Source organism: Cloacibacillus evryensis DSM 19522 (assembly GCF_000585335.1).
GTDB classification, from domain to species: Bacteria; Synergistota; Synergistia; order Synergistales; family Synergistaceae; genus Cloacibacillus; species Cloacibacillus evryensis.
On record NZ_KK073872.1, the window covers coordinates 2,616,139 to 2,673,809 of the forward strand.

Here is a 57,671-nt window from a genome sequence, read left to right on the forward strand (position 1 = left end):
GCGAGGGCAGCCTCGCGAACTGGATGATCCCGCAGGTACGCGTACCCGGCATGGGCGGCGCGATGGACATCGTTGCGGGAGCGAAGAAGGTCTACGTCGCGACGCGCCACTTCGACAGGGATGGACGCAGCAAACTCGTGCAGAAATGCTCGCTGCCGCTGACCGGCCATGGCGTGGTGGACGTGATCGTCACCGAATACTGCGTCGTGCGTAATATTTACGGACGCATGGTGATGACCGAAATAGCCGAGGACGCGAGCCTCCAGCTCCTGCTCGACCGGACGGAGATGCGGCTCGACGTCAGCTCCGGACTGAAGCGGAGCCGGTTTTAAGGGACGCGTGGAGTCCGGCGGCAGGCGGCGCAGACCTTTCAGCGCCGCGCCGCCTTTCCGGGCGGCCCATTCATACCGGCGTCCGTTTAAAAAGATTCTTCCATCGCCCGGATCTGCCGCAGGTAGGTACGGTTGACGGGGACGGCGAGCCCGTGCCTGTCAGCGATATCGACCACGGTCCCCGCGAAGGCCTCGACCTCTGTCAAACGCCTTGCTTCGATATCCTGCAGCATCGAGGTCTTTCCCTCGGCGCCAAGCATATCCATTATCCTGAAACAGTCATCTATCTCCCTCGTCCCCAGGGAGATCCCCTCGGCGCCGGCCGCGGCCGCGGCCTCCTCCATCGCCGAACGCATGAGGGCGCGCGCGCTCGGGGAGCGCTGCATCATTCCGTACGTGAAGCCCAGTATCGCGGAGGTCTGGTTAAGCCCCGTATTCATCATGAACTTTTTCCACAGGCTCGTTATCATGTCTTCGGGAATCTCATATTCGATGCCGGTGCGCAGAAAAAAATCCTCCACCGCCGCGACATTCTCCGAATAACGGCCCGGCTCGTTGCGCGCCTCCCCGAAGGGGATGAAGCCGGTATTCCCGCAGAACGTGCTGTCGCCGACACGCGTCGCGTCTATCTTCATCGCGTAGGAGTAGAGGACCCTCTCCGCGCCATAACGCGACATCAGCAGCCGTTCGCTCGTGACTCCGTTCAGCGGCGCGATGATCACCGTCCTGGGGCCGACAAAATCCCGAATGTCATCTATCGCCCCGGCAAGCTGGGTGTTCTTCACGGATACGAATACCAGATCGGCCGGCGGTTCGCCGGTGCCGGGTTCCGCGACGTTGAAGCGGCAGCGCCTTCCATTATAGTTCATCCCATTTTGGCGGCAGCGCTCGGCGCGCTCCCCCGCGGCAATGACACGTATCTTCTCCATGGGCAGGCGCTCCGCCATCGTCGTCAGATAGGCGCATCCGACCGCGCCAAGCCCGATAAGGGCCACGTCCTCTATCTTTTTCATTTTCATCATCCGTTTCGTTAAAGGTTTGTCTTCTCCGTTCCTTAAACGCCGGCGCCGCGCGATCCTCAAAACGCCCTATCGGCCCTTCGGCATATGCGGGTATATTATATACGTTCGCACGCTGCGAAAGGCGTTTGCCGGCCGCCGCGCGGTGTATAATTTGAAATATCCCGATCCATATTATGGCCGGCGTATATAAAGAAACGTATATTTCATACAAGATTGGAGGAACAGGCATGGGAATTGAAGCTGGAATAATGGTCCCGCACCCTCCGCTCATAATACCGGAGGTCGGCAAAGGCGGGGAAAAAACCATCTCAAAGACCGCCGCGGCGTACGAAAGGGCCGCTTCGTTCATCGCCGGCGCCGCGCCGGAGACGCTGATCGTCATCTCGCCGCACGCCGCCGTCTACCGCGATTATTTCCACATCTCTCCCGGCGCACGCGCGTCTGGAAGTTTCGCGAACTTCGGCGCTCCGCGGGCCGCCGTCTCCGTAGATTACGACGCGGAATTTGTAAGCGGGCTCGAGACATTGGCGGAGGCCGGCGGCCTGCCCGCGGGAACGCTTGGGGAGCGTCTCGGAGAGCTTGACCACGCGACGCTCGTGCCGCTCTATTTCCTTGAAAAGACTTGCGGCGCGATAAAAGCAAAGGTCGTGCGCGTCGCGATCTCCGGACTTCCGCTCACAGAGCACTACCGCCTCGGAATGCTCATCAGGGAGACAGCCGAGCGGCTCCGCCGGAGGACGGCGATAATCGCCAGCGGCGATCTCTCGCACCGCCTCAAGGAGGACGGCCCTTACGGTTTCAATCCGGAGGGTCCTCGCTACGACGCGCTCGTCATGGATGTGATGGGACGCGGAGCCTTCGGCGAGCTTTTTGACTTTTCAGAGGGATTCTGCGAAAGCGCCGGAGAGTGTGGGCACCGCTCATTCGTCGTCATGGCCGGGGCCTTCGACGGCACGGCGGTCAAGGCCGAACCTCTGTCATACGAGGGCCCCTTCGGCGTCGGCTACGGGACATGCCTCTTCCGCGCGGCGGGGCCGGATGAAAACCGGCGCTTCCTCACGGAATTCGCGGATAGAGAGCGCGCGCGGCTTGCCGCGCTGAAGGAAAAGGAGGACGCCTATGTCCGCCTCGCGCGCGCCGCCGTCGAGACATACGTCACCAGCGGCAAAAAGATCGCCGTACCGGCCGGACTGCCGGCGGAGATGCTTTCGCGCCGCGCCGGCACCTTCGTCTCGCTCAAAAAAGATGGAAGACTGCGGGGCTGCATCGGAACCATCGCTGCCGCCTCGCCCTCGGTGGCGGCGGAGATAATCAACAACGCCATAAGCGCGGCGTCGAGCGACCCGCGCTTCGACCCGGTCGAAAGAAAAGAGCTGCCCCAGCTCGTCTACAGCGTGGACGTCCTCGGCGAAACTGAAAAGATCGGCTCCGCCGCCGAACTCGACGTAAAAAGATACGGCGTGATCGTAACCAGGGGCGGGCGGCGCGGCCTGCTGCTGCCAAACCTTGAGGGCGTCGACAGCGTCGAAGAGCAGATCTCCATCGCGAAGGAAAAGGCCGGCATCGGCAAGGGCGAGAAAGCGGAGCTTGAAAGATTCGAGGTGGTGCGCCATCACTAGCATCAACTGCCCCGTATGCTTCCGGCACTGCCGGCTCGCGGAGGGCGAGACAGGCTTCTGCCGCGCGCGGCTGAACGCCGGCGGCAGAAGCGTCAGCGCGAGCTATGGGAAGATAACCTCCGCGGCGCTCGACCCGGTGGAGAAAAAACCCTTCGTGAATTTTTACCCCGGCAGCTTCATCCTCTCCGTCGGCACCTTCGGATGCAATATGGACTGTCCCTTCTGCCAGAATTACGAGATCGCCGGCGCCGGAGCGGGGGAGGTCCCGACGCGCGGCATATCCCCCGCCGAGCTCGCCGCGCTCGCCGTCGAGCTGCGGGAACGCGGCAGCATCGGCGTCGCCTATACCTACAACGAGCCGCTGATCGGCTGGGAATTCGTGCGCGACAGCGCCGCCGAGGTGAAAAAACGCGGGATGAAAAATGCCGCCGTCACCAACGGCTCCGTCACGCAGGAGATACTCCGAGAGCTGCTGCCCTACATTGACGCATACAATATCGACCTTAAAGGCTTCACGCGCGAATACTACCGGAAACTTGGAGGCGACCTCGACACGGTAAAGGGTTTTATAAAGACCGCCGCCGCTCACGCCCACGTAGAACTGACGACACTCATCGTACCGGGAGAGAACGACGGCGCGGATGAGATGGCGGCGCTCGCCGCCTGGGTCGCTTCCGTCGACAGAAAGATCCCCCTCCACATCACGCGATTTTTCCCGCGCAGGCTCATGAAAGATAGAGAGGCCACTGATACGGGGCTGCTTCGCCGGCTGGCGGAGGCAGCGAAAAAAGAACTCGAAACCGTCGTACTGGGCAATATATAGCCGCCGGAAACGGAGAAAAAAGGAACTCCAGACTTAGCCGGGAGTTTTCTTCAGAGAACAAAAAGTGCGGCAGATAAACCTGCCGCACCGGTCTGAAGGAAGTGACATAGTCTGTGAGTGGGGGACAGACTTTGTCTCTGAACAAGTCGTTTGGGCTTTTACATCGCCCTAGCGGCAGTTTTCGCGTGCCCTTTATCATCCTTAGCGCAGTCGCGCCATACCTCGCCGATCACCATCACGAGCGCGAAAACCAGGCTGCCGGCCGCTGTAAAGGCTGTGGCTCCAACCATGATCATTTCTCCGTACGTCATTGTGACAACCTCCTCAAGCAGTGCTGAATTTTTAATTCCCTGGAACGGCCGCTCCTGATGGCATTAATAATAACAGCCGCGTATCAATTAGTAAAACGACGACTTTGAATGAGAGCCATGCGATAATTTCATGTAAAAAGACAAAAAAAAGAGCGGCCATAAAGGCCGCACCTCTTCCTAGGGAGGAATATATTAGCAACCGGCTCTTTTTACCTCTGTCTGAGGTATCTTTGATTCGAGCGGCTCACTCCAAATTGTTATCTTCAGCATGTACAGCGTGAATACGGTCGAAACCAACGCCGTAATTCCCATTACGCTCATCAGGACCATTTCTCCTATCGCCATCCTTATTACCCCCTTCGCGTCTCTTCGTTATGCGTTGAGTATAGCCAAGCGGCAATAAATAAGTAAATCAAAACATTTCTCTATTTTGTCTCCGGTGCGTAGATTTGCTTAGACGAAAAAAGCCTGTCCCCACGCGGCTTTATCGGCATTTTTAAAAACACCCGCCGGCAATATATGGTACAAGCCAATATCAAAGCCGATTACCGGCGCAAAAACCGATAATAGGGTTCTTATAGTTATCTTCCTTATGATTTTATATATATTATTGATTCAAAAAAAGAGGCTGACGCGCCCTGACACAGGGGTTTCACGCGCCTAAAGCCTCCTTAAACGGAGAAACTGCGTAGTATTGCCGATCCGTCTTCAGTGAAGGAGAAAACCAGGAAGCAGCGGATCGTTCTCGTGGCTGATGAGCCAGTTAAAGCCGACGATGTTCGCGCTGCCTTTGATAAAGGGAATGATCGAATGATAATCTCCGATCATCGGCCCCTCTTCATAACGGCCCTCAAAGAGAGTGCCGAGTATGCTCTCGTGAAGAAAAGGTTCATTTGGCGCAAGGTCGCCGCGGTCGGCCAGCAGCGCCATCTTCGCGCATGTTCCCGTGCCGCAGGGCGAGCGGTCCACATTACAGGCCCCGAAGATCACGCAGTTGCGGGCATGTTCGCCGTCGCGGTGCAGACCGAATTCCGCGAGCAATATTTTATTGTTCATCGGGATCTGCGGATGGTGTACCGTATACTGCCTGTTGGCCTCCTCTATAACCTCGACGCCAAGCCTGATGAGGCGGGGCGCCTCCTGCGGCACGAGGTCAAGGCCGAAATCCGCGGCGTCCATGATCGCGAAAAAACTGCCGCCGAAGCAGATATCGAACTTCACAGTCCGCCCCAGCGATGGAAGATGGAGGTCGAGGCCGCGCGCATATACGAAAGAGGGGACATTCTGCAGCGTCGCACTGACGGCCTCGCCATGTACGACCTCGACCTTAAGCGTAACGAGGCCCGCGGGAGTATCGAGCTTCACATAGGTGTAGGGCTCATAGACCTGGACCATATGCAGGTTCACCATCGCCGACGCGAGGCCGATGGAGCCGTGGCCGCACATCGAGACGCTGCCGCCGGAGTCGCAGAAGATGACGCCGGTGTCGGCCTCCTCGTTGACGGGAGGCACCATGATCGCGCCGAACATGTCGGCGTGGCCGCGCGGCTCCGTCATGATAAAGCGGCGGAAGTCGTTGTGGTTATGGCGGAAGTCCACCCACTTCTCCGCCATCGAGGCGCCGCGAAATATCGGCGCTCCTCCAATAACGATACGTGTCGGTTCTCCGCATGTGTGCGAATCAACGACGGCGACCATCTTGCCGATCTTCATGCTGCCATCTCCTTCCGTCTACGGTGGGCGAAACCTTTTTTATAATATCAGAAAAGGGAATATATGGCAACTATAGGTTAGTTTTATAACAAATAAAAATTTATTTATACAACATGGTTTGAAATATTCAGACAACACATTCAAAAGGCCCGGCTTTTCTTATTATTTCCCGTCCTTATTCCGGGCGTCGCTCCTGTCGTCGTCTTTGATTTTGACCTCCGTCTGCGGGAAGGGTATTTCGATATTATGCTCGCGGAAGACGTCAAGGATGCTCATGCGCACCGCACTCTGCACGTTGGACTCAAAGACCTTGCTCAGGTCGACAAAGAAAAAAGCGGTGAACTTTATCGCGCTGTCCTCAAATTCCGAGAGGATGATGCGAAAGGGCGGCGTTTTGAGAACGTTGGGGTTTTCGCTGAGAACGGTGCGTATCAGCCCCATCGCGAGGCTGACGTCGCTGTCATAGGCGATGGAAATATTTATCTCCGTGCGGGAGAGAGAATTATTGAGCGTAAGGTTCAGCACCGGGCTGTCCAGCACCTTGCTGTTGGGGATTATCAGATGACGCGACTGCTGGCACACCAGCACCGTATTCTGCAGCGTTATCTCGCTGACGATGCCGTGGGTGTTTCCGATGATCACCTCGTCGCCGATACGCAGCTTTTTCTGGAAGAGCAGCAGGATGCCGGAGAGGGTGTCCCCCATTATCTTCTGCGTGCCGAGGCCTATCGCGATGGCCGCGGCGCCTCCCATAAAGGCGAAGGCCGTCAGCGGTATGTGCAGCATCCACAGCGTGATCAGGAATGAAACGATCAGGCCGAGATAAAAGACGAAATTCTGGATGAGCAGAGAGCTGTGGCGGCTCACATGCTCGGCCCTCTTTTCAAAGTGGCGTCTTGTGAGCACCACGGCGTAATGAGTGACCATCAGGCCGAAGAGGAAGATCACCATCGCCAGGCTGAGTTTCTTCGCCGTTATCGGGTAGTCGTCGATGCTCCAGACTTCCGTGTCCAGGAGGCCGCCGATATTGTCGCGCCAGATACTCTCGATCCTATCGTCGGCATTTGCCTCCCCTATCAGGCGGTCTGTCTCAGCGATCAGTATCTCGAACTGTCCCGACATCTCGCCGAGCATCACTATGTAGGAAAGGTAACGATTCTTCCGCGCGTCGATGTTCATGCGGAACTCGTCGCGCATCGCGATTTCGTCCTTCGTCTTGAGCCAGCTGTCATCGCCGAAGCGGCGCGACACCTCCTGATTTACTCTCCGCAGGCTCTGCAGGTCATCGTTGACGACTTTCAGGTCGACTCGGCACTGTTCAAAGATCGCCTTCGTCCTTGCCTGCAGCTCACGACGCTGTTTCAGCGTGAATTTGCCGGAGAGCAGGTCGTCCATAGAACGCCAGGTCAGGCGCGTGGCCGACCACAGCTCGACAAGGTCCAGTACGAGCAGCGTTTCGTCTTCCACCAGATTCTGTTCCGTCGGGATCCAATACTTTGTAAAATCAGTCTGATACTCGGTACTGCGGCGCGCCGCGCCGAGACTGTTGAACTTGTCGTTCAGCATGACGACGGTATTTTCCAGCAGCCGTACCTTCGCGTTGACGGTAGCGTCGAGAAAGGCGAAATCGTCCGCCGAGAAGTCGATATTCGCGCGCACGTTTCTGATTATGGGCTCCAGCGTGTCAAGCTTCTCCTTCAGCTCGGAGGATTCCTGCATCGCGATCTTAAGATTAGTCTCGTAGAAGGTGTAATCGGCGTAACAGTGTTCAAGTTTAGCCTTGATGATCAGCAGCTCGAAGTTGTATTTGAGGCGGTTTTCCGTCGAAAGCGAGCTTTTCTCACGGCAGAGGCGGTAATCCCTCTCTATGTCGTTCTTCCGCCCGCTGAGGTTCTGAAGCGCATCCCTGTAACGCGCGATGCTTTCCTGAAAGCCCAGAAAGGACTGGCGGCAGTTGTCGATATCCTCGATAACGTCCAGATAAAAGACGAACGGGTAGGGCGGCTTCGCGGCGGCCAGCTCCTTTATGCGGTTGTCGTCAAGAATGAAGGTGCTGTCGGCGTCAGTGCGTTTCTGAAGAAAGTAGATGCTGTAGTAGGTGTTTATTATCCCTTCAAGCTCATATTCGTAATTGAGCACCTCGGAGACGGGGATGTCATACTGCCGCGCGAGGCCTCCCTCGATATCCCTCACCTTGCGGAGGTCTTTCGCGATCTGAGCGGCGCGCGCGGCCGGCTCCGTCTGGTAACGGACAAGTTCCTCGCGCAGGTCGGCGAGGGTGGAGGCCTGCGCCATACCGCCGGACAGCGAAAAAAGAAGCGCGATCAGGAGAAGATAAAGACCTTTCTTATGGAAATCCATGCGCATTGCCCCCTGCCTTCCTTTTATAACTTGGTATATTATATAGGCAAAAGCTTAAAAAGATAAACGACAGAGGGAGGCGTCCCGTGGATATCAGAAAATATGAAGTGATCATCAAAGCCGCAGAATGCGGGAATTTGACCAAGGCGGGAGAGAGCTTCGGTTATACGCAGTCCGGCGTCAGCCACATGATAAAGAGCGTGGAGGAGGATTTCGGCTTCCGCATCTTTCTGCGCGGGCGCGACGGCGTAAGCCTCACCCCAGACGGAGAGCGCGTGATCCCTGCCCTGCGCGAGATCGTGAAGTGGAACGAAAGCCTCGGGCAGACCGTCAGCGCCATCAACGGCCTCATACGCGGACAACTGCGCATCGGCTCCTTCACCAGTATCGCCATCCACTGGCTGCCGAAGATAATCAGACGCTTCCAGGAGGATTACCCCAACATCAGCATAGACATAACCGAGGGCGGCATCAGCGCGCTCGAGAGCGCGCTCGAAGAGGGAGCCGTCGACCTTACCTTTATGAGCGTGCAGCCGGGGCGCAGCTTCGACCGCATCTTGCTGAGAAAGGACCCTTTTCTCGCGATCCTGCCTAAAGGACACCCGATGGCGGGCGAGAAAAAATTCCCGCTGGAAGCCTTCAACGGAGTTGATTTCATCCTCGTAACGCATGGTTTCGACTACGATACGAACAGGATCTTGAAAAAGCACTCCCTGACTCCCAATATAAAATTCACGTCGCACGACGACCATACCGTCTTTTCAATGGTGGAAAACGGCCTCGGCGTGAGCATCCTGCCCGAGCTCGTCATGCGCAGCTACAGCGGGCGCGGCGTCACGCTGCCGCTGGTCCCCGAGGTGAGCAGGGACCTCGCCCTCTGCGTCCCCTCCTTCGCCGACGCCTCCCCCGCCTGCCGGCGCTTCATTGAGTACGTCAAAAAGATGATCTCCGCCGACGGCAGCGTCCGCGAAACCTGATAAATAGCGTTTTATGCGATAGGAAGTGAACGATAAACTGCGATTTACCGCTCTGCCCTCCCGTCGCTCCGGCCTCCGAGCCGGAGCCTATGATTGTTGGCTTGGTTTATCTTTTTAAAAGGCTCCCTCGGATGAACAGAGTCCCGCAAACCGGACAACGCTATAAAAGCTCCCAAGGGTATCAAAAATTTATTCAATAAAGAGACTTCGATATTGCATCGGAGCCTTTTTCAATTTTATCTGTATCCTGTCGTTATTATAATACCTTATATATTCGTCTATAGCATCTTTGGCCTCCTCGTAGTTCTCCCATTTTACTCGGTTGACGAGTTCTGATTTAATGTGACTAAAGAAGTTTTCTGCACAGGCATTATCCAAACAATTTCCTTTCCTTGACATCGAGACCTTGAGTCCGTATCTTTGTGTCAGGTTGAAATATGCATGGCTTGTATATTGAAACCCCTGGTCGCTGTGGAGGATTGGTCCATCAGCGACCACCTTATTATTATTTTCAAATGCTTTCTTCAATGTATCGCTTACTAACTTAATATTATTATTACGACTGATTTGATATCCCTGTATGGAATTATCAAAGAGATCTTTTATCATGGAGAGGAATATATTACCCTTTTTTGTTCGTATATATGTGATATCAGTAACCAGTTTCTGGTTTGGTCTGTCGGAACGAAATTCTCTGTTCAGGATATTCTCATAGCTGTGGATATTTCCTGACATCACTTTAAACTTTTTCTTTTTTCTTATTTCCGCTTGAAGTCCCGCTTTTTTCATAACACGCCTTCCCTCTTATTGTTTACATGAATGCCAATGAAGTTGTTGAGCCACAGAGTCATTCGCCTGTACCCATAAGTGTTTTTGTTGATATTCTGTCCCGTTCTTATTGCTTCTATGAGAGGACCGTCTTTATCTTCCATTCCACGCCGCTTTAGCCAACTGTAGTATGTCGAACGAGATACGGACAAAAATCTACACATTACACAGACAGAATGTTTTGTTGAAAATTCAAAAATGATTCTGTATTTAATATTTCTTTCTATCACCACCTTTGCAGCTCTAAGGCTTTTTTTAATACATCGACCTGCATTTCCAGCTCTTTAATCTTTTCTATGCTATTTGTAACTTCCAATTTCTTATCTGGACAGTCTTGTTTTGAACTAGAAATATCCCCTTGTTCGATAAATTCCTTACACCATCGTCTTAAAAGAGAGGGACTTGAAATGTTAAAAGATGAGGTAACATCTACCATAGTACGTCCCTCTTCTAAATGAGCCGAAACAGCTTCAAGTTTTACAGCCTTGCTGTAGGTTCTTTTTTTCCTTGTATCATCCAGTAAGTCCTTCTGTCCGCTCTTATATAAAGATATCCATGTTTTAACAGAATCATGACTAACACCAAGTTCTTCAGCAATCCGCCTTCGTGGAATTCCCTGTTTGTGCATCTCAATTGCTTTTATTCTTTCTTCTGTTTTACGTTTACGCATAGAAGAGCCCCCTTTATATGTATTTAGTTTTATTATAATCCAGGGGCTTTATTTGGCTGTCCTATTTTCGGGACTCTGTTCAGCCGAGGGAGCTCCCCGCGAAGCGGGGTGAGGGAGAGTTGACCTTGGGTTTTGTTTTTGTTCTGGCCTTATCTTCTCCCACTGAAGAGGCGAAAGAAGATAAGATCAAGAGCAACACAAAACCCAAGGTCAAAACTCCTCCAGTCTCGGCGGAAAAACACCGCCGAGCCAGCCCCCTCGGAGAGGGAGCCTTTAAGAGCAAACACTAAAAATCGCTGAATATCGACAAATTGTTTTTGTGGATGCCCGCTAAATCGCAGTTTATCGTTCCCTCCCAATCGAGTAAATCGGCGTTTAGACGTGCGAATAACGAAATAACCGAGGGCCTGCCAAGCGGAGGCGCACTAGTGTGCGGTGAGCATTGGCAGGCCCTCGGTTATGAAGTTAGTCGTGCGTATAAACGCCGATTTACGCCGATTTACGCCGATTTACAGCAGGGAGAGGAAAAGATCGTAACCCTCCGCCGCCGTCGCCTTTTCGTGCACTACGGCCCGCACCGCCTGCAGCATCGCCGCCGGGTTCTCCGACTGGAAGATGTTGCGCCCCATATCGACGCCCGCTGCGCCATCACGGATGGCGTTGTAGGCCATCTCCAGCGCCTCCTTTTCGGGGGTCTTTTTGCCGCCCGCGATGACGATCGGCACAGGACAGGCCGCGGTAACCTCCTCGAAGCCATCGCAGTAGTAGGTCTTGATTATCTGCGCGCCGAGTTCGGCCAGGATGCGCGTCGCGAGCTGGAAGTAGCGCTTTGTGCGCTCCATCTCTTTGCCGACTGCCGTCACGCCCATCACGGGGATGCCGTAGCGGTTTCCGGCGTTGATCATATCGCTGAGGTTTTTGAAGCTCCCCACTTCGTTTTTTGAGCCGACGAAGGTCTGGACGACGATGCAGGAGGCGTTGAGGCGGATGGCGTCCTCAACGTCCACGCCTATGCGCCCGAAGCTCAGATCCTCGTGCAGCACGCTGGTGTCGGTGGTGCTGCGCAGCGCGATCGCCTTATTGAAGGTGGGGGGCACGCAGGTTTTTATCGCCCCGCGCGTCGCCATCAGCACGTCGGCGTAGGGCGCGAGCGGAGGGATCGCAAGGTCAAGGCGTTCAAGCCCCGCCGTCGGCCCCATGATGTATCCGTGGTCGAAGGCGAGCATGACGGTGCGCCCGCTCTTGGGGTCGAAGATACGCGACAGGCGGTCCTTCATGCCCCAGTCGCAGTGTTCGGCGCCTTTGACGTAGAAGCTCTTCTGTTCCACCGGCCTGTCGAGGCCGTAGTCTTTCGCCAATATATTTCCTATCTTGTCTGCCATCTTAAATTCTCCTTAGTTCTCCGCCGCCGTTTTCGCGAAAGCCTTGAATATGATCGAGACGGAGACCGCGCCGGGGTCGGGGACGCCGAGAGCGCGTTCGCCGAGATTCTTGGCGCGGCCAAAGTGCGCCACGTAGTCTTTGGTCTTCATACAGCCCTCGTGTGCCGCGAGCCGTGCCGCCTCGAGCGACGCCGCGATATCGCCGCCGCACTCCGCGAAGGCCGCGACCGCTGGTGTCAGCGCGTCTACCATTGTCTTAGCTCCGAGGGGGGCTTTGGAGAATTTCAGCAGCCGCGCTTCGCCGCTCTTGAGGGCCTCCGCAAGCTGCTCTTTCGTCAGTTCGCTCACGCCTTCGGGTATCGCGCGCGCCATGCCCGAGAAGAGGGAACCGAAGAGCGGCACGGTGGCTCCGCCGCCCATATTGAGCACGGCCATGCCGACTGCCGAGAGCATTCCTTTGAAATCGCCGCCCCCATAGCTTTCGGCGGTCTCCCGCACCTTCTCCATCACTTTTACCATCGTCGTGCCGTGGTCGCCGTCGCCTATCTGCGAATCAAGCTCCGTAAGCTCGTCCTTCGCCGCCGCGATCGCCGACGCGGCGCTGCCGAGCATCTCTACGAAACGGCTGTATTCAAGTTTTTCCATTGTCACGCCTGCCGCTCTATTTCACCGTGTAGTAGGGCGTGTCGCAGGGAGCCTTCCAGTATTTCATCATTTCGTCGTCCATGCGCGCCATGAAGAGCTGGAAGCCGGCCGCCTCCTGCACCGTCAGCAGCTCGCCGACATGTGAGGCAGCGACTTTGACGCCCTTGTCTTTAAGATATTCGACGCAGTCTTTGAAGACGATGAGCTGTTCCATAAGCGTCGTCGCCCCCGAGCCGTTGACGATGAGCATGACTTCCTCGCCCTTTTCGATGGAGAGGTCGTCAAGCAGGGCCTGGGTCATGATCGCCGCGGTCTCCCGCGCGCTCTTCATCGTCATGCGCCCGCCGCCGCCCTCGCCGTGCTGTCCCATGCCGATCTCCATGTCCTTGTCGTCAAAGTGGGATATTTCGGCTCCGTTTGCCGGGTGAGTGGCGCCGCGGCAGGCGACGGCGATCGTCGCCATGTTGTCGGCGAATTTCTGCGCGACGGCGCGCACCGCTTCAAGGTCCCTGCCCATAGCGGCGGCTCCGCCGGCGATCTTCGCGAGGGGGATGCAGCCTACGAGCCCGCGGCGGTTGCCGCCGTCGGAGCGCGGCGCGTTCGAGATATCCTCCTGCGTCGTGACGCGCGCCACTTTGATCCCCGCGTCCTCCACCTGTTCCATCGTCATTTCGGCGGTCATCATGTCTCCCGCGTGGTTCAGCACGACGAAGAGCGCCCCTTTAGGCGCGGCGGCGAGGGAAAGCGCCTCAAAGCAGGCGGCCGGTCCGGGGGCGGCGAAGACGTCGCCGACGACCGATATATCGAACATGCCGTCGCCGACGAAGCCGGAGAGCGCCGGCTCATGGCCCGCGCCGCCAAGGGTGACGATATGGACGCGGTCGGCCTTTTCTATATTTTTGTTGATGACAAGATTGTTCCCGCGCACTTCGATCTTATCCGGGAAGGCAAGCGCCATGCCCTTGAGCAGTTCCTTCGTGAGTGTCTCCGAGTCGTTGATAAATTTTTTCATCGCCATTTTATTATCCTCCTCCGATTTATTCCTTGCATTCCATTAACTCAAAGAGCACCCCGTCGCGCCAGGCGAAGGCGATCTTTGTCTTTTCGTCGACCGGCGTTGCGGGGAGGACGATTTTTTCACATTTTGCGAGCTCTCCCTCAAGATCCTCCACCTTATAGGCCACGTGAGGGTAATTCTTTAGATCTTCGGGCATCTGCGAATCGGGCTCGAAGCGCAGGCATTCATACTGATACGGGTGGTCCTTCGGATCGGTAAGAAAGAGTTTCATCTCCGGAGAATAGACTTCGTTGGGCTGCGGCGTTTTCACCGGTACGCCTAGGTGCATGTACTGTGCCATTTGTATAGTCCTCCTTCATTATTTTTACTCTGCTGCCGCCGTCTTGCTGTACCTATATTTTAACATAGCGGTATTATTACGGGCTTTATTTTTTTGCCGGTCGCGGCCACTTTCCCTCTGTTTTGTATATAATGAGGGTGAAATCAATGAGAAGGAGAGCGATGGATATGACGTCCGCAATCATGAAACGCCGGAGTATAAGAAAGTTTACGGCGGAAAAGGTCCCCGCCGACAGTGCGATGAGGATAGTCGAGGCCGGAGCCGCCGCGCCCAGCGCCATGAATAAGCGCCCCGTGCGCTTCATTCTGCTTGATAAGGCGGCGATGGCTGCCCTCGCGGAAAGGATAGACCAAAAAGGCCCCTTCCTTGAAGGGCAATGGGCTATCGCCGTCTGCGGCGACCGCCGGGGCTACGGCCCGGGAAGCGGCTGGCTCGAAGACTGCGCCGCGGCGATGGAAAATATGCTGATCGCGGCGACGGAGCTGGGACTCGGCTCCCTCTGGTACGGCGTATACGCGCGCGCCGCTAAAGAACCTCCGGTGAGGGAATTCCTCAAGCTGCCGGATGAGGTGGAAGTCTGCGGCATCGCCGTCATCGGACACGCCGCCGAGGAGAAGGAGCCGCACCGGGGAGTAGATTCTTCCATTCTTCATATCGGCTGCTGGAAGGAATAGGACGGATGCCGGGCGAGGTGAAAAAGCGGTGAAAAAAATCATTATGCTCGCGGCCATAACGCTGCTCATTTTCTCGGCAGGCGATGCCTGGGCGGCGCGGCGTTATATCACGGAGAGGCCGCTGCCGACGACGGCGAGCACCGACGTCCGGGAGATCAACGTCGATGCGGCGCTCGACGGAGATTTTTCCGTCACGCTTGACGCCCCAGTTATGCCTGGATATTCGTGGAGCCTCTATAATTCCCTGCCGCCGGGAATATCGCCCGTATCGACATCGAGCGCGCAGCGGCCGGCCGTCTCGCCCAACGTGACGCCGACGGCAGCCGAGACCCGCAGGTATCACGCCTCCGCCACGGGGCGCAACCGCATCATCTTCCAATACGCGCGGCCCGGAGACGAAGCGCCGCTGATCTATGTAATATGCAGCCTGAATGTGAGGCTGCCCAATCAATAGCGGCGGCCTTTTTCCTTGAAGTAGGCGAGGGCCTCTTCGACAAAGCCCTCCACGGAGGCGTCTCCGTTGTCCTTGCCGCAGACGAGATAGCAGCGGTGGACAGGCGGCGTTACCGCCAGCGCGAAGGACACGAATCCGTCCAGCTCCATCTTCACCGCAACGGAATCCGGGACGATGATCCAGTCCTCGGGGTCTGAAAAATAACGCTCCGCGGTCGGCGTCGTGTTTACGCGGATCTTCGCGCCGGACGGACGCCACCAGTAATCATGCCAGTGCTGGAACTCGCTGTCGAATGCCTCAAATATCTCATGCTCCGCGGGCAGCTGCTCCGGATGGACCGCCCCTGCGTGCAGGCCGGTGCCGGAGGGACGCATAACGACGCGGTAGCCCTCCTGAAAGAGAAGGAGCGAACGCAGGTCGGGAAATGGCGCAGGGGCCTGCGTGATGCCGATGTCCACCATCTTCTTTTCCAGCAAAGGGAATATTTCCACCGAATGGTGATCCTCTATTGTCACGCACAAATTTCGATCCTTCCGCTGAATCTCGGTGATGAAGGGCGGCAGGATATAATCCTGGACGCTGTTGATACAGGCGATCGTCAGCGTCCGCCGTTCCGCGCCGCACTTCAGCGACAGAGCCTGCCGGTGGAGCAGCAGGATGCGCTCGGCGATCTCCGCAAATGACTCCCCCGCCGGCGTGATCACCGCGCGGGATCTGCCTTTGCCGCGCTGAAAGAGCTGGACGCCAAGTTCCGCCTCAAGCATCGAGAGCCTTTTGCTCACGGCGGACTGCGTTACATAAAAGGCATTGGCCGTGTTGGTGATATTGCCGGAATTTCGCACCTCTATAAAGAATTTCAAAGATTCAATATCCATGACACACCTCCTAAATATTCCTGCAAGGAATATTTTATAGCTTAAAATATCGTTTTACAATTATTTATCGGTTCAGTATGATATATGAAAATCAAACAGGGAGGGCTTCACATGCCGTTGACAATCACTGAGATCGAAGAAGCAAAAAAGCGTATCGCACCATATATCGTGGAAACGCCTTTGATCAGGCTGCAAAATCTGGACTCCTATCTTGGCTGCAAGGTCTACGCAAAGCTTGAATCGCTGCAAAAGACCGGCTCCTTCAAACTGCGCGGGGCGGTCAACAAGCTGCTGACGCTTTCGCGCGAGCAGCTTGACCGCGGGATCGTCGCCGCCTCATCCGGCAACCACGGCAAGGCGCTCTCCTACGCGGCGGGGCTGCTCGGCGTGAAGTGCACCATCGTCATGCCGCGCACGGCGCCGCAAAATAAAATCGACGCGATCGGAAAGCTGGGGGCGGAGGTCGTCCTCTGCGAAACTTCCGAACGTTTTAAAATCGCCGGCGAAATATGCCGCGAACGCGGCTGCACGATGGCGCCGCCCTTTGACGATTATGAGATAATGGCCGGACAGGGAACCGCCGGCCTTGAGATATTTGCACAATGTCCGGAGCTCGACTGCGTGATCTCACCCGTAAGCGGCGGCGGACTGCTCGGCGGCGTCTCCGCGGCTCTGAAGGCCCGTTCCGGCGGAAGGATACGCGTCGTGGGCGCGGAGCCGGAATTGCTGCCGCACTACAGGCAAAGCCTCGCCGCGGGTGAGCGCGTCACCGTCCCGCAGCGGCTCACCGTGGCCGACGCGCTCGTCTCGCAGACGCCGGGCGTTAAAAACTTCCCCGTCGTCGCGGCCAATACGGACGAAGTCGTCTGCGTTTCGGAAGAATATATCAAGAAAGGTATGAAGCTGATGCTGACGGAGGGCAAGCTGCTCGCGGAACCGGCCTCCTGCATCGGCGCGGGAGCTCTGCTCGAGGGGCGCGTCAAAGTGAGGGAGGACGAAAAGGTCTGCCTGCTCATCTCCGGCGGCAACGTGAGCTTTGAACGGCTCGAAATATTGAAGGATGTAAATATATAGCGGCCCGCAGGATAAGGCCCGGCGCGGCAACATCGCCGCGCATACATATACGCAGAAGAAGAGAGGCCCGAACGAAATATACGCGCGGGCCTCTTTTTATGGGAAGTTTTTTAGTAAGCTGTCGGTATTATTAGAGATAGTTCGCGGCAGTAAGAACTCCCTTGACCTTCTCCTCGTTCTTCTTCGCAAACTTGATGACGGGTCCGGTGCAGCCCATTGAGGATTCTGCGTAGATGCCCGCCTTCCAGAGCGCCTTGACGGCGTTCTCTATCTCAAGGACGTCGACGCCGTGGATCTCTTCGTCGGTCGGCTCGGCGGCAGGCGCTTTGACATCTTCCTCAGCCGCCGCCTGTTTGGGCTGCATAGCCTCGATCAGCTCGTCTAGTCCGGCGGCCTTGGCCGCGGCCAGCTCCTTCGCCACGATCGCGGGAAGACCGTTCTTCGCGGCGCTCGCGTTGAGCGAAAGCGCGGAGGCGATCACGGGAGCGCCCGAGGCGCGGGATATGATCGAGATGACTTTGTTCCAGCCCTCTCCCGCGGAGGGACCGTAACCCCAGCCCATCGCCTCATAGTTGCCGCCGGTCGTCCAGGCTCCGAAGAGCTTCATGAGGACGTTGCCGGTGAGGGTGTCCGTTACGCAGACGTCGGCCGCGCCGGCGAGCAGGTCGTTGCCGCGGAAGATCGCGCCGCCGTCTTTTCTGATGCTGTCGGCAAAGTTGATCCCGTAGCCGTTGTCCTTAAGCTTCTGGAGCGCGCGGAGCACCGTCTGCGCGCCGTCGAGGTTGAGGATGCCGACTGTCGGCTCGGCCACTCCGGCGGACTTTGCCACCGCGATGCCGTAGATGGCGTTGCGGAGCATCGCCTCGGTCCTGACCGGGGACGACGTGCCCGTAGAGGAGGCTACGAAACACGGCTTTCCTTTGCCGGGCGTGAAAACTTTTCCTATTGTGGTTACACCGACCGGGAACGGGTAGTGGAGGGCTACCGCGCCTTCGATGACCCCGTCGCCGAGCGCCTTTTCCATGGCCGCGGATATCTCGTGCTCGTCCGCCGCCGTCTCGATCCAGTTGAGGTCGTCAAAACCCGCGAGCTTCGGCCCGATGCAAAAAACTTTAACGCCGGGATCGTTCTGCATCGCGAGCCGCGCGCCGAGGCAAAGTTCTTCCTGCCCCAGCTCGCTGCCGTACGCCATAAGGCCGACTTTGGTCTTTTTGCCGCCGCCCTCTCTGGCCTCTTCTATTATCTCGCCCAGTATATCGCCTATCAAGGCCTTTACGGATGCGTTATCTGTCATTGTCTTTCCCCTTACTTCTTAAGGCTGGCGGCAAGTTCTCCGAGGCTCTCAAGAATGAGTTCGCGGATCTCTTCTTTGCTGACCGTGGCTTCCGCCTGCTTGGGCTGCGGCTTCTCGATGAGGAACGAGGCACCGTCCGCCAGGTTGGTAAGGCGGCCAAGGAAGAGGCTGCCCTTGCCGATGATCATCGCGCGGGTCATCTTGCCGGCGTTGATGGCGTCGGCGGCGTGTCCCATGAAGGGCACGCCCGAAGGGATATGCCCCTGCGTGTGGACGAAGCCGGTCATGCCGTGCTCCTTAGTAAACTTCACCATGTCGGCCTTCTCGATCGCCTTCTTCATCACCGCGAGGGCCGCGATCATCTTGAAGTTCGCCGTCGGCACGTCACCCGCGCCTGCGGGAAGCGTTATCTCGGGGTTATGGAGCTCGGGCGAGAACTTGTCTACGTCGGCAAATGTAAGTCCGACCTTCTGGAGAGGCTCGTAGGTGAGGACGGAGGTGACCGTCTGCGGCGAAGCGCCCGCGCCGACCGTATGTTTTCCGATCGCGTCAAGGCGGATCACGGGCAGCGTGCCGTCGTCGGGAACGATGAGTATCCCGAAGGAGCCGATGCAGTTTTCAAGAGCGGGAAGCTCCTTTTTGACGTGGTCGCGCGCGTTCATATAAAGCTTGGGGATCGCGCCGCCGGCGATGACCGCGACATTTTTGCGGGTACCGGCAGCAACCATCGACGCGCCGGCAAGCACCGCGTTGACGGGACCGGCGCAGAAGCCGCGCACGTCGCAGCCGGAGGCGTTCGCGCAGCCCGCGATCTCGGCGATGGCCTTCGCGAAGTTGCCGCCGCCGCGCTGGTTCATGTCGCCGGCAGCCTCTTCCGAGCACTCGACGACAAAGTCGATATCCTCGGGCTTCATGCCGCTGTTCTGTATCAGGTGGAGCAGGGAAAGGACGGCGCTCGCCTTGCAGGTGATGTTCACCAGCAGCTCGTAAGCGGTGAGGTTCGGGTCGACCTCATGGCCTCTCCTCGCGCAGCCGACGACCTTGCCCTCAAAATAGAGCGGCAGCGCGCCGGCAGTCTTGACTTCGTTCTCTATCTCCGCCGCGTCGTGGCCGGCCTCGAGGCGCGCTACGATATCCTCGCGCATCAGGGGATGCCTGGCTATCTTTTCTTTGGCGGCGGCGGCGAAGTCCTTCTCAAGCCAAATAAGGTCAAAGACGTCGCAGATGTCGATAAAAGCGAGGCTTTCATCCTCCGGCATGATCTCGCCATATTTCCCGAAGCGGATCTCTTTCGGTTCAAGGTTTTTGTACCAGGGCTGGGGGCGCGTCTCAAAATCCTCTATCTCCATGGCGCCGATGTATGTAAGGTTCGGGGCGTAGCTGGCCGCCTCGTGATAGTTCTGCTGATACTTGGGAAGCTCTTTGAGGAATTCTGAATCGGGGTGCGTCTCCCTTTCTACAAAGGGGGTGTTGCCATACCAGAGTCCGAGCTCGGGTGTATGGTTTAGTGAATAGGCTGCCGCTTTGATCGCCGCGTTTGGCATTTTAATTATTCCTCCTGTTGGTTTGATCATATGTTCTATCTTCGTCGATTACATAAAACTTTACAACAAGCTTTATGCTAGTATGCCTTCTGTATTAGTATATTTTATTTCCCGCGATATGTCTTTATGCTTATGCATAATAATTCACATACTGCGTCCTTTTTTGGATGTGTAAAAAGTCACCTTGAATAAAATAGCATCTCCATGAGCCATTCGCAAAGGGTCGATAAAAAATGAAGGGAACGGAAAAACGCCGGTCAATTCTCCTCGCAGGATTTCATGACCGGCGTCCGCTCTATTTGCTGTGATCGCCGCGCGGATCTCTTCATCAAAGAATGTGATATACAGATAAGGTTTTCGATCTCATGGCAACGAGACATAAGGCCCCTGCGAAGGATACGCCGGGAGCCCCACAAATTCGCCGCCGCGAAAACCGGTCTCTCTCCGCGTCCTCCCGCGCCTCAATTCTCTCTTGCAGGCACGGGTTTTGTCGCTCGCCCGGCATCTCACGAGATCGACGCTTCGTTCGCAGAACCAGTCATAAACGGTATCCTCCGGCATCTCCTGTTTACGGAGCCGTTCAACGCTCGTACCGGCGATGAATAACGGGCCGGCCGGCTCGACCAGGTTCTCGCCGTCCGACAGACAGCGTTTGCGAAGCGATGCCAGCTCTTCCTCGCTATCTGCCGTCAATACGAGCATCGTTCTATTCTCCTGCCCGCACGAACCGCTGTCCATATAACCGGGAAGATAGACATGACGTTGTCCCAGCAGGAACAGATGCAGCCGCCCGATGGCGTCGTATATCTCCTCATGGCTCTTGCCGGCGGTGCGCAGGAAGAAGAGGCGGTCCGCGTTATTCATGTAGAATATGTCCTCCGGCAAGTGCGGCGTCTCGTGACAGCGGCGGCTCCTCAGCACCATATTGAAACTTTGGATGCAGAATTTCGCTCCGGCCGCCTCCGCCCAGCGCCACATCGCCGCGTCGCCCGGCGCGGCGCTCCCTCGCGCGGATGCGCCGCACAGGGGAAATCTCGCCAAAAACGACTTTACCAGCGGATGCGACGGCCAGCGATAGCTGACGCGCCCGTCGTCGTCATACCGCCACAGGCCGCCTCTTGAAAGCCCCGGAAGTACGGGGATCTTCTCGTCTAAAGAATACCCGTTGAAACCAGGCCGTCCGAGGACGGCGCGCCCCATCAGGAGGCGAAGCCTGTTGTTCCAGAGCGCTTCCTTAGGATCGAACGGAGTTTCCGCGGCAAAGGCAGTAAGACGAAGGCGGTCGGCGCACCGAAGACGCTCCATATCTCCTTCGGGCGTAAGCACATATCCGCCGCCGGCTTTTCTAAGCAGCCCTTTTGCCGTAAGTTCATGCAGTAAATGAGGGGCTTTGCCGGCGAGAAGGAACGTTTCTTCGTCCCAGCAGGGAGAGCTCTCTCTAAACAGCAACAGCGAGCGCGTCATATCATCGGCGCGCGTATTTTCCATTTCAGATATGCTCTCTATGCCATTCATCTTTGCTCTCTCCGGCGCTCCCGTAAACTACGCCCTCTCGGCCGCCGCCAACTTCACAGCCGTGGTGAATACCTCCACAGCCTGCCGGAGCTCCTCCAGCGGCGGATAGGTGGGGGCGATCCTGATTATGCTGTCCTGCGGATCGCTGCCGTGCGGGTATGTCGCGCCGGCCGGCGTCAGCTTGACTCCAGCTTCTTCACAGAGGCGGATTATTTTTTTCGCGCTGCCCTTCTGCGCCTCAAAACAGATGAAATATCCGCCCTTGGGTTTGCCCCAACGCGCGATGCCGAGGCCGCCGAGCTCGCGCTCCAGCTCCCGCAGCACCAGCTCAAACTTCGGGCGCACGATATCAGCGTGCTTCCGCATATGCTTTTCCACGGCTTCCTTATCAGGCAGGAAGCGCGTGTGGCGAAGCTGGTTCACCTTGTCATAACAGACGAGCTGATAGCGGATGAGGTCGCCCGCGCACTGGATATTCGCGGGGCTTGCCGCCATCGCGCAGACGCCGCCGCCGGCAAAGGTTATCTTAGATGTGGATGTGAAGAGGAGCACCCTGTCAGCGTTCCCATGCCTGACGCAGGCGTCGTAGATGTTCGCGAGCGAATCCCGCTCGTCGTCGTACAGATGGTGCATACAATAGGCGTTGTCCCATATCAGGCGGAAATCCGGGACCGCCGCCATCGCGGCAAGCCGCTCGACGGTCTCGTCGGAATACGTAAAGCCTGTGGGATTTGAATACATCGGGACGCAGATCATCCCGCGCACTTCGGGGTCCTTAGCCAGCCTCTCGACCTCGTCCATATCGGGGCCGTCCTCGCGAGTCTCCACGGGGAGCATTTCTATCCCGTAAGTGTCGCAGATGTGGAAATGCCAGTCATAACCGGGAACCGGGCAGATAAATTTAACCTTGCCGAGCTTAGACCAGGGCGTGAACCCAGGCATCGGGCCGTTGATGAAACATCTTTTAAGCGCGTCTGAGATCATATTGATACTCGAACTTCCGCCTGCCAGGACCTGCTCCGCCGGCACGCCGAGTATTTCGCCAAAAAGGCGGCGCACCTCTGGTATCCCTTTATATTCGCCGTAATTGCGCACATCCATACCGTTTTCGCTGATAAAATTATTGTCATCCAGCGCGTGAAGCATCGGAATTGAGAGGTCGAGCTGTGCCGTCTCCGGTTTTCCTCTGGACATGTCGAGCTTCAGTCCAAGTTTTTTCAAACCTTCGTATTTTTTGCGAACTTCATCCAAATTAAGCTTGCTTACCGTCATTTCAGTTTCCCCCTTGAGCCGCAGGCCGCGATCTTCTTCACGGCCTGCACATATTTACGCTATTTTATACAATATACTTACCACAATGGGAGGGAGGGCGCAACTTTGGAGGATGCGATTATGGTAAAGTATGAGAACTTATTTATTGACGATGTTGATGCATTTGCCGGCGATATATGCCTTGGCATTGGCCACGGCGCAATCGATGATCCTTTGCCGGCATTCTTTGGAAGCCCAGGAAATATGCGGCGTGATAATGCAGTTCTTGGCGTGAAGAAGGGGGTTATCGCCTGTTATCGGCTCGGATGAGACTACGTCGACAGCCGCCGCGGCGACCTTGCCTGAGTTCAGCGCGTCCGCCAGATCCTGTTCAACCACTATCTGTCCGCGGCTGTTGTTGACGATGATCACGCCGTCCTTCATTTTCTCGATATTGCTCTTGTTGATAAGCCCTTTACTGAATGAGTTGAGCGGCATATGCATCGCGATAATATCGGCGGAGGCAAGCAACGTTTCAAAATCAACGTAGTCTGCCACCGCGCGCCCGGCATTCGTGGGATAAGGGTCATAGGCCAGCACCTTCATGCCGAGAGCGCCGGCTGTAGCGGCGGTATGGACGCCGATCTTGCCGAGGCCTAAAATCCCCAGGGTTTTTCCCTCCAGTTCGATCAGCGGATAATCCCAATAGCACCAGTCGACGTTATTTTCCCACTTTCCCTCATGTACCGTCGCGCTGTGATGGCCTACATGGAGGCAGGCTTCCAGCATCAGCGCGATCGCATACTGGCTCACAGCGGCGGTGCCATAAGTCGGGATGTTGGCGACGGGGATGCCTTTCTCTTTCGCGTAGGCGACATCGATTATGTTGTAGCCCGTCGCCAGCATATTAATGAATTTTACGCTCGGGCAGGCGTCGATAATATTTTTCGTGATCGGCACCTTTTTCGTATAAACCAATTCGGCGTCGCCAATGCGGTCTATCACCTCTTGCTCGTCCGTCTGCGACGTGCGGTCATACACGGTCAGGTCTCCCAAAGCGCCTAATTCTTTCCAGCTTAAATCATCCGAATGTACTGTGTAGCCATCCAAAACAACGATCTTCTTCTTGTCCTGCATAACTTAGCCACCTTTAAATTATTTTTTGTTGACATATTACTCAATCGCGCGCTCCTGCGCGGCCAATCCGGACAACTGCAGCCTTCCGCAATACGCCGCATGCCGCTTGTTATTACTTGTAAAAATCTTTTCTCCGCCAGCCAAGTCAATTTTACAAGTAAAGATAAAAACCATGTTTTAGTTTTTTGCTCTTAAAATACCTCTATTAGCTCAAAACAATCGTCAGATGGAGCCGCATATTCTGCGCTTTACAAAAACGACCGCCATGCCAAACAAAATTCATCCGTCGGCAGATACGGCTATAGGACGGTACAAAAACTGCACCGTCCTATAGCCGAGAGAACGAATCCTGATGAGATCGGGAGAAAAGCCCGGCGTTCTTATCTATACTTTATCTTTGCCCGACTAATACCCTCGTGAAGATACGGGCTCATAAAACTGACATCATACTCATTTATAGACTATCGGCATCCTCCTGCCAAGCTGACAGAGAACTTCGATAGAGACGCTGCCGCAGCTCTCGGCGAATTCCTCCGCGGAAATGTATTCGCCCTCCTGTCTGCCGATTATCACAACCTCGTCGTTTTCGCGCGGATCGTCCAAGTCAGTAATGTCTATCATGAATTGATCCATGCAGACCTTACCGACGATAGGGCAGCGCCTGCCGTGCAGCAGCACCGCCCCCTTGTTTCCGAGGCTGCGGCGCACGCCGTCCACGTAGCCCATGGGTACCACGCCTATCAATGACTCCCGCTTTGTCTCAAAAGTCCCGTCGTAACCGATCTTCGTCCCGCTCGGTACTCTCTTTACGGAGGCAAGTTTCGCCTTTATTTCCATCGCGGGATATACCTCAACTCCCGGCAATCCCATAAACTCGGGGCCGGCATAGAGGCCGTAGACCGCCATTCCCGGGCGCACCATGTCAAGCTGCATCTCCGGGTAGAGGATCGCAGCGGCGCTGTTGCTGATGTGTTTTAGCGGGATCTTTATCCCCGCTGCCTCAAGCTCGTCGGTAAAACTCGTGAACTTAGCAAACTGACCGCGGCAATAGCTGTCGTCGCGGACGCTGGAAGCAGTCGCAAAATGCGAGAATATCCCTTCGATCCTGATGTTGGGCATCGCCGCTATGCGCGCTATCTCTTCCATCGCCTCCGGTCCGGGGACAAAGCCAAGGCGAGCCATGCCGGTGTCTATTTTGATGTGAACCGACGCGATCTTGCCGGCTTTAGCCGCGCCCTCGTTCAGCACGCGTGCCTGCTCAGCCGAGAAGATCGCCGGCATCAGGTCGTATTCCAGCACCAAAGGATAGTCCTCGTCAAAGGAACGTCCAAGTATGAGTATCGGCTCCCTGAAGCCCGCATCGCGAAGTTCTATGCCCTCCTGCGGGATAGCCACCGCAAAATAACTTGCCCCCTCCGCCTCGAGGACCCGCGCCACGGGAATGACTCCATGACCGTAACCGTTGGCCTTTACGACCCCCATCAATTTAGTCGGAGGTGTCGTGCGCCCCATGAGGTATCTCACATTTTTCCGGATCTGGTCCAGGCTGACCTCCGCCCACGCTGCGCGCATATTACGACACCGGATCAACAAGCGTCAGTCTTTCATGAGAGGCCACATGATCGAGCAGCGCGTCGGAGACCTCTATTATTCCAAGTTCCAGCGTGTTTTTGATTTTCACGATTTTCAGCCTGTCCCTGTCGGCTCCCCTGGCCAATTGAATGGCGAAGCGCAGCGCCTCTTCTTCCGATTCGGCGGTGATCGGGATCTTCGAGCCTTCCGGCGATTTGACGGCCAGCGCGTTGGCGTACATCAGGGGAAGATCCAGCTTATTCCGAACCTTACGTGTTATCACGTCAAAAATGCCCACGCCGACGGCGTTGCCGTGAGATTCATCAGTGACGTCAAAGAGGACCATGCGCTTGATGTTCGGCACCGGCAGGACGAATTTTTTGAGCAGGAAGCTTTTGCCGAGAATGTTGGGGTCAAAACCGGAGCCGGAGATGTTTTTGCCGATCTCTTCGACTATCAGGACGTCTATGTCGGGAATCATCAGCGTAGGCATATTGCCTTTCGCGATTTTTACCAGCTCTTTTTCCCGTTCGACGATCCTTTCGGCTGGGATAGCCTCGATCATCGCGGTTTCGTCATAGGCGTTTTCAAGTATCGCCACGCCGAATCCGACGTGGGCGCGTCCCATGATCATCTGCGCGGCCTCGATCAGAATATCGGCGAAATTGTCAAAATCCGCCTCGTGCACCGAGGTGCAGCCGACTTGGTTGCCAAGTCCGATAACCAGCATCTTGCAGATGCCGCTCTGTATCTCCCCGACGAAATCAGTGTGCAATTTTACCCTGTTGATGGGAACGACCAGATCAGCGCCCAGCGCGACGGAGTCAAAGTATACGTTGATACCGCCGGACGTTTTTCCTATGTGGGTCACATCCACCGAGGTGACCACCTCGACCCCCATATTCTTTTCCGTGATCCCGTACGCGGCGAGAACTTCCCGCTGTCCCTCCGGCGTACCTCCGCCATGGCTGCCCATGGCGGAGACGATGAACGGTTCGCCGCCAAGTTTTTTGATTTGTACGATTACCTCTTTCACGATCTTTTCAAGGTTCTTGATGCCCCGGCTGCCTACCGCCACGGCGACCTTCGCGCCGGGCTTGATTTTCCCGGCAATTTCTTTTTTCGTAATCTCTTGTTCTATTTGCGCCTTGATATCGTCAAGCCTCGGCCTGGCAAAACTCTGCCGGACTTTGTGCATTGCCGGAAGAGGGTAATTCAGTTGTTCTTCAAGTAATATCGGCATTTTTTCATCCTCCTCATAAAATAAATATGCAGTAATTCCGTCTAAAGCGGCGCAAAGCATCACAGAAAAAGGGTTGGCCGAAAAAGTTCGCGCCAATCCCTTATCGTTTAATTTCGAGCCGCTCGGCCATCCGGCATAAACCTGATACAAACTTAGGGTGAATGAGGACCAGGATGTCGAATATATGCGTTATGATTTTGCCGTACGCCAGCTGAACTCCGTCGAGGAAGTCAGGAGTTTTGAATATCGTTTAGGTGATATTCCCTCTATTTTGGTAAAGGTGCTGATAAAGTAGCTTATGCTTTTGAAGCCCACCATCTCGCCCACAATGTTCACGCTGTAGCCTTCCCGCAGAAGTCCCTTGGCCTTGAACACCCTCACGTAGGTGATGTATGTTCTTAACGTGATGCCCGTCACGCTTTTAAAGGTGCGTCACAGATGCGACTTGCTGATAAAGAACATATCGGCGAGGCTGTCCAGAGAAAGATCCTCGGCATAGTGCTCCTGGATATACTGGATGACCGGAGTTATCCTGTCCGGAGATTTCTCGCTGCGCTGAAGCCGGCTCGTCTTCATGGTAGGCTCATACAGCGAGTTAATATAAATGAGTATTTCGGACAGGCAGATCTTGCTGTAAACTTCCCTGCCGTAAGCGGAGCACTCCGGGTCAAGGTAGTACGCGAGTCTTTTGATCTGTTTCAGCAAGCCTTCCAACTCGTCTTCGCCGAGCTGGCAGCGGTGGTTGAAATTCCGGTGGTCTCGAAAACAGGCGGCAAGGTCAAAATTTGCGGTGGAGACTCCCTTTACCTCCTCCGGATCGAAGTGGATCAGGCAGAACTGGTAGGGTACTTCGTTGTCTTTGCCCACGCTGCGGTGAAAATCCGTATTATTTATGACAAACAGAGAACCGCGCCGAATGGGGTATACCTCGTTGTTAATGTACATTTCACCATCTCCGGAGAGCGTCAGCAGGATTTCCTGCTCTTCATGAAAATGCAGGTTAAGCTTACTCCACTCCTGAGTGCGAAAAAGAACAAACATCGAGACACCCCCCTTTCTGTATTAACAATTCGCTCTGCGGCAATACGACTACGGCGGCGCGTATTTTTAAGCTGCAAATATTTTATACTTTAATCATAAAAATTGATAGCGTACAATATCAATTTCATTATATTTGCAGCTCCTCATTGCTCGCCGTCCCGGGTATGGGCGGAAGGAAAGGGGGCATCCCTGTATATTTTTGTTCCTCCGCCGCCTGCGCCGTGGGGAGACGAAGCTGACGGGAACGCCAGCAAGGCGGCAAAACAAAAAGTCCCGCTGGAAAGGGGCGCCCCCGTCGTTGTTTGAAATTTTTCCGGGTACTGTTCGGAGATCGCCGGAAGTGAAGGCTGAAGCGCTGACTGGTTTAACGCGATGATATTTCCATTGCTTGCCGGCTATTATTTTTTCAAGGTGCGGGAAACACATGCAGTCATCAACGATAAGCTCAGAACAGCGACGACCGTCCCCTATTCGAGGCCGACGTCGATCCTCGCCTCCTCGGCGCTGATAGAACCTGCCTTTGCCATATTCTTATCACGGAAATAGACCACGCCGAATACGGCGGAATATGAGGCCAGCAGCCAGAGGACGATAAACAGGCCGGGGCGCAAATTCAGTAAACGTGATTCCCTCATAATCACCGCGAAAATCGCAAAAGCAACCAAGAATGACCACCTAATATATTTTCTTTTCATAGCTTATCAATTACACCTCCTGTTTTTGGCCCTGTCCAAAACTAAGATCTTCTTTTTTGGCAGCGAGATAATTGAGCGTCAGGATGATCACGCCCCCCGCCAGCCCCGCAAAGGTCAGATCCCAGCGCGGGCTTAAGGAGATCAAGGAGCAGACCGCCAACATGGCGCGGAAAAGGATATTGATCTTCGTAAAAGCATATCCTTCGACAACAGCCGCGAAGCAAACTACCGCTATCAGGCATCCGACACTGTTAATGACAATATCGGAGACGGTGCCGATCATGATCAGCCCGGGGTTATATACGAAGGTCGCAAAGACCAGAAGCCCCGGAAGGCCGATGACGAATCCTCTGGCCGCGGTTTTCATCGGGCCGGCCTTGGCTATGCCAGCCGCGGTGAAAGAGGCGATCGCCACAGGCGGAATAATATTTGAGAGCACGCCCCAGAAGAGCGCGTACATGTGAGCCGCCAGGGCGGGAACGCCCATCTGCATAATGGGAGGGATGACTGTTACGACCATGATTATATACACCGCGGTAGTGGTCAGTCCCATGCCCAATATAACGGCCAGGACCGCAGCCAGAAGCATGGCCAGCCACAGATGCCCGCCGGAAATGCTCACGATCTGCGTTCCCAATTTCAGTCCTACGCCGGATAACGTCGAAGAGCTGACGATGATCCCCGCCGCGGCGCAGGCCATGGCGGTCACGACCGTCGCCTTGCCCGCCGCCTCGCAGACGGAGATGATATTTTCGGCGCCGGGACGGCTGGATTTTTTCAGGAAGCTGACTATGAACAGGCCGACTATCGACCAGAAACAGGCCGTAGTGGCCGTGTAGCCTGAAACAAGAAAATAGACGAGGAGGCCGATCGGGAGCAGCAGATGCGCGCCATTCTTCAAGACATCTTTCACCACCGGCATCTCCTCTTTGCTCAAAGGAGGAATCTTCGCCTTTCTGGCGTGGAAGTCCACGGCGGCGAAAAGGGCAAAATAGTAGCACAGCGCGGGAATGGCGGCAGCCAGCGCCACCGTCGCGTAGGAAAGGCCCAGGTAAGCGGCGACGACGAAGGCGGTCGCTCCCATAATGGGAGGCGTGAACATACCGCCGGTGGAAGCGCAGGCTTCAACGCCGCCGGCGTATGTGCTCTCATAACCGACCCTTTTCATCAGAGGAATCGTAAATGTGCCGGTGGTGGTGACGTTGGCGCAGGAACTGCCCGAGAGCATGCCGAAGAAGGCGCTGCCGACCACCGCCGCTTTGGCGGGACCGCCGACTTTTGAGCCAAAGGCTCCCAGGGCCAGATCGGTAAAGGTACGCCCGGTGCCGGTCTCTTCCATGAAAGCTCCGAATATCAGGAATAGGACGACGAAAGAGGCGATCGTGCCGAGGGGCATGCCAAAAATACCGCCCTCCTGCATGAACATATCGAGAACAAGCGACTTAAGTGTAGTGCTCGGCCCATAAAAGATCCAGAACATTTTTTCGCTGTAGAGCGCCTGGAAGGTAAAGAAAACGGCGATAAGCACCATCGGCACTCCCAGAGCGCGCCGCGTGCCCTCCAGGACCAGAAGCCAGAGGATGACCCCCATGCAGATGTCGGCCGTGTTGGGAGAGGTCACCTGCCGCAATTCAAAGGCTTCAATGTCCCAGAGATAGTAAACTTCCAGCGCGACGGACAGGATGATGCACGCGATGTCGATCACAGTCCAAATATTTGGCTTATCGCTCCACGACTTTCTGTTGAGCGGAAAGAGCGTAAAACATAGCAGCAGCACGCCGGTCAGATGCAGGGACCTGTAAAAATGCGCCTCCGGGTGGCCGAACATCCCAGTATAAAGGTGAAAGGTGACAAAAGCAAAAGACAGGCCGACGATGAGAAAAGCCAGCAGCTCTCTTGCCCCAAACCTACGGGCGTTGAACAGGCATCCCCATGCGGTCGTTGAGTTAGATTCTTCTGTGTGAGCCATTATTTCAATTTCTCCTTTTCCTTACATCCTTGTCGGCTTAACTTTCGTATATCATCGGGCCTCATGTCCTGAAAACCGTAAACGACGCATGGGAGCGGACGCAAAGGCGCCAGGCATAATCATGGCCGCGTAAAAGCCTTTTATTTACCGGTGATTTATCTCGCGTGATACGAAAAACATATCCGGCGAGCGGCAGTCAAGCCTTGATAAAAATTCAAACGCGGGAAACAGCCCCGGCAAAAGAGAGCTGTTTCCCACTTGGAAAAAGTGCCCTCGTATATTTTTATTTAACTTTTATGCCCTTCTCTTTAAGATACTTCAACGCGCCGGGGTGAAGAGGGATATTGGCTACCTTGGGAAGGTCCTGCGGATTACAGATCTTCGGCCAGCCTCTCGCCTCCGTGGCTTTAAAGGAATCTTTATGGTATCCGGATTCATAAATGGTCTTGGTGACGATATAGACGAAATCTTCCGGAAGGTCGGCGTTGCAGACTATGGTCGTGGGAATGGCGATGGTCTTCACGGGGTAATTCTGACGGTCATATGTGTTAGGCTGCATTGTGGCTTTTACATAACCGGTCATCGAGGGGTCGGCCAGCACTTTATCGGCGTGGGCGTCGTCTATGCTGAGGAATTTTACGCCGGGCTGCACGATAAGGTTGACGATGCTCGGCATAAGGCCGCCGTAGGTGCCGATGAAGTCCATATGTCCGTCCTGCATCATCGTGGAGGCGTCGTCCCATCCGAGGGCCATGACCTCTCCGCCCGCGGCTTTGATATCGTTAAACGACATGCCATAGGCCTTAAAGAGCGCCTCGATCATCATCCTGTCGGTTGACGCGAGCTTGCCGCCGTTGACCTTCTTGTTTTTCAGCTGGCTGATGTTTTTGATATCGGATTTTTCCGGGACGATCAGCTGCGCGAGCATCAGTTCCTGGGTTCCGACCACGCGCAGATTTGTCAGCGGCTTTTCATAGGGAGCCATTCCCTTATAGGCCAGGTACTGGTTCTGCGCGGTGGTCAGCGTAAGCACCATTTCTTTGCCTTCGTGCACGGCGGAGACGTTGAAAGCGCCGCCGGTCGACTGAACTGAGCAGGGGGCATTTATGCCGGCTTTTTTCAAAGCGGCTTCCAGCTTTGACGCCAGAACGGCAGAAGCGGGATACCAGATACCTCCGGGGAACCCTGTGCCGATTTTAACGAATTTAGGATAAACCGGTGCCGCCGCTGCACTGCTGCAGCAAGATAAAACAAGGCTAAGACAAAAAACGAATGCGGCTACTATACTAATTTTCGAACGGGACATAAATTTCTACCTCCTCTAGATTCTTCATAAACAATGCTCTCCAAATTTCATGTTGCCTGCCTATTTTGCTATGATATATCTTTCTAAAGCCCCCTTTCTCCAAGACCCCATTTTATCCATTGCAATAGAAAATTGTGTGATACTTTTCCCCCAAACCAGCAAAAGCGGGCCTCGCCGCAAGGCAAGGCCCATCTTACTTAGAAAAATGTCTGCTCGGTCACATCCGTGGAGATAGCTTTAAGGGCGCGCTCGACGAGGTTTTTCTGCATTGCCTTCTGCTCTTCAGGCGTAAGCAGAGGGTCGCTGAAGGGAGACACAAGTCCGTAACCGGGGACTATGCGGTTCGCTCCAGTAACTTTGGAGACGGAAACAAGGTTGGTAACATGCACGATCGGGAAGCCGGCTCTGTCTATTTCTTTTACCATCGTTGCACCGCAACGAGTGCAGCTTCCTCAGGTGCTGACGAGGACAACGGCGTCGACCGCTTCCTTTTTGAGCGCCTCGGCGACCTCTTTGCCCATCCTGCGGGCGTCTTTGAGGGTGGCCAGGTTGCCGGTGGTCGAGTAGAAGGTGTTGCAGAACTTGCCGATCACCCCGTCTTTCTCAAATTCCCTGAATGAAGACAGCGGGAACAGAACTTCGGGATTGGCGTTGACGAAATCTGTGTTGATGCCGCAATGTACGCTGTAGAAGTCGCCCTTCACAAGAACATCCTTGCCGGTGACATCGTATGTCGCCCAGATGGAGCAGGTGCCTCCGGGAATACGGTCTGGGTTGCCGAGGGGAACAAGTCCGCCTGTGCTGACAAAGGCGACCTTGGCTTTGCTGAGATCGCCGACGGCTTTGGAGGGAACGACATTGTCGCGCGGCTCGATCTTAAGCTCGGTGACGTAGGGCTGGCCGGCGAGCTTCGTGAGAAGCATGTCGACGGCGCGGTCGCCCGCGGTCTTCTCCGCGAATACCTCTTTTCTGATTCCGTGCGAGAAGTAACCTTCGGCGTCTGCCCAGAGGATCTCTTCGCCGGCGGCGAGTTTGTTGGCGAGAGCCGCGATCGCGGTCGAGTCGTGGCGCATCTTGGCGGCGCTGCGGCTGCCTTTCATAATGTAGAAGGGGTCTTCTCTGAAGAGCGCGACTCCGGGATTCTCTTCATTCATGCTTGTGACGGCGGTCACGCCGTATGTTTCATGGGCGAATTTGCACATCTCGCCGCAGCTCACGCCGTAACGGCCGGAGCTGAACGCGGGGCCGGCGAGAACGAGGTCGAATTCTTTGCCTTCCAGGAATCCGGCGATCCGCTTGAGAGATTCTTCTTTATGGCTGGACATGGCATTGTCGCCGCAGATCACGGTGTGCGTGATTTCCACACCTTTCAGCATCGCCTGCACGCCCTGCGCGGGGCCGACGGCTCCTTCTTTAATGATGGGCTCAAAGTCGGCGTCGCTTTCGCCGCCCACGCCGCCAAAGAACTGGTTGATGTAATATATCGCTTTTTTCATGTGGCTATCCTCCTTCTGAATATATTTGGATTAGTAATCCTTCACCGTCTTGGTCGTGAAACCGGCGCAGTTGGTGCTGTCCACGATCATGCAGCCGTTTACGATCAGGGAACCGTCAGGGCGCAGGCTGGGACCGTATTTCTCGTGAGCGGTCCATGCGGCGTGATAGAAGTCGCGCGTTACCGACGCGAGATCGCCGATCACGTTCTTCATCGGCGGGAATTCGAAGACGGTACCCGAGTCGCCGGTGGAGACGATGGCGTCGGCGATAGGATCGAGCATCGATTTGCCGCTGTGCTCAGGCGTGAGGCCGACGGTCTTGATGCCGCGTTTCTCCAGCTCGGCGCACATGAAGAAGAAGTCTACGTCGTAGTTGCTGCCGCCGGCGACGGAGGCGATGATCGCGCCGTCAAGCTTCAGCATGGAGGCCAGCTCGCCGCCGGCGACCTTTACGGCCTGCTTGAAGTGGTTGGGGACGTCGACCGCAAAGGGGATCGCGCCGACAAAGTTGATCGTCTTGCCGTGCTCCTCATAAAGGCGCTTGATTATCGGCCAGTTCTGATAGGTGTATGTGCAGTAGCCTTCGCCATAAAGACCGCCCTGGTTGGTGATCTGTCCGTCGAACACCGCGTTGGGGTGCATAAGGAAGGGCAGCATATTTTCGCAGTCGATGCCGAATATCCTCTCGTTGAAGAACTTATCCTTGCCGACCTGCGCCTTGATCTGGAAGAAGAGCGCGACTCTCGGAAGGCCCTTCTTTTCCGCCTCTTCAGCGCCGGGCTCCAGCTCGTAGCATTCCCAGTCTTCCGGTTCCAGCCCTTTCAGGGAAGTCGCCACATAGTCCGCCAGGTAATGCGCGGCCATTTTCAGCGGCGCTTCATTTCTGAAAGGCTGATCCAGCTTTGTCGGGTTGATCATTTCGGCATATACCACCAGGTTTACCATTTTGGCAAATATGGAGTGCTCCGCGCCGGGGCCGCTCATGTCGAGCATCCCTTCGGCGGCCTGTGAATATTTGCCGCAGGAGATGACGCTGATGCCCTTCATCGCGTAGAGGTCGCCGTCGCCGCAGCTCTCGATCGTCAGGCCGCCGGTGACGCCGGGGAAGGTGGCGCGTCCGTCGGGGCGGAAGCGCGGCTCCAAACCGACCTTGCACGGCAAAATGCGTGTGTCGTCGCCTGGGCGAACAATATATATCTCTATATTCTTCAGTTCATTATCCGGGTCCACAGAGGCGATCGCCTCTTTTTTGTTGATAGTCAGCACACCGCTTTTGAATGAGGTCTTTTCGCCAAACACTATGTCGTTGACATGAAAGTTCCCTATTCTCAGTTTTTTCGAATGTTCCAAATTCCTCACACTCCTCACAGTTTACAGAAAAAATACTTTTAATATGCTGATATTAAAATCTGACGCTCCGAGAAACGCTTCTCGCACTTTTAAAGAACAAATATCGGCCGGAATAGAAATACTCACGCGCGTCAAGTAATTCTTTTCAAGCTTAGTTTGCTGCGTTATTGATCTATAAAGGTGCGAAAGAACCCTTCTTCTACGAGCTGCGTTTATTTTACTTAAAAAAAGAAAACCCGTGTTTCAGCTTTTTGCCATAAAAATATCAAAATCGGCTCACAAGAGGCACACGGCGGATCAGAGTGAAGAGTGCGGGTTTTTTCAACAGGTACCGCGGAGAGTGGACGCCGCCGGCGCGGGCCCGGCGCGAAACTGCTGCGCAGGCGGTCTGTGACCGCTCAGAAAACCCCGCGGGGATGTTAGGGGATAAAAAATTGAGGAGCGGCTGGCCGCCGTTCCTCAATTTTTTATTGTTGACTTTAAAAACTCTTAAAATACTGTCTGCTCTGAAATCGGCGTCTGGAGGGCCTTCATGGCCTTGTCCAGGATCGCGCGGCGGATCTGTTTTTCTTCGGCAGCGTTCTTGTTTATGTCTCCGAGGGGATATGGGATGGCGACCGCCGGGACTATGCGGTTCGCCCCGACCGTCTGCGAGATCGGCACGATCGTGCAGATATGCACCACGGGGATTCCAAACGCTTCTATTGCTTTAACCATCGTTGCACCGCAACGAGTACAGGTTCCTCAGGTGGAGGTGAGGATCACGGCGTCAACTCCGTCTTTTTTCAGCTGTTCGCCGATGGCGGTTCCGAATTTCTTCGCGTTGGCGATCGACGTCCCGTTGCCGACCGTCGTCGAGAAGTACCGGTAGAGCTTCTTGAAGACGCCCTCTTTTTCCATCTCACGCAGCACGTCGACGGGAAGGACTCTGTTCGGGTCGCTGTTCGCGTAGGTCGGGTCGTATCCGCCGTGCGCCGTCGCGTAGTGCTCGCTGTCCGCTGTCTGTACGCCCTCGATGTCGTAGGTGCCGAACTTCATCGCGCTGGAGGATTCGATATGGTCAGGGTTGCCCTTCGGCACGATGCCGCCGGAGGTGACGAGCGCGATCGTCGCGTTCTTAAGGTCTTTGACCGCCTCTCCCGGAGCCACGCGGTCAAAGCTCGGCATCGGGTATTCCGTGGTGAATTCCTCGCCTTTGAGCTTCTTGACGAGCATCTCTACCGCGCGGTCCGCGCCGGGCCTGTCCTGGAAGAAGTTGACGCGAACGCCGCGGGGCATGTAACCAGCCTCTTCCGGTGAGCCGGGCTCGCCGTTTGTCTCAAGGACTTTGAGGACGAGTTTCGCCATCGCGGGGACGGCCGTCTTGATGCCGCGCGCGTTGTCGGCTGTCGGGACGATAAATACCGTCTTTCTGAACATGTCGGCTCCGGGGTTTTCCTCATACATGCCGGAGACGGCGGGAATGCCGAGTTTCTTCTGCACCGCGTCGGCGACGCCGCCGGCCGCCGTGCCGTAACGTCCGGCGTTGAAGGCCGGTCCGGTGACGACCGCGTCGGGCTGGAAGGCGGAGATCAGCTTGAGTATCTCCTCTGTCGCGGAATCGATATTCTCCGCGTAGTAGCCGTCGCCGCAGATCACCGTGCCGACGACCTCGGCCGCATCGCCGAGTTCTTTGGCAAGCGCCATGCCGGGGCCGACTACGCCGGGGCGTGACTCGGGCTTTGTGTCAGCCTTCTCTTCTCCGCCGATACCGGCGAAGAACTGGTTTATGTAGTGTACGATCCTCTTCTTTGTCATTGTCTTTCGTCCTCCTACCAGGTTTTGGCGCTGAGGGGGTTGAAGCCCAGCTCGCATGTCGCGCCTGTGATAGCCTGAAGCTCGACCTCGATCGACCCGTCGGGTCTGAGCGAGCCGTCGAAACCGCCTGCTATAACATCCGTGTAGTCTGTAAATCCGATGATTTTTTCCTGCGGGGGCAGCACGACGATCATGTTGGCGTTGCCCGCCGTTACCACCGCGTCGGCCTCTTTCGTAGCGTCGGCGAGTGACTGGCTCGCTCCGTCGCGGCCCGCGTATTCGTCGGTGATGAGGGCCGTTCTGATGCCGGCCTGCTCCGCCTTGCGGCAGTTCATGATGAGGTCGGCGTCGGGATTCCCGAAGCCCTCTTCGCTGATGACGACGCCGTCGACGCCGAGCATCGAGGCGAGCTTCACCGCGTATGACGAGCTTCTCTGCTTGTCCATCAGCGTGACGTTCTCATTGGTGATGATAACGCCGATGAAGTTGATGTCTTTGCCGTGGCGCTCGTAAAGGCTGCGGATGACGGGGTTGTTCTGGTGGACGTAGGTGCTGTTCTTGTCGCAGGCGGAGACGCAGTTGCCTGAAACGATCGCGCCGTCCATGGTCTCGTTGGGATGGATGAGCGAGGGGATGATCTTCTTCGCGTCCACGCCGTAGACGTAGGTATCATGGAGAAGTCCCTGCGTCTGGAGCATGTAGATGTAGGCGACCTTCGGAAGTTCCGGATAAGCCTTCATCGCCTCCGCGAACGAGGGAAGCTCGTAGGCTTTCGTCTCGTCAACGGCCGCTCCGGCCTTCCACGCGGCCTCCGCGACGTAGAGGGCGGCGCGGAATCCGGCAAGGCGGCAGGCCTTCTCGTATTCGTGGGGCTCGATGCCCTCGACAGGCTCAAAGACGAGCACGGCGTTCATCGTTTTTGAGAAGGGGGTGTACTTCGCTCCCTCGCCGCTCATGTCGACGATGCCCTCCTGGAATCCGACGATGCGCCCGCAGGTGACCACCGCCGCTCCTTCGAGGACGAAGGTCTTGCCGCTTCCGACGGTGTCTACACCGCCGAGCATGCCGGGGAATATCTGGCCGGCCCCTTCCGTCTTGTAGCGGGGCTGGATGGCGTCTTTGACGGGGCAGATGCGGACTGATTCGCCGGGACGCGCGAGGTCGGCGTTCAGTGTCTTGAAATGCTCTGTGTCTGCCGCCGCCGCGAGGAACTCTTCCTTGTTGATCTGAAGGGTGCCGTCGGCAAGGAGGGCGGTCTTATCGCCCCATGTGATGTTCTTGACTTTTGCCTTCTGCAGTTCGAGTTTCATAATGATCCTCCTTGAATGATTTTTGAGGGAAATAGCGCGCTGTAGATGTCTATCTGTTAACCGCTTCCGGATACCGTCGCTCCGGAGGCGTCAAGACCGAATACTGGTGGAACGTCTCTTCCAGCAGGATGAAATCAAGATAACGGAAGTCGTTATCTATCCTTTCCGTAAGCTCGCCGGGGCGCATAAGCTTCGGGGAACTTTCAAAGACCCTGATCGCGTTTTCGATGAGGTCAAGCGACTGGAGGTCGATAGCGCCGCCCCTGGAACAATCCTTTTTGAGGATAAGAGAGCGGTAAGGCTGCTGATTTGGCTTGAAATTCCCATAGAGGGGATTGGCAAGCAGCTCCCAGCCTAAGTGGATAAGATCGCGGCCGGCGTATAGAACGTCCAGCGCGCCTCCGTCCAGATAGTCGAGCGACTGTACATGACCTTTGAGATTAGGGTTGTTTGAGATGCACACATAAGAATACGAGAACAAACCCATAGGACACCGCCTTTCTGGCTAATATCCTCTGTTTTCGTCCTCGCCTGTTTTGACGTGTCCAGAGTGCTGTCCGGCGGCAATCCTTATGCCTGAGAGTTTCAACCTTCGCGGTTTTGCCCCTTCGGCGCCCATGATGTTATAACGTGGACGGGTCTCTCTTGCCGCTTTCATTCAGCTTGGCCTTAGTATATCAAGAGCGATTTTCTTGTCAACAGCTTTCGGAAGCATTTGTGATATTTTACACCAACTTTTTGTGTTTTTTTATACTAGGGCATAAAAAAAGCGCCTCTTTTCCGATAAAAGAGACGCTTTTTTATTTTTCAGAACAACGGGACCACAGTTTTTACCATTTAAGCCCTGTGATGAAGATCAGCCCGATGCATACAGGCGCGACCACGCGGCATACCCACAGCCATACAGTATAAAACGGGAAATCATGCTCGCCGAAGTTGGTAACTTCGTCTTTCGCGCCTTTCGTCCACAGCCAGCCGACGAAGAAAGAGGTGAGCATCCCGCCGATCGGCATGACGGCGTTGTTGGTGATGAAGTCCATCGCGTCGAGGAAATCTTTGCCGCATATCTTCGGGAAGTGCCCGCCGACGGAGAGCGCCGAGGGGATGCCGAGAACGGCGATGGCGATCCCCATGACGATCGCCGACTTCGCGCGGGACCAGCCGAGCTCGTCTATCGCGAAGGTCACGACGACCTCAAGAAGCGAGAAGGCGGAGGTGATGGCGGCGATGAAGAGCAGCGCGAAGAAGGCGAATGAGAAGAAGGCCCCCATCGGCATCTTCGCGAAGACGATCGGCAGCGTGACGAACGTAAGTCCGGGACCGGCTCCGGCGTCGACGCCGAAGGCGAAGACCGCCGGGAAGATGACAAGCCCCGCCATGATCGCGACGGCGGTATCCAGCATGACGATCGTGCCCGTCATCTTAGGCATATACTCATGTTTTCCAAGGTAGCTCCCGTAGGTGATGATGATGCCCATAGCCAGGGAGAGCGAATAGAAGCCCTGTCCGACCGCGGCGAGGAACGCCTCGCTGGAGAGCTTCGAGAAGTCGGGCAGCAGGTAGAAGCGCAGTCCCGCCTCCGCCCCCGGCAGGGTAAGCGAACGGATGATAAGCAGCACAAGTATCAGGAAGAGCGCCGGCATAAGGATCTTGCAGCTCTTTTCAATGCCGCCGCTGATGCCGCGGTAGACGACTCCGATGACGATCGCCATGGCGACGCCGTGGTAGGCGATCGCCTGTACGGGGTCGGATACAAAGGCGCCGAAGACGTCTCCGGCCTTGCCCGCGGCGGCGGCCTCCATCAGGCCGCCGAACGACTTGAACATGTAGGCCAGCGTCCAGCCGGCAATGACCGCGTAGTATGAAAGAATGACAAAGCCGCAGAAGAAGCCCATCCAGCCGACTATCGGCCAGGCGCCTCCGCCGAGTTTCCTGAAGGTCCCCACGGAGTCAAGTTTGGCCCGGCGTCCCATAGCGAACTCGGCGAGCATAAGCGACGAGCCGAGGACGATGACGACGGCAAGGTATACGAGAACGAACGCGCCCCCTCCGTATTTACCCGTGATGTATGGAAAACGCCAGATATTTCCAAGCCCCACGGCGGAACCGGCGGCGGCCATGATAAAGCCGAATCTGCTCCCCCACTGTTCTCTGTTTCCTGAATTCCCTTCCACTAAAACCAACTCCCCTTAAAAGTTAGCCGACTTTTGAATTAAATTTATGAGTCCCTTTTTCATTCGGCTTTACCTATATATCACAAATATCTTTTCAAAACAAATGTCAGATAAATTTATTTAATGTCTTTCTTTTGTTTATTTACACCATCTTGCAAAAGCCTTTATGTTTATGCGCTTTGATATTTACCAGGAAAATCCGTTTTGCCCGTAACGAAAGACAAAAAAATAAACCACGCGCATCCCATACTGTGCGCGTGGTTTATTTTTATTATCGGATTACCGCCCTGTTTATCCTTCGTATATCCAGGGAACGTCCCGTCTCCGAATCTATCTCGATGACGGCCCCCTGAAATTTTACGTTCTCGTCGGATATCTCAAATTTACAGGGCGTCCCCGTGAGGAATTTAGGAAGCACCGATTCCGCCGTCATCCCGATTATCCCCCCGTGGCCGCCGGTCATGCCGGCGTCGGAGAGAAAGGCGGTGCCGCCCGGGAGTATCTCCTCGTCAGCGGTCTGAACGTGTGTGTGCGTACCGACCACGGCGGATACTTTCCCGTCAAGATATATGCCGAGCGCCCTCTTTTCGGAGGTGGCCTCCGCGTGGATGTCGACGAATATCGCCGGCACCGGGCATTCGGCGATCACCCGGTCGGCGGTCTGGAAGGGGCAGTCGAGCGGCGGCATGAAGGTGCGTCCCTGAAGGCAGAGGACGGCGAGCCTTTCGCCATTCCTCTCGTAGACGGCATAGCCGCGCCCGCGTGTGCCCTGCGGATGGTTGGCGGGGCGCAGGACGGCCTTTTCGCTGTCCAGCAGCGGGATAAAATCCTTCTTGTCCCAGACGTGGTTGCCGTTTGTAAGTATGTCGACGCCGGCCGCAAAAAGCTCTTTCATGACCTTCTCGGTGAGGCCGAACCCGCCGGCGCTGTTTTCCCCGTTGGCGATAATGAAGTCAAAACCGCCGCATTCTTCACGAAGTTTGGGGATCTCCGCGGCCGCCGCCTCACGGCCGGGACGTCCCATGATGTCGCCGATAAAAAGTATGCGCATGGCTCAGTGTTTATTTCGCATATTCGACGGCGCGGGTCTCTTTGATCAAAGTGACCTTTATCTGCCCGGGGTATCTGAGTTCTTCCTCGATCTTGCGCGCGATGTCGTAGGCGAGTTTCTGCATCTCGCCGTCGTCGGTCACCGATGGGGCCACCGCCACGCGCACTTCGCGTCCCGCCTGGATCGCGAAAGCTTTGCTGACGCCGGAGAAGGTCTTGGCGACCTCTTCCAGCTTTTCAAGACGCTTGACGTAGGCGTCAAGGCTCTCCCTGCGCGCTCCGGGGCGCGAGGCGCTTACGGCGTCGGCCGCCGCCACGAGCACGGCGTAGATCGTCAATGGTTCTTCGTCTTCATGGTGAGAGGCTATCGCGTTGACGATGTCGGGGCTCTCTCCGTAGCGTTTCGCCAGGTCGGCGCCGATCTTCGCGTGCGTACCCTCTATCTGGTGGTCAACGGCTTTGCCTATATCATGTAAAAGCCCTGCTCTGCGGGCCTTCAATTCATCGAGTCCCAGCTCCGCCGCCATCACGCCCGCAAGATGCGCCACTTCAAGGCTGTGGCCGAGGGCGTTTTGTCCGTAGCTGGTGCGGTAACGCAGTTGTCCGATTATCTTTGCAAGCTCACCATTCATGTTTTTGATGCCCGTTTCGAGAAGCGCCTCTTCGGCGGTCTCGAGGATCTGGACCTGAACGTCCTTCTCCGCCCGTTCTATTATTTCCTCTATGCGGGCCGGATGGATCCTGCCGTCCACGACCAGCCTCTCCAGCGAGAGCCTGGCCACTTCGCGGCGCACGGGATCAAAGCTGCTCAGCGTGACGGCCTCCGGTGTGTCGTCGACGATGAGATCAACTCCGGTGAGTGTTTCAAAAGTCCTGATGTTGCGGCCCTCGCGCCCGATGATACGTCCCTTCATCTCATCGGAGGGAAGGTTTACGACGCTGACGACCACGTCGGAGGCAAATTCAACGCTGCAGCGCTGGATGGCTGTCGCGATGACCTCCTGAGCCTTGCGGTCCGCCTCGCGTTTCGCGCGTTCTTCAAGCTCTTTGAGGCGCAGCCCTATAATATGGTTCGCGTCGGACTCAACCTCGGCAAGAAGCTGTTCGCGGGCCTCCTCGCGCGTCAGCTGGGCGATCTGCTCCAGTTTCGCGATGAGTTCCTGCTCCTGTGCGGAGAGCCTGTTCAGCTTTTCCTGTACATGTTCATTGCGGTTCTTGAGTTCTTCTTCTTTGCGGCTGATGTTCTCGATCTTTTTGTCGAGATTTTCTTCTTTTTGTTCCAGCCTGCGCTCGGAACGCTGGAGCTCCCCGCGGCGCTCTTTCGTGTCGCGGTCGAGTTCCTGCCTCAGTCTGTGTATCTCTTCTTTGCCCTCGGCGAGAATATCGCGCTTCGCGATTTCGGCCTTTTTAGCAGCCTCCTGTATGATGCGCTCTGATTCTGAAAGGGCTCCTCTGAATTTTTTTTCTTCACTTTTTTTGTGATATGTAAAACCGACCAGGGCCCCGACTGCAAGCCCGGTGATTATACATAGTACAGCTGTGGTAAATTCCATTTTCCTTTCACCTCGTTATTCTTTTGTCATGGTCCGTATTAAGTGTTATTGTCAGACGTAAAATTGTATCAGATGAAATCAATAATGAATTTTATGCCAACGTCAGGTATTGTACATAAAAAACGCCGCTTTCACAAGAGGTAGGTTCAAAGACCGCGCCGCAAATACCGGTCATGGGGGCCGCGCCGAAGGATCAGGAGCGGCTCTCCTGATACCCGGACAAACGCCGGCCCCAGGGGCAAGCCCGGGACGACGGGGTGCCGGGCCCGGCATGACAGGATAAATCGCGGTTTACCGTTCGCTTTCAATCGCGTAAATTGGCGTTTGCCCTGATCAGGGCGGCGTTTTTACGACAGGTTTTCGGGAGAGGCCCCTTCGATCTTTGCCCGCAGGCCGGCGGTCAGGGCCGCGGTTCCCTCTTTTTCAAGGAATTCACGCGCGTCGTCTCTCGCCCTCTCCGCGAGAAGGCAGTCCCTTTGCAGGTCGGCGACCCGGAAACGCGCAAGGCCGTGCTGCACCGTACCCGCGATCTCCCCGGCGCCGCGCAGCTCGAGGTCGGCCCTGGCGATCTCAAAACCGTCGTTGGTGGAGGCGAATATCCGCAATCTCTCAGTATCCTCAGGCTTCATGGAAAGCAGCACGCAGAGGCCGCGCCGCGCTCCGCGCCCGACCCTGCCTCGCATCTGGTGCAGCTGCGAAAGCCCGTAACGTTCGGGGGATTCGATCACGATCACCGTCGCCTCGGGCACATCCACCCCCACCTCAAGAACGGTGGTGCCGACAAGCAGCTGCGACCGCCCTTCGCGAAAGGCGGAGAGGGCCTCATCTTTTTCCGCGCTCTCCATCTGTCCGTGTATCAGCGACATCTTCACGGGAGGAAGTTTCCTGCCGAGCCACTCGAAACGTTTCACGGCCGCCGGCAGCCCGGAGTTTCCGTCCTCCTCCACGCGCGGGCATATCCAGTATACGCGCCCGCCTGAGACGATCTCTTCGGCGATGAAGCGCATCAGCTTTATCAGCTGATCTCCGCCGATTATCCTGGTTTCGACGGGAGCGCGGCCGGCCGGCTTGTCTTCGATCACGGATATGTCAAGGTCTCCGTAAAGCGTCAAGGCCATCGTCCGCGGTATCGGGGTGGCGCTCATCATAAGCAGGTGGGGCCTCGCACCGTTTTTCAGCAGCCGCGCGCGCTGGCGCACGCCAAAACGCTGCTGTTCGTCAATGATCACAGCGCCGAGGTTTTTAAATTTGATCTCGTCGGAGAACAGCGCCTGGGTGCCGGCAACGACGCCGACGAATCCTTCCGCCAAGCCGTCCAGCGCCTCTTTCCGCTCCCGCGCGGGCAGGTTGGACTTTATCAGCGCGCATTTGACGCCCAGCGGCGCAAGGTATCCCTCCGCCTGCCTGTAAAGCTGCTCGGCGAGCACCTCGGTCGGTGCGAGCACCGCGCACTGCGCGCCGCCGTCGCAGACTCCCGCCGCAAACGCGACGGCGACGAGCGTCTTGCCGCAGCCGACGTCTCCCTGCAAAAGGCGTGATATCGGCCTGCCGGAGGCTCCGTCGGCGAATATTTCCTCTATCACGCGCCGCTGGGAACCGGTGAGTTTGAAGGGAAGGCCGGCGATCAGCGCTTCAAATAAGGGGCCTTTCACGATCCGCGGGGAGGAGCTCTCCGCACGCTCCTTTCGCGAAGCAGCTAAAGTCAGATGCAGGGCGAACAGCTCCCCGTAGGCAAGGCGCCGGCGCGCCTCTTTCCAGCTCTCCGGCGACCCTGGCATGTGCATTTCATATATCGCCCGCGAAATTGGCATCAGGCCGTTCTTTTCGATTACGGACGCCGGCAGCTCTTCCTCCGCCAGCGCGTGATATTCTTTTACGGCCCCGCAGGCGACGCCGCGGAACCATTTCCGCGGCAGCCCCTCGGTGGATGGGTATATGGGAAATATGCCCGAAAAGGGGGCCTCTACCCCCTTTTCAGATTTTATAAGTTCAAATTCGGGTTCCGTCATTTCAAAGACAGTGGCGCGCAAAGAGGGCGTGCCATAAAGCGCCGCCCGCGCGCCCTCCGCCAATATGCGGTCAAGTCCTCTGCGGTTGAACCAGACGGCGTCCAGAAATCCGCTGCCGTCAGAAAAACGGCAGGTCGTCAGGAGACGCCCGCGACCGGGAAGCGGCCTGACCTCTACGGCGCGGACGGCGGCATAGACCACCGAGGGAGCGCCGGGCACAAGCTCCGCGATCTTTTTGACGTTCCTGCGGTCCTCGTAACGGCGGGGAAAGAAGAAAAGCAGATCTTCCAGCGTGCGCAGTCCCAGCCGTTCAAGGAGGGCGCTGCGGCGCGGCCCCACTCCCTTGAGGGCAGAGAGCGGCAGCGACAGTTTCTTTTCGTTTTTTTTGCTGTGCAAACAGCTCACATCTTCGAGTTCCGGGCCATGCGGAATGATATAACTATCCGCTTCCTTAATCGGAATTCATCAGCTCCCGCGGGTCTACGCCCAGGATGCCGCAGGCCGCCTCAAAATCTTTGCGGTCTGTTTTCCGCTCCGGTTCAGCCTGGGGCTCCTCCGCCTCGTCTTCCGCCGGGACCTTCTCGATCCCCTCGAGAACGCTGTCCACGGCCCCTGAAAGCTGTGATGAGGCCAACGCCTGGCTCAGCTGCGTGTCGAACTTCGCGAGCATGCCGCGGAACTCCTGCGCGTACATATCGCGTATGCTGCGTATCTGTTCGACGCCGGTGCGCAGGCGGTCCGCCTCGGCGGCGGCCTCACGGCACATCTCGTCCGCCTGCGCGCGCGCGTCGGAGAGTATCTTGTTCGCCTGTTCGCGCGCGCTCTTGACGCGCTCGTCGGCGCTCTTCTGCGCCATCAGCAGCGCCTCGTGGAGCACGTCCTTCATACGCTCATATTCGGCGAGGCTATCCTGTTTCAGGGCAAGCTCGCGTTCGAGCTCTTTGTTTTTCTGATTATAGCTCTGCAGGGTCTCAGCCACGTGGTCAAGGAACTCGTCGACCTCCGCCGCGTCATAGCCGCGGAGGCTCTTTTTGAAGGACTGGTTCACAACATCAAGCGAGGTCAAAAGTTCGGACATTTTTTCTGCTCCTTTCCTTTACAAAAACATCTATAAGAAAAACCAACGGCATATATCGTCAAAGCTTTCTAACCATAATTGCGCGGACCGAATATCGCGCTTCCCACACGCACTATCGTGCTGCCCTCTTCGACGGCGATCATATAATCGCCGCTCATACCCATCGAAAGCTCGGGCAACGGCAGTCCCGCGGCGCGGCGCAGCTTTTCCCGCAGCTCGCGCAGTCCGCTGAATGTTTCGCGCAGGACCCTTTCATCCTCCGTATCTTCGGCGACGGTCATCAGCCCGTTCACCGCGATCAGCGGACAGCTTTTCATCATATCATCGAGCAGCCGCTCCGTCTCTTCAGGAGCGATGCCGCTTTTTGCCGCTTCGCGCGACATGTTCACCTCTATAAAAACGGGGAAAGAGCGCGGCTCTCCCTCGGATAGCACACGGTTCAGCCCGACGGCTGTCTCAAGCGAATCGACGCTCTCAATGAGGTCAAAGCTCTCAAGCGCGCGCCTTATTTTGTTGCGCTGCAGATGGCCGATCATGTGCCACGGACAGCTCTCCGCCTCCGCGGGCCAGGCGGATCGCTTGCCGGCCGCCTCCTGCACCTTGTTTTCTCCGATAAGGTCAAGGAGCGGCGCCGCCGCCGTCATCATCTCGACGGGGTGGTATTTTGTGACGCCCATAAGTTTTATCTCCGAGAGCGCGCGGCCGCTTCTCTTCGCGGCCGACGCCATATCTTCCCTTATCTTCGCGATATTTTCACCAATGTTTATCACCATAGCTGAATCCTTCCTTCGCGGGCGGCGGCGGCGTCTTCGACGACCGCGTCTCCCACCGATATGCCTTTGGTCACAAGAAATTTATCGTTGGGCAGTCTCTTGCCCTCCACGGGGACAAAGACGACGCGCGCACCGCGCACCATATATATCCCGGTGCGCCCTCCCTTTTCAAGTATCGCGCTCTGCGGCACGAGAGCTCCCTCCGTCTGCCCCGCGTCTATTATCAGCGTGTAGTTGCGGGAGAGGACAAGTTCGGGGGGGAACCACGGCATCGTCAGGTATATCTTCGTCATATCCCCGCTCTTCTGGGTAACGCGTATCTTCGCCGACGATACCGTATCTTCGCTGTCGATGCGCACCCTTAACTTTTTACGTTTTATCTGCTCTGCAACGTCGCCGCGCATCGGCATGTAACCGATAAAGCGCAGCTCCTGCGGCTGTTCTATTATTTTCCCGACGATCTGTCCCCTCATGGCGGCGGTATTTTCCGGGAGGTACTGCAGATCGAACTGCTTGGATAATTCCGCCCGCTTCGCGGGCCAGAGCGCCGAGTACCGCCACCGCGCCTCCTGCCCGTCCTTTCCCGCGACAAAGTAGCCCTGTTGGTAGGCCTTCACCTCACGGCCGCCGACACGCGCGACCACCGCGCCTCTGGCGACGCGCACGGGGCCTCTGCCGAGCGGGTAGGAGAGCGCGCCGGAGGCCGGGGAGAGCAGGACGTTCTCTTTCCAGAGAAGCAGCCCCTTGACCCTTATTATCTGGGTGTCTATCCCCGGGATCGCCCACGTTATCTCCGGGTGGAGGTATTCGTAGCGGTCAAAGTATGACTTAAAGGCCAATACCCAGAGCGCGGCGATGACTACGACGCCGAGCCAGTATGTGACGCGGAAAGTCCTCTTTTTTTCCTCCGGCCTATAGCGCCTGACCATTCTCCGCGTTCCTTATCTAAGGCCGAAGAGCCCCGGTACCTCTATCAAATCCGAGCATACGCGCCACGCGCCGGCGGCGGCGAGCCCATCCTCCCCGAAGTTGCCCGTCGTCACGCCGACGCCGCGTACCGCGGCGGCCACGGCCGTCTTCATGTCAATGTCAGTATCGCCCACATAGACGGCCTCATCCGCGCCGACGCCGAGCTTGCCGATGGCCTTGAAGAGCGCCTCGGGATCAGGCTTCGCGTTCGTCACATCCTCAAGCCCGATGATGACGTCCATGTAGGGAGTAAGCTTCGTCGCATCAACGACACGGCGGGCGAAGCGCCGGTTGGAGACGACACCCGTCTTTACCCCTTTTGCGCGGAGCTCTTCGAGCGCCGCGACGGTGTTCGGGAACAGGCGGATGCCGGTCTGCTCGACGCCGCGGAATTCGTCGCGGTAATAGCCGAGCCATTCTTCCTTGAAATCTCCCCAGTACAAGCGCCAGCAGTCCTCGATCGGCAGCCCGATCCCCGCGAGTACCACCTCGCGCGAGACCTCTTCCAGCCCGAATTTCCGCGCGAGCAGGTTTGAACAGTGGTGGATCGCGTAACTGCTGTCGGCCAGCGTCATGTCAAAATCAAAAATGACGGCCTTCGTATCTTTTGTCATCAGTCTTCTACTCCCATTACAAATCCCTTCAGATAGTCCGTCTCCGGGACTCCGAGGAGCGCCGGGTGGTCCTGAGGCTGGTGTATCTCATGTACGATGCGGCAGACCGCGCCCGCGTCCCTCGCCGCGTCGTTCAGCGTGTCAAGCAGCATATCCCGCGTAAAGGCGTGGCTGCATGACAAAAAAAGAAGATGCCCTCCCGGTCCCAGCCGTCTGAAACCGCGCACGGCAAGCTCCTTATACCCGCGGCGCGCCGAATCAAGCTGCCCGCGCGCCGGCGAGAAGGGCGGCGGGTCCATTATCACGATGTCATACCGCGCGCGGTCGGCGTCGATCTCGCGCATTATATCGAAGGCGTTGCCGCAGCGGAAAGTCACCTTTTCCTCGGGCAGGCCGTTGATGGAGAGATTCTCCTTCGCACGGTCGAGCGCGGCCTGCGACTGATCTATCGCCGTGACCTCCGCCGCTCCCCTGCCGAGGGCGTGAAGGGTGAAATGTCCCTGATACGAAAAACAGTCGAGCACCTTCGCCCCCTCGTAGACAGGGTCGAGCAAAGCCGGAACATGACGGACGTCAAGATAGGCGCCGGTCTTCTGTCCGCCCGCGATATCGACGAGCTCATACGTGCCGCCGATCTTCACCTTGAGCGGACCCTCCGGCATTTCGCCGAGCAGCGGCTTGACCTCGCGCGGGATTCCCTCTTTTTCCAGATGCCTCGTGTCGTTGCGCAGGATGACGGCGGACAGTTTCTTTACCTTGCGGAAGACCTTAGCCACCTCGTCGGCGTGGCGGTACCATCCCATCACCGAAAGCTGCAGCGACAGGACGTCCCCGTACAGGTCGGCGGAAATGCCCGGAAGCCGGTCCCCCTCGCCGTGTACCCAGCGGAAGGATTCCTCGCCGGCGCACCAGCACTTGCGCACCGCGAGCGCGCGTTCGACGCGGCGGCGCAGCAGCTCCATCTGGTCCGGCTCATGGCCGCCAAAGGAGAGGACGCGGATGCAGAGCGCGCCCTCGCTCCAAAGCCCCCAGCCCAGCACCAATCCTTTTTTGTCGGCGAAGGGGATGATGTCGCCGGGGGCGCAGACCGGGGCCTGGATCAGATTGCCTCTGAAGAGCCACGGATGGCGCTGTTTTACGCGCTCGGCACCGCCGTCGTTCAGAACGGCGCGGCGCAGTGATTTTTTCATTGACGTCATATGCGTTTATCCCTCTCTATCACGGCAAAAGCGTCGTGATTGTGAATACTTTCGTGGCTCGTCACGGATACTCTGTACCAGAGCACCCGCTCGTCGGCCTGCATCGCGAGCGCGAGCTCGCGCACGGAATCCTCGACGAAGCGCGGATTCGAGTAAGCGCGTTCCGTCACATATTTCTCGTCCTCGCGTTTGAGCAGACTGTATATCGGCGCCGAGGCGCAGTCGTCAGCCATCCGCACAAACTCCTCCAGCCAGACGAAGCCGGAAAGGCGCACCTCCATCACCGCGTGCGCGCGCTGATTGTGCGCCCCAAATTCTGAAATCTCCTTAGAACAGGGACAGAGCGTCTGAACGGGGGAAGTCACCGTCGTCACCAGGTCGAAATCATCGCCGCAAAGCGCCGCCTCAAAACGGACGTCGCAGCGCAGCCGCCCCTTCGCGCCGCTCACGGGGGCCTCCTTCATGATGAAGTACGGAAATTCAAAGACGGCGTGCGCGTCGCGCGCCTGCAGGCGCTCTTTGAGCGTCATTAAAAGTCCCTCCATATTATGGAAGGTGACGCTCTTTTCCTGCGCCCCCAGGACCTCGATGAAACGGCTCATATGCGTGCCGCGGTAGTCCCGCGGCAGCGAGACGGAGAGGCTCACCTGAGCGACCGTCTCCTGCGTGCCGTTCGTGCGGTCCGGCACCGAAATCGGCCACGAGAGGTCGCGGATACCGACGCGGTCGATCGCCATATTTCTGTTGTCGCTCTCGTTCTGTACGTCACGCATCTTTTACATCCTCGCGGCGGCAGATGACGGACGAGCTCTCCGTCTCCCAGAGCCTTATCTCAGAAAGCCGGCAGTTGCCGCGCGCAAGCGGCCCGTCGAGCTCCCGGAAGATCCAGATAGCGATATACTCCGCGGTGGGCTGCGGCAGGATATCGTTTATATAGGCGTGGTCAAGTTTTGAGAGCACGAGTTCGTTAACGGTCTTTTTCAGATCGACAAAATCGAAGATCATCCCCTCGGCGTCGGGCGCGCCCTCCAGCGTCACCCGCAAATGATAAGTATGGCCGTGAAGGCGCTCACACTTTCCATGATAGTGTATAAGGTTATGTGCTGCATCAAACTTGAAATCACGGCACAGTAACATCTATATTCCTCCCAAGTTTATTTTAATACGACTTTATTCTACCACGTAGCCGCGACACTGTTTACCCGTAAAAATTACGCCCGGGTCATATATGTCCCGCTTAGCCAAAAACAGCGGACCCAATTACAGATTGTATCACCTCGGCATCCGGCATTAGCCTATTCCCCGTAAAAATAATATAATAGAACGGTTGGATATCATCATAATTGGGGGAAACCGTGATGGCAGATAAAAAAGTGATGACAATATTGCTTGGAAGCCCGCGCAAAGAGGGCAACAGCGAACAGCTCGCCGATTCCCTCGCAAAGGGCGCCGGGGGAAATGGATACGAGGTGCGCAAAGTGCGCCTCGCGGCAAAAAAACTGAACGGCTGCCTTGACTGCCGCAAATGCTGGAGCGCCGGAACGCCGTGCATCCAGCGGGACGATATGGATTCTGTGTACCGGGACATCACGGCGGCTGAGGTCCTCGTCTTTGCGTCACCGCTATATTTCTATTCGTGGAGCACACAGATAAAACCGGTATGGGACAGATTGCTGCCCTTCTTCGCCGCAAATTCGCAGGCGAGTGTGAAAGGCAAAAAGGCGGTCCTCCTCGCCACGGCTGGAGATACTGAGATAAGCTGCTTCGACGGACTGAAAGCATCCTTCCGTCTCGCCTGCGGATTCACCGGCTGGAGCATCGCCGGAATGATCTGCGCGCCGGACATGTACCCAAAGACAGACATGGCCGAAAAGGGACGCAAGTACCTCTTTGAGGCATACGAGCTGGGAAAGAACTTATAATGAAGAACATACTTGTAACGGGCGGCGCCGGCTTCATCGGTTCGCATACCTGCGCGGCGCTGCTTGACGCCGGATATTCCGTCGTCATCGCCGACGACTTTTCCAACAGCAAACCGCAGACATTGGAGCGCATCGGCGAGATAACGGGGCGCGATTTCGTATTCTGCGAGGCCGACGTGACAGACAGGGCTGCGGTCGCGCGCATATTTGACGAAAACAAGATCGACGGCGTCATCCACTTCGCCGGCTTCAAAGCGGTAGGCGAGTCCGTGGAAAAGCCGCTGGAATATTACTACAACAACCTTGTGAGCACGATCGAACTGGCAAGGGCCTGCGTAACTCACGGGGTGAAGCATTTTGTCTTTTCATCCTCCGCCACGGTCTACGGCGACAACCAGGCGCCCTTCGTGGAGACGATGCCGCTTTTGCCGGCGACCAATCCCTACGGAGAGACAAAGGTGATAAGCGAAAAGATACTCTCGGACACAGCCAAAGCCAATCCGGGCTTCTCCGTGGCGCTGCTGCGCTACTTCAACCCCATCGGCGCGCACGAGAGCGGGCTCATCGGCGAAGCGCCCAACGGCATCCCTAATAATTTGATGCCCTACATCACGAAGGTCGCCAAAGGCGAGCTGAAAGAGCTGCGGGTCTTCGGCAGCGACTACGACACGCCGGACGGCACCGGCGTGCGCGATTATATCCACGTGATGGACCTCGCGGAGGGACACGCGGCGGCCCTGGAAAAGATGGGCGAGGGAGTGTCGGTCTACAACCTCGGCACCGGCAAAGGCACCTCGGTGCTGGAATTGGTCACGGCCTTCGAGCGGGTCAATGAAATAAAGATACCCTACCGCATAACGCCGCGCCGCGCCGGAGACATCGCCGTCTGCTACGCGGAGACGAAAAAAGCCGAACGGGAACTGGGCTGGAAAGCCCGCCGCACGGTAGAGGAAATGTGCCGGGATGCGTGGCGGTTTGAGAAAGGACTAACAAGGTAATTTCTGCGGAGCTCGATTAACCGCCTCAGTAAACAAAACAGACTGATGATTTATATCGTGATGTAAAGATAAACCTAAATATTGGCTTAAGCAAATCGAACCTCCAGCATATCCTCGACAATAAAAGCGGCGAACTTTTTTCGCCGCTTATTCTATGTTTAAGAACAACGGGGATATCTCTTCCTTTATCGCGATCATAATCTACATATGAAATTTTATTCTTTATATAGTAAATGGTATAATTTACACCTAACGGCAATTTTTACCGTTCTATAATATCTTTTCAATTTATCCATCAATGACAACGTATCCATCTCTTTATCAAAATCAAAACCATTCCTCTTGAAATCAGAAACGCCGGCAAGATAACACTCTCTGTAGATATGATAAGCCGGGTAATATGTATCTACGTACAGCTCAAATCCCGCGGCAACAGCCCTTATGCAATACGCTCTATCTTCCCCCCAGAAAGAAATATTATAAAGTTTAGAGAAATTTACGCCAGCTAAATTGACTTTTCTGGAAATTAAAGTACATGCCCCTAAACCACCAACCCGATAAGTTCCCTTTTTCTTAAGCGTTTCTATAAATTCCATATGCTTTGCCGTACGGTATATTCTGTTTTCTGCTTTAGGGTCAGAAGGGTCGAAAAACCAACGTTGATCCATTAGCCAAACTTGTGGCTCATAGTAGTCCCATCTAGATATTTTAGTCCAAAAAATATTGGAAACGATATCTTTTTGCACCGATAATAAACGCTGGAGAGTTTCTACATGTAACACGATATCTGAATCAATCAGAAAAAGATAATCATATTTTTCCTGACAAGAAAATTCAATTATCATATTCTTTAACTTGGCTACCCTATCAATAACCGCATAATCCCAATTATGCAAATCATAATCGCTTTTATTTTGGATTATAGAATCGGATTTGATCACTGTCACTTTTGAATTTCCAGAATGAAACTTGGACAGCATATCGGAAGAAGCTTGCTCATCGCAATCATCAACGAAGAGATAATCTACAGCACAATTAGTTTTATTCAATTCGCATAACGAGGTAAGGAATTCCCTTAGGATATTCTTTTTTTGTTTTACAGGGCTTCCTATCAATATCTTAAAGGTCATAATTGTACCTCCGTCATAGATTGGTACTATCGTTTTTATTATAATTGATCAGTGGTGTAAGCACTAACGTAAAAGTTACCCAATATAGGGTTACTATTCGTCTCGTAGCTCTAAACATATCGTCTAATATCCCACATGTCATATACGTGAAAACCACTAATAACACAATAAATGGCACGACTAATAACTTTTTCTTTTTTTGCATTAAGGTTGCACACCGGTAAATTAGATTGGACAAAAACGCCAGCAACAACAGGGCCGCTGGCCATCCAGCTGTCCAAGCAGCCTGTAGAAAGGCAGAGTGAGTATGAACTCTTTCTTCAATAGAAAAATTTGAAAACTCTGCCCACCCATATCCTAATATCGGGCGCAACTTTATGTGGTTAACTGCCTCCACCCAAATATGATACCGATGATTTGTAAATTTTTCTGCGTTAAAACCATCAAGTGACAATTGGTATAATTGAACAAAGAAACCATCATACAAATTTTTGTAAAGAAGCGAAACCGAGTATAACACAATAGTCAATATTATCAATAACGCCAGTGACAATGTGAATATTTTAAGAAAATGCCGTTTTGAAAATAGCGATAAAATAAACAGTGTTACAACAGTCTGCACCAATAATACCAGCCAAAAAGTAGTATATAGTGTCAATATAAGTGTTGCTGACATTAATATAAGGACAAAAAGCAAGCCAATGATTTTCCGGCGTGATGTTTCTACTATCAAATCGTACAGTACCCATGGCAGCATGACAGAAAGGATAGTACCAACGCTCCATGCACCAAGCCGCAAAGGCCAGTTTGAAAAATCAACGGCAAATCCCAATGAATAACGCTGGCATAACGCCAAAACCGAGTAAAATAGACAAGCGGCAATTGCAAATTTTTCGATATTTTTGAGAAAGAAAGGATCTTTTGCAAAAACCAGGGTTGCCCACATCCATATCAACAGTTCGATAAGCCATCCAGTAGACTGTAGCCGTTCCATCAGCGGATCTACTCCAAAAAACAGCGGAATGAAAAATATCCAGGCACATAACAGCAGCAAAATGCTGCCAGTTATTTTTTGTCCTTTTGTCCACGAAACATAAAACTTATCCTTCAACTGCTCTTTAGTTAGGCAAAACAACGCACATATTAATAATATTTTTCTGGCAGTGTCGCTGAAAAATAGCCCCAGGGTAATAGCGGAGATAAAAAGAAGCTGTCCTGCTCGGAATTTGTTGATTTCGGCTCCAAATAGCCTATCAAATGCGGAAAACATATAATCTTTGAATAAGGACATTACACTTTTAACCCCTTTTGTGGATCAGAAATTACATTTATACCTGTAACATCTAACATGTTGTCACTCACCTTATTTTTTGTCCGGCCAATATCTTGATCTCAAGCATTTAGCATATTATAACAGCTCATTATCGGGGAAGGAAGTATGCGGTAAATCTATTGCAGGTGTTTGGGAACAATGGTGTTTCATCTTTTATTCCGCATATCTATTTTTAGCGTTTCCAGTTCCTGTATGATCTTTTCTTTAAAAATATTTGAAGAAGTTAGGGCAAATGCCCCCCCCCGAAGGGGCTGAAGTGCAGGGTAAGCGTCGTTCATCACGGCTTTTTACGTCGATAGTACGCGTAATAAAGCTTCGGAAGCAGAAGGAACAATATTGCCTTTAAAAAATATTCAGGCTTATGAAAAAAAACATGCCAGCTTCCTAGAAAAACTGCCACGGGAGTTTTTTCCCTGATTTTTACGAACTCTGTTTCGTTGTCATTCATAGCGGCATATGACAAAAGCCTGAAAAGCGTCTCTGGATAGAGTTTATATTTGGTTATATCAAGCAGACCTTTATCGCTTCCATATTCCTCAATGTAGCGACAGCACCGCTCAAGCGCTTTCGCGTTATCGCCATAGCGCTCAACGCGAACCTTCCTATCGAAATTTTTAGAACCCATCGCCGGATGCTCAACGTATACGTATGGGCACTCGCTTACTACAGCACAGCTTTTAGCGCGCACCAATGCCTTCAAAAAGAATTCTCCGTCTTCACCGGCGCGGCAACCCTCGTAATTTTTTATTCCACAGCGCTTTATAAATTCAGTCTTATAAAGCGTGCATATCGAAACTTCATATATACTCATTATTTTTGCGCGTGCTGCGGACTGAGGAGATACACTCCAGTTCGCTCCGTTATCCTCCACAGGGAAATTTTTAATCTTCCCTGTGTCAGAACAATATACCTTCCGGCCGCACATGGTAACATCCGCGCCTCCAGCTTTCTCCGCAGCAGCGTAGAGCAAAGAGAACAGGTTAGGTTCGCAAAAATCATCTCCGTCGAAGAAAGCAAAGAATTCGCCAGTAACGTTGTCGATCCCCGTATTACGGGCTGCGGCCACCCCTCTATTGCGTTCGTGCACTATTATTCTGTGCGCAAAACAGCAGTTTGCAAGCACGGCTTTGGCGGCTGCCGCGGTCCCGTCGTTAGAACTGTCGTCGACCACGATTATCTCAAGTTCAGGATAATCTTGCTTAGCTATTGCCTCGAGGGCTTTTCCTACCAGCTTCTCGAGATTATATGCTGGGATGATGACACTGATTTTAGGAAACATTTTCTCCTCCGTCAAACAATGATAGTGCTGTTATGTAAATCTTTTTTATCAGCCTATAACTCGTACGACGACTTCTCGCCAAGTATGGCATCGAAAGCCTCTTTTACCATGCAATAATCCTCTTCGGCGCCGTCAGCGTCGTTGATGCAGATTAATTTTGACCTTTGTCCCAAGACACATCTCAATATTTCCGGCGTTTCTGACTTTATATCAAAATACGCCCTGTCCCTGCGGAGTGGGGCTGGCGAGAAGTTGCCGCTTGCAAACTGCCAGTATTTAAAGAGACATTGGTCAAGGTCTTTCAGTGATCGAAATCTCCGTGTGTTGGCCTCGTTGAGTTCATTTCGATAGACCGCCCACACCTTCTCAAAGACCGACTTCAAAAATGGCTGAGCCGAATGATGGTTTTTAAAGCCTGGGAATTTAGGCGACGGGATGAGCCACCATGGATGTATAAACTGCCTGAAGCCGTATTTAAGGCTCAGCCACTTCGCTGGGTTTTTCAATAAGGCTATGTTTTTGTTGAATTTTCTATTGATCAGCTCGACGTCGTTTGCAATACAAGATAAATATGTGCTACCACTGTCCCGCTTGATCTTTGTCATAATGGCGGCGTCACGCGGCAATCCGTTTTCGAAGAAAAAAGACTGAGGCGTGGGCGCTATTATATACATATCGTCGTTAAAATAGACAAATTTTTCCGACAGGCCGTTTATCCTGTAGATGTTGTTCTCTATTGGATTGGCGTTGAAAAGCGGAAGGTATTTATGCTCTATAAAATCCGCATGTTTTACAAAATGCAGCTTAGGGTGACTCAGGTTCAGCCATTTCGGAAGTTGTCCGTTTGTTACAAAATGAACTTTACGAACCCATGGAGTAAATTTTTCAATGCCGCGAAACCAATAAGGAAGCATGCCATGCTCCTCATATCGAATAGAGCCAATTGATTCGTTGTCTGTCATAGTGGCTTCATGTTTATAAACCGCAAACTCTCTCTTCCATTGTTCGTCGGAATCATCCACCCATAAAACAACAAAATCTATCGTATCTTCCATCCGGGCACCTCAAAAAAGCTTTATTTATCGTCAAGGATGACGGCATCATTACGTGAAGCTGTCTTTCTCTCCACCATCGACCGATAATTGTGCTATTATAACAGATATTCCAACAAAAAGCCGTGAAAACTCCGGCTTTTCGTGTTGGTAAAGGAGAGTGTGTTTGAATGGATAATTATATTCATGCGGCGCTGGCATTCTGCGACCCCAAAGGGACCTATTCGCGCCATGCCGCGGTCGTGATGGCTTCCATGTTCGAGAATACAAAAGACAAGATTTTTCTCCACATAATCCATGATGATACGCTTTCTTCCCATAATCGCGAGAAACTCAAAGCAACTGCGGAAAATTATGGACAGCGTATCGAATTTATAAACGTTGAAAGCCTGCTGGAAGGCACATCGATTGACGTGAGCAAACTGACGATTGACGGCGCAAGAGGAACTCTATTTCGGTTGCTGATCCCACAGCTCATCAACGAAAAAAAAATCCTCTATCTTGACTGTGACCTTATAATCGACCTCGACATAGCAGAGCTCTGGAACGAGCCGCTTGACGGCAAAACGATCGGTGCGGTATGTGACGTATGGTCGCTGGACTATATCAAGGGAACGCCAGTGCCATGGAGATACGCTTTGGCTTGGGAGATAATGGGTATACGGAATGATTCTTATTTTAACGCAGGCGTCACCATCATGGATCTTGAGAGGATTCGCGACCGTTATGACTTTCTCAAAGAAGTTGAAACCTTCTATGACAAATACAAAAAGTGCATAACTCTCGCTGATCAGGACTGTCTCAATTATATATTCGCGGGCGACGTCCAGTTCCTTGACCATAGATACAACAGAATCGACCTCAAAAGTTTTACAGACGAAGGACACGGTTCGATTTGGC

At 55.0% G+C, this 57,671-nt stretch carries 55 protein-coding genes and 1 riboswitch (2 of these 56 only partly in view); of the genes, 10 read left to right on the forward strand and 45 right to left on the reverse strand.

Annotated features, from left to right (window positions below; genetic code table 11):
- Positions 1-332, forward strand: the end of a protein-coding gene (locus tag CLOEV_RS11725) for a 3-oxoacid CoA-transferase subunit B (RefSeq protein WP_008713142.1). Its footprint begins 337 nt before the window's first position; 332 of the gene's 669 nt are visible here — the last part of the coding sequence; its start codon lies off the left edge, out of view; it ends in the stop codon at positions 330-332.
- A gap of 86 nt (positions 333-418) precedes the next feature.
- On the opposite strand, the gene CLOEV_RS11730 is transcribed toward CLOEV_RS11725, so the two are convergent.
- Positions 419-1,345 carry a ketopantoate reductase family protein gene (locus CLOEV_RS11730; protein WP_008713144.1) on the reverse strand — a complete coding sequence of 309 codons (927 nt, stop codon included), beginning with the start codon at positions 1,343-1,345 and terminating at the stop codon, positions 419-421.
- Between the two features lie 236 nt (positions 1,346-1,581).
- On the opposite strand from CLOEV_RS11730, the gene amrA reads away from it, so the two are divergent.
- Positions 1,582-2,973 carry an AmmeMemoRadiSam system protein A gene (gene amrA, locus CLOEV_RS11735; protein ID WP_034443919.1) on the forward strand — a complete coding sequence of 464 codons (1,392 nt, stop codon included), beginning with the start codon at positions 1,582-1,584 and terminating at the stop codon, positions 2,971-2,973.
- Positions 2,942-3,796 carry an AmmeMemoRadiSam system radical SAM enzyme gene (gene amrS, locus CLOEV_RS11740; protein ID WP_008713148.1) on the forward strand — a complete coding sequence of 285 codons (855 nt, stop codon included), beginning with the start codon at positions 2,942-2,944 and terminating at the stop codon, positions 3,794-3,796. Before amrA ends, amrS begins: the two co-directional genes overlap by 32 nt.
- 158 nt (positions 3,797-3,954) lie before the next feature.
- On the opposite strand, the gene CLOEV_RS16905 is transcribed toward amrS, so the two are convergent.
- The 4 genes from CLOEV_RS16905 to CLOEV_RS11750 form a co-directional block, all read right to left on the reverse strand.
- A complete protein-coding gene (locus CLOEV_RS16905; protein ID WP_008713150.1) occupies positions 3,955-4,107 on the reverse strand; it encodes a hypothetical protein in 153 nt (50 codons plus the stop codon).
- A gap of 192 nt (positions 4,108-4,299) precedes the next feature.
- A complete protein-coding gene (locus CLOEV_RS16910; protein ID WP_008713152.1) occupies positions 4,300-4,452 on the reverse strand; it encodes a hypothetical protein in 153 nt (50 codons plus the stop codon).
- A gap of 363 nt (positions 4,453-4,815) precedes the next feature.
- The gene (locus tag CLOEV_RS11745; RefSeq protein WP_008713154.1) at positions 4,816-5,820 is read right to left on the reverse strand and encodes a proline racemase family protein; all 1,005 of its coding nucleotides are present in this window, start codon (positions 5,818-5,820) and stop codon (positions 4,816-4,818) included.
- Positions 5,821-5,982: 162 nt separating this feature from the next.
- Entirely contained in the window at positions 5,983-8,181 is a 2,199-nt protein-coding gene (locus tag CLOEV_RS11750; protein WP_008713156.1) for a mechanosensitive ion channel family protein, read from the reverse strand.
- 86 nt (positions 8,182-8,267) lie between these two features.
- Here CLOEV_RS11750 and CLOEV_RS11755 point away from each other — a divergent pair, with 86 nt between their 5' ends.
- A complete protein-coding gene (locus CLOEV_RS11755) occupies positions 8,268-9,158 on the forward strand; it encodes a LysR family transcriptional regulator (protein ID WP_008713158.1) in 891 nt (296 codons plus the stop codon).
- Positions 9,159-9,347: 189 nt separating this feature from the next.
- Here the strand turns inward: CLOEV_RS11755 and CLOEV_RS11760 are convergent, their stop codons facing one another.
- The 7 genes from CLOEV_RS11760 to CLOEV_RS11785 all read right to left on the reverse strand — a co-directional run bounded on the left by CLOEV_RS11760 (position 9,348) and on the right by CLOEV_RS11785 (position 14,041).
- The gene (locus tag CLOEV_RS11760; RefSeq protein WP_156938412.1) at positions 9,348-9,947 is read right to left on the reverse strand and encodes an IS3 family transposase; all 600 of its coding nucleotides are present in this window, start codon (positions 9,945-9,947) and stop codon (positions 9,348-9,350) included.
- Complete coding sequence (locus tag CLOEV_RS17560) at positions 9,944-10,150, reverse strand: IS3 family transposase (protein WP_425393616.1); 207 nt, start codon at positions 10,148-10,150, stop codon at positions 9,944-9,946. The genes CLOEV_RS11760 and CLOEV_RS17560 overlap by 4 nt, the downstream gene beginning before the upstream one ends.
- Positions 10,151-10,212: 62 nt before the next feature.
- On the reverse strand, positions 10,213-10,656 hold the full coding sequence (locus CLOEV_RS11765) for a transposase (protein ID WP_034441551.1): 444 nt from the start codon (positions 10,654-10,656) through the stop codon (positions 10,213-10,215).
- Positions 10,657-11,165: 509 nt separating this feature from the next.
- On the reverse strand, positions 11,166-12,038 hold the full coding sequence (gene lsrF, locus CLOEV_RS11770; protein ID WP_034443922.1) for a 3-hydroxy-5-phosphonooxypentane-2,4-dione thiolase: 873 nt from the start codon (positions 12,036-12,038) through the stop codon (positions 11,166-11,168).
- A gap of 12 nt (positions 12,039-12,050) precedes the next feature.
- A complete protein-coding gene (gene dhaL, locus CLOEV_RS11775) occupies positions 12,051-12,683 on the reverse strand; it encodes a dihydroxyacetone kinase subunit DhaL (RefSeq protein WP_034443925.1) in 633 nt (210 codons plus the stop codon).
- A gap of 16 nt (positions 12,684-12,699) precedes the next feature.
- Positions 12,700-13,701 carry a dihydroxyacetone kinase subunit DhaK gene (locus CLOEV_RS11780; protein WP_034443928.1) on the reverse strand — a complete coding sequence of 334 codons (1,002 nt, stop codon included), beginning with the start codon at positions 13,699-13,701 and terminating at the stop codon, positions 12,700-12,702.
- Positions 13,702-13,720: 19 nt separating this feature from the next.
- On the reverse strand, positions 13,721-14,041 hold the full coding sequence (locus tag CLOEV_RS11785) for a VOC family protein (RefSeq protein ID WP_008713168.1): 321 nt from the start codon (positions 14,039-14,041) through the stop codon (positions 13,721-13,723).
- Positions 14,042-14,208: 167 nt separating this feature from the next.
- Here CLOEV_RS11785 and CLOEV_RS11790 point away from each other — a divergent pair, with 167 nt between their 5' ends.
- Both CLOEV_RS11790 and CLOEV_RS11795 read left to right on the forward strand, forming a co-directional pair.
- On the forward strand, positions 14,209-14,715 hold the full coding sequence (locus tag CLOEV_RS11790; protein ID WP_008713171.1) for a nitroreductase family protein: 507 nt from the start codon (positions 14,209-14,211) through the stop codon (positions 14,713-14,715).
- 28 nt (positions 14,716-14,743) lie between these two features.
- Entirely contained in the window at positions 14,744-15,169 is a 426-nt protein-coding gene (locus tag CLOEV_RS11795) for a hypothetical protein (protein ID WP_008713174.1), read from the forward strand.
- On the opposite strand, the gene CLOEV_RS11800 is transcribed toward CLOEV_RS11795, so the two are convergent.
- A complete protein-coding gene (locus tag CLOEV_RS11800) occupies positions 15,163-16,044 on the reverse strand; it encodes a LysR family transcriptional regulator (RefSeq protein ID WP_008713176.1) in 882 nt (293 codons plus the stop codon). The genes CLOEV_RS11795 and CLOEV_RS11800 overlap by 7 nt on opposite strands.
- A 111-nt stretch (positions 16,045-16,155) precedes the next feature.
- On the opposite strand from CLOEV_RS11800, the gene CLOEV_RS11805 reads away from it, so the two are divergent.
- On the forward strand, positions 16,156-17,118 hold the full coding sequence (locus CLOEV_RS11805) for a threonine ammonia-lyase (RefSeq protein ID WP_034443934.1): 963 nt from the start codon (positions 16,156-16,158) through the stop codon (positions 17,116-17,118).
- Between the two features lie 130 nt (positions 17,119-17,248).
- On the opposite strand, the gene grdD is transcribed toward CLOEV_RS11805, so the two are convergent.
- The 28 genes from grdD to queD form a co-directional block, all read right to left on the reverse strand.
- Positions 17,249-18,412 carry a glycine/sarcosine/betaine reductase complex component C subunit alpha gene (grdD, locus tag CLOEV_RS11810; RefSeq protein ID WP_008713179.1) on the reverse strand — a complete coding sequence of 388 codons (1,164 nt, stop codon included), beginning with the start codon at positions 18,410-18,412 and terminating at the stop codon, positions 17,249-17,251.
- A gap of 11 nt (positions 18,413-18,423) precedes the next feature.
- On the reverse strand, positions 18,424-19,956 hold the full coding sequence (gene grdC, locus CLOEV_RS11815) for a glycine/sarcosine/betaine reductase complex component C subunit beta (RefSeq protein WP_008713182.1): 1,533 nt from the start codon (positions 19,954-19,956) through the stop codon (positions 18,424-18,426).
- Between the two features lie 363 nt (positions 19,957-20,319).
- Positions 20,320-21,471 (reverse strand): hypothetical protein, encoded by a 1,152-nt coding sequence (locus tag CLOEV_RS11820; protein ID WP_008713184.1) that lies wholly within the window; start codon positions 21,469-21,471, stop codon positions 20,320-20,322.
- Positions 21,472-21,498: 27 nt separating this feature from the next.
- On the reverse strand, positions 21,499-22,743 hold the full coding sequence (locus CLOEV_RS11825; RefSeq protein WP_008713186.1) for an aspartate aminotransferase type Ic: 1,245 nt from the start codon (positions 22,741-22,743) through the stop codon (positions 21,499-21,501).
- A gap of 138 nt (positions 22,744-22,881) precedes the next feature.
- Positions 22,882-23,859, reverse strand: coding sequence for a D-2-hydroxyacid dehydrogenase (locus CLOEV_RS11830; protein WP_008713188.1), 978 nt, complete (start codon positions 23,857-23,859; stop codon positions 22,882-22,884).
- Between the two features lie 450 nt (positions 23,860-24,309).
- The gene (gene alr, locus CLOEV_RS11835) at positions 24,310-25,431 is read right to left on the reverse strand and encodes an alanine racemase (protein WP_034443937.1); all 1,122 of its coding nucleotides are present in this window, start codon (positions 25,429-25,431) and stop codon (positions 24,310-24,312) included.
- Between the two features lies 1 nt (position 25,432).
- Entirely contained in the window at positions 25,433-26,674 is a 1,242-nt protein-coding gene (locus CLOEV_RS11840; RefSeq protein WP_034443939.1) for a nickel pincer cofactor-dependent isomerase, group 22, read from the reverse strand.
- 189 nt (positions 26,675-26,863) lie between these two features.
- Positions 26,864-27,091 (reverse strand): helix-turn-helix domain-containing protein, encoded by a 228-nt coding sequence (locus CLOEV_RS17565; RefSeq protein ID WP_083829755.1) that lies wholly within the window; start codon positions 27,089-27,091, stop codon positions 26,864-26,866.
- Positions 27,092-27,106: 15 nt separating this feature from the next.
- Positions 27,107-27,715, reverse strand: a complete 609-nt coding sequence (locus CLOEV_RS11850) for an AraC family ligand binding domain-containing protein (protein WP_034443945.1) — start codon at positions 27,713-27,715, stop codon at positions 27,107-27,109.
- 467 nt (positions 27,716-28,182) lie between these two features.
- Positions 28,183-28,380 (reverse strand): hypothetical protein, encoded by a 198-nt coding sequence (locus CLOEV_RS11855; protein ID WP_008713196.1) that lies wholly within the window; start codon positions 28,378-28,380, stop codon positions 28,183-28,185.
- 40 nt (positions 28,381-28,420) lie between these two features.
- Positions 28,421-30,379 (reverse strand): TRAP transporter permease, encoded by a 1,959-nt coding sequence (locus tag CLOEV_RS11860; RefSeq protein WP_051485058.1) that lies wholly within the window; start codon positions 30,377-30,379, stop codon positions 28,421-28,423.
- A 283-nt stretch (positions 30,380-30,662) separates the two neighbouring features.
- Positions 30,663-31,685, reverse strand: coding sequence for a TAXI family TRAP transporter solute-binding subunit (locus CLOEV_RS11865; RefSeq protein ID WP_084482378.1), 1,023 nt, complete (start codon positions 31,683-31,685; stop codon positions 30,663-30,665).
- A gap of 197 nt (positions 31,686-31,882) precedes the next feature.
- Complete coding sequence (locus CLOEV_RS11875; protein ID WP_084482379.1) at positions 31,883-33,181, reverse strand: glycine/betaine/sarcosine/D-proline family reductase selenoprotein B; 1,299 nt, start codon at positions 33,179-33,181, stop codon at positions 31,883-31,885.
- A 30-nt stretch (positions 33,182-33,211) separates the two neighbouring features.
- On the reverse strand, positions 33,212-34,531 hold the full coding sequence (locus tag CLOEV_RS11880) for a glycine/sarcosine/betaine reductase component B subunit (RefSeq protein WP_008713205.1): 1,320 nt from the start codon (positions 34,529-34,531) through the stop codon (positions 33,212-33,214).
- 489 nt (positions 34,532-35,020) lie between these two features.
- Entirely contained in the window at positions 35,021-36,328 is a 1,308-nt protein-coding gene (gene grdB / locus CLOEV_RS11890) for a glycine reductase complex selenoprotein B (protein WP_083829757.1), read from the reverse strand.
- 14 nt (positions 36,329-36,342) lie between these two features.
- Complete coding sequence (locus tag CLOEV_RS11895) at positions 36,343-37,638, reverse strand: glycine/sarcosine/betaine reductase component B subunit (protein ID WP_008713208.1); 1,296 nt, start codon at positions 37,636-37,638, stop codon at positions 36,343-36,345.
- A gap of 49 nt (positions 37,639-37,687) precedes the next feature.
- Positions 37,688-38,125: a GrdX family protein gene (locus CLOEV_RS11900; protein ID WP_008713209.1), complete on the reverse strand. Its 438-nt coding sequence runs from the start codon at positions 38,123-38,125 to the stop codon at positions 37,688-37,690.
- A 67-nt stretch (positions 38,126-38,192) separates the two neighbouring features.
- A riboswitch (glycine riboswitch) is annotated at positions 38,193-38,296 on the reverse strand.
- A gap of 172 nt (positions 38,297-38,468) precedes the next feature.
- A complete protein-coding gene (locus CLOEV_RS11905) occupies positions 38,469-39,812 on the reverse strand; it encodes a sodium-dependent transporter (RefSeq protein WP_008713210.1) in 1,344 nt (447 codons plus the stop codon).
- Between the two features lie 271 nt (positions 39,813-40,083).
- Positions 40,084-40,863, reverse strand: a complete 780-nt coding sequence (locus CLOEV_RS11910) for a TIGR00282 family metallophosphoesterase (RefSeq protein ID WP_034443955.1) — start codon at positions 40,861-40,863, stop codon at positions 40,084-40,086.
- Positions 40,864-40,873: 10 nt separating this feature from the next.
- Positions 40,874-42,415 carry a ribonuclease Y gene (gene rny / locus CLOEV_RS11915; protein WP_008713212.1) on the reverse strand — a complete coding sequence of 514 codons (1,542 nt, stop codon included), beginning with the start codon at positions 42,413-42,415 and terminating at the stop codon, positions 40,874-40,876.
- Between the two features lie 347 nt (positions 42,416-42,762).
- A complete protein-coding gene (gene recG / locus CLOEV_RS11920; RefSeq protein ID WP_034443957.1) occupies positions 42,763-44,820 on the reverse strand; it encodes an ATP-dependent DNA helicase RecG in 2,058 nt (685 codons plus the stop codon).
- 55 nt (positions 44,821-44,875) lie between these two features.
- Entirely contained in the window at positions 44,876-45,502 is a 627-nt protein-coding gene (locus CLOEV_RS11925; protein ID WP_008713215.1) for a DivIVA domain-containing protein, read from the reverse strand.
- 68 nt (positions 45,503-45,570) lie between these two features.
- The gene (locus CLOEV_RS11930) at positions 45,571-46,275 is read right to left on the reverse strand and encodes a YggS family pyridoxal phosphate-dependent enzyme (RefSeq protein WP_008713217.1); all 705 of its coding nucleotides are present in this window, start codon (positions 46,273-46,275) and stop codon (positions 45,571-45,573) included.
- Positions 46,269-47,204: a biotin/lipoyl attachment domain-containing protein gene (locus tag CLOEV_RS11935; RefSeq protein WP_008713219.1), complete on the reverse strand. Its 936-nt coding sequence runs from the start codon at positions 47,202-47,204 to the stop codon at positions 46,269-46,271. The genes CLOEV_RS11930 and CLOEV_RS11935 overlap by 7 nt, the downstream gene beginning before the upstream one ends.
- 12 nt (positions 47,205-47,216) lie before the next feature.
- Positions 47,217-47,858, reverse strand: coding sequence for an HAD family hydrolase (locus tag CLOEV_RS11940; protein WP_008713220.1), 642 nt, complete (start codon positions 47,856-47,858; stop codon positions 47,217-47,219).
- Positions 47,858-49,057 (reverse strand): class I SAM-dependent rRNA methyltransferase, encoded by a 1,200-nt coding sequence (locus tag CLOEV_RS11945; RefSeq protein ID WP_051485059.1) that lies wholly within the window; start codon positions 49,055-49,057, stop codon positions 47,858-47,860. Before CLOEV_RS11945 ends, CLOEV_RS11940 begins: the two co-directional genes overlap by 1 nt.
- Positions 49,054-49,830 (reverse strand): GTP cyclohydrolase FolE2, encoded by a 777-nt coding sequence (gene folE2, locus CLOEV_RS11950; protein ID WP_034443959.1) that lies wholly within the window; start codon positions 49,828-49,830, stop codon positions 49,054-49,056. The genes CLOEV_RS11945 and folE2 overlap by 4 nt, the downstream gene beginning before the upstream one ends.
- Complete coding sequence (gene queD / locus CLOEV_RS11955; RefSeq protein ID WP_008713224.1) at positions 49,823-50,194, reverse strand: 6-carboxytetrahydropterin synthase QueD; 372 nt, start codon at positions 50,192-50,194, stop codon at positions 49,823-49,825. The genes folE2 and queD overlap by 8 nt, the downstream gene beginning before the upstream one ends.
- A gap of 221 nt (positions 50,195-50,415) precedes the next feature.
- Here queD and CLOEV_RS11960 point away from each other — a divergent pair, with 221 nt between their 5' ends.
- On the forward strand, positions 50,416-50,979 hold the full coding sequence (locus CLOEV_RS11960) for a flavodoxin family protein (RefSeq protein ID WP_008713225.1): 564 nt from the start codon (positions 50,416-50,418) through the stop codon (positions 50,977-50,979).
- Positions 50,979-51,977: a UDP-glucose 4-epimerase GalE gene (gene galE / locus CLOEV_RS11965; protein WP_008713226.1), complete on the forward strand. Its 999-nt coding sequence runs from the start codon at positions 50,979-50,981 to the stop codon at positions 51,975-51,977. Before CLOEV_RS11960 ends, galE begins: the two co-directional genes overlap by 1 nt.
- A 215-nt stretch (positions 51,978-52,192) precedes the next feature.
- Here galE and CLOEV_RS11970 read toward each other — a convergent pair whose 3' ends face one another.
- From CLOEV_RS11970 to CLOEV_RS11985, 4 genes are all read right to left on the reverse strand, one after another.
- Positions 52,193-53,107, reverse strand: a complete 915-nt coding sequence (locus CLOEV_RS11970) for a glycosyltransferase family 2 protein (protein WP_008713227.1) — start codon at positions 53,105-53,107, stop codon at positions 52,193-52,195.
- Positions 53,108-53,120: 13 nt separating this feature from the next.
- Positions 53,121-54,398 (reverse strand): O-antigen ligase family protein, encoded by a 1,278-nt coding sequence (locus CLOEV_RS11975; protein ID WP_008713228.1) that lies wholly within the window; start codon positions 54,396-54,398, stop codon positions 53,121-53,123.
- Between the two features lie 319 nt (positions 54,399-54,717).
- Positions 54,718-55,719, reverse strand: coding sequence for a glycosyltransferase family 2 protein (locus CLOEV_RS11980; RefSeq protein ID WP_008713229.1), 1,002 nt, complete (start codon positions 55,717-55,719; stop codon positions 54,718-54,720).
- A 53-nt stretch (positions 55,720-55,772) separates the two neighbouring features.
- On the reverse strand, positions 55,773-56,774 hold the full coding sequence (locus tag CLOEV_RS11985) for a hypothetical protein (RefSeq protein WP_008713230.1): 1,002 nt from the start codon (positions 56,772-56,774) through the stop codon (positions 55,773-55,775).
- A 167-nt stretch (positions 56,775-56,941) separates the two neighbouring features.
- Between CLOEV_RS11985 and CLOEV_RS11990 the strand changes: the two genes are divergently transcribed.
- On the forward strand, positions 56,942-57,671 hold the 5' portion of the coding sequence (locus tag CLOEV_RS11990; RefSeq protein ID WP_008713231.1) for a glycosyltransferase family 8 protein. 296 nt of this gene lie beyond the right edge of the window; only the first 730 of its 1,026 coding nucleotides appear in the window; its start codon is at positions 56,942-56,944; the stop codon falls past the right edge of the window.

Excerpts from the sequence above, each read along its gene's own strand:
- CLOEV_RS11730 (WP_008713144.1), bottom strand. The coding sequence starts at position 1,345 with ATGAAAAAGATAGAGGACGTGGCCCTTATCGGGCTTGGCGCGGTCGGA.
- amrA (WP_034443919.1), top strand. The coding sequence starts at position 1,582 with ATGGGAATTGAAGCTGGAATAATGGTCCCGCACCCTCCGCTCATAATA.
- CLOEV_RS16905 (WP_008713150.1), bottom strand. The coding sequence starts at position 4,107 with ATGACGTACGGAGAAATGATCATGGTTGGAGCCACAGCCTTTACAGCG.
- CLOEV_RS16910 (WP_008713152.1), bottom strand. The coding sequence starts at position 4,452 with ATGGCGATAGGAGAAATGGTCCTGATGAGCGTAATGGGAATTACGGCG.
- CLOEV_RS11745 (WP_008713154.1), bottom strand. The coding sequence starts at position 5,820 with ATGAAGATCGGCAAGATGGTCGCCGTCGTTGATTCGCACACATGCGGA.
- CLOEV_RS11750 (WP_008713156.1), bottom strand. The coding sequence starts at position 8,181 with ATGGATTTCCATAAGAAAGGTCTTTATCTTCTCCTGATCGCGCTTCTT.
- CLOEV_RS11760 (WP_156938412.1), bottom strand. The coding sequence starts at position 9,947 with ATGAAAAAAGCGGGACTTCAAGCGGAAATAAGAAAAAAGAAAAAGTTT.
- CLOEV_RS17560 (WP_425393616.1), bottom strand. The coding sequence starts at position 10,150 with ATGTGTAGATTTTTGTCCGTATCTCGTTCGACATACTACAGTTGGCTA.
- CLOEV_RS11765 (WP_034441551.1), bottom strand. The coding sequence starts at position 10,656 with ATGCGTAAACGTAAAACAGAAGAAAGAATAAAAGCAATTGAGATGCAC.
- lsrF (WP_034443922.1), bottom strand. The coding sequence starts at position 12,038 with ATGGCAGACAAGATAGGAAATATATTGGCGAAAGACTACGGCCTCGAC.
- dhaL (WP_034443925.1), bottom strand. The coding sequence starts at position 12,683 with ATGGAAAAACTTGAATACAGCCGTTTCGTAGAGATGCTCGGCAGCGCC.
- CLOEV_RS11780 (WP_034443928.1), bottom strand. The coding sequence starts at position 13,701 with ATGGCGATGAAAAAATTTATCAACGACTCGGAGACACTCACGAAGGAA.
- CLOEV_RS11785 (WP_008713168.1), bottom strand. The coding sequence starts at position 14,041 with ATGGCACAGTACATGCACCTAGGCGTACCGGTGAAAACGCCGCAGCCC.
- CLOEV_RS11790 (WP_008713171.1), top strand. The coding sequence starts at position 14,209 with ATGACGTCCGCAATCATGAAACGCCGGAGTATAAGAAAGTTTACGGCG.
- CLOEV_RS11800 (WP_008713176.1), bottom strand. The coding sequence starts at position 16,044 with ATGGATATTGAATCTTTGAAATTCTTTATAGAGGTGCGAAATTCCGGC.
- CLOEV_RS11805 (WP_034443934.1), top strand. The coding sequence starts at position 16,156 with ATGCCGTTGACAATCACTGAGATCGAAGAAGCAAAAAAGCGTATCGCA.
- grdD (WP_008713179.1), bottom strand. The coding sequence starts at position 18,412 with ATGACAGATAACGCATCCGTAAAGGCCTTGATAGGCGATATACTGGGC.
- grdC (WP_008713182.1), bottom strand. The coding sequence starts at position 19,956 with ATGCCAAACGCGGCGATCAAAGCGGCAGCCTATTCACTAAACCATACA.
- CLOEV_RS11820 (WP_008713184.1), bottom strand. The coding sequence starts at position 21,471 with ATGAATGGCATAGAGAGCATATCTGAAATGGAAAATACGCGCGCCGAT.
- CLOEV_RS11825 (WP_008713186.1), bottom strand. The coding sequence starts at position 22,743 with ATGACGGTAAGCAAGCTTAATTTGGATGAAGTTCGCAAAAAATACGAA.
- CLOEV_RS11830 (WP_008713188.1), bottom strand. The coding sequence starts at position 23,859 with ATGCAGGACAAGAAGAAGATCGTTGTTTTGGATGGCTACACAGTACAT.
- alr (WP_034443937.1), bottom strand. The coding sequence starts at position 25,431 with ATGCGCGCAGCGTGGGCGGAGGTCAGCCTGGACCAGATCCGGAAAAAT.
- CLOEV_RS11840 (WP_034443939.1), bottom strand. The coding sequence starts at position 26,674 with ATGCCGATATTACTTGAAGAACAACTGAATTACCCTCTTCCGGCAATG.
- CLOEV_RS11850 (WP_034443945.1), bottom strand. The coding sequence starts at position 27,715 with ATGTTTGTTCTTTTTCGCACTCAGGAGTGGAGTAAGCTTAACCTGCAT.
- CLOEV_RS11860 (WP_051485058.1), bottom strand. The coding sequence starts at position 30,379 with ATGGCTCACACAGAAGAATCTAACTCAACGACCGCATGGGGATGCCTG.
- CLOEV_RS11865 (WP_084482378.1), bottom strand. The coding sequence starts at position 31,685 with ATGTCCCGTTCGAAAATTAGTATAGTAGCCGCATTCGTTTTTTGTCTT.
- CLOEV_RS11895 (WP_008713208.1), bottom strand. The coding sequence starts at position 37,638 with ATGAAACTCGAACTGCAGAAGGCAAAAGTCAAGAACATCACATGGGGC.
- CLOEV_RS11900 (WP_008713209.1), bottom strand. The coding sequence starts at position 38,125 with ATGGGTTTGTTCTCGTATTCTTATGTGTGCATCTCAAACAACCCTAAT.
- CLOEV_RS11910 (WP_034443955.1), bottom strand. The coding sequence starts at position 40,863 with ATGCGCATACTTTTTATCGGCGACATCATGGGACGTCCCGGCCGTGAG.
- rny (WP_008713212.1), bottom strand. The coding sequence starts at position 42,415 with ATGGAATTTACCACAGCTGTACTATGTATAATCACCGGGCTTGCAGTC.
- CLOEV_RS11925 (WP_008713215.1), bottom strand. The coding sequence starts at position 45,502 with ATGTCCGAACTTTTGACCTCGCTTGATGTTGTGAACCAGTCCTTCAAA.
- CLOEV_RS11930 (WP_008713217.1), bottom strand. The coding sequence starts at position 46,275 with ATGGTGATAAACATTGGTGAAAATATCGCGAAGATAAGGGAAGATATG.
- CLOEV_RS11935 (WP_008713219.1), bottom strand. The coding sequence starts at position 47,204 with ATGGTCAGGCGCTATAGGCCGGAGGAAAAAAAGAGGACTTTCCGCGTC.
- CLOEV_RS11940 (WP_008713220.1), bottom strand. The coding sequence starts at position 47,858 with ATGACAAAAGATACGAAGGCCGTCATTTTTGATTTTGACATGACGCTG.
- CLOEV_RS11945 (WP_051485059.1), bottom strand. The coding sequence starts at position 49,057 with ATGACGTCAATGAAAAAATCACTGCGCCGCGCCGTTCTGAACGACGGC.
- folE2 (WP_034443959.1), bottom strand. The coding sequence starts at position 49,830 with ATGCGTGACGTACAGAACGAGAGCGACAACAGAAATATGGCGATCGAC.
- queD (WP_008713224.1), bottom strand. The coding sequence starts at position 50,194 with ATGTTACTGTGCCGTGATTTCAAGTTTGATGCAGCACATAACCTTATA.
- CLOEV_RS11960 (WP_008713225.1), top strand. The coding sequence starts at position 50,416 with ATGGCAGATAAAAAAGTGATGACAATATTGCTTGGAAGCCCGCGCAAA.
- galE (WP_008713226.1), top strand. The coding sequence starts at position 50,979 with ATGAAGAACATACTTGTAACGGGCGGCGCCGGCTTCATCGGTTCGCAT.
- CLOEV_RS11970 (WP_008713227.1), bottom strand. The coding sequence starts at position 53,107 with ATGACCTTTAAGATATTGATAGGAAGCCCTGTAAAACAAAAAAAGAAT.
- CLOEV_RS11975 (WP_008713228.1), bottom strand. The coding sequence starts at position 54,398 with ATGTCCTTATTCAAAGATTATATGTTTTCCGCATTTGATAGGCTATTT.
- CLOEV_RS11980 (WP_008713229.1), bottom strand. The coding sequence starts at position 55,719 with ATGTTTCCTAAAATCAGTGTCATCATCCCAGCATATAATCTCGAGAAG.
- CLOEV_RS11985 (WP_008713230.1), bottom strand. The coding sequence starts at position 56,774 with ATGGAAGATACGATAGATTTTGTTGTTTTATGGGTGGATGATTCCGAC.